Raw genomic sequence first — 57,671 nt, forward strand, 5'->3', positions numbered from 1 at the left:
CGATGTCGAGGCAGCATGCGCGGCAATCCTGCTCTCGATCTCGCCGACACGCGTAAGCGCCCGGTTCCATCGCAACTCCAGTTCCGCCGCGACCAGCCGGTTCTGCGGATCGATGGCGTCGTATTGCCGGAACGCCCGATCGGCGTTGTAGCGTGCCGCCTCGCGATCGCGCATCAGAGCATCGCGGACCTGATCGCGGCGACTGGCCGCTTGCGCTTCGGCCTCGACGGCCGCGGCTATCGCTGCCGGCTCGACAACCCGCAGAAGAGCTTCCTCGATGGCGTCGTCGACGCGTAGTCCACCGAAGGCGATGCAACGCGGCTCGCCATTGTCAAGCAGACCACGCCAGCAGGAATAGCGCGGAATGTTGTGCTTGGTTCCCGTGTAGCGGACCGTCAGCTTGCGGCCGCAGCGCCGGCAGCGGACAAGGCCGGCGAGCAGAGCGTCGCCATGCTTGGGCGCCCCGTGATGCCGGCTCGTGGGCACGTTGTCGCTCACCATCTTGCGGATCGCTTCCGCCCTTTCCCAGCTGACGTAGCCTTCGTGTGCACCCGGGATCAGCGCCAGCCATTCATCACGCGCCTTACGGCGGCTGCGCGAACGAATGGCTGTTGCATCATATCCCGACGCAGCACGAGTCTTACCATAGGCATAGGCGCCGCCGTAGATCGGGTTCTCGATCATTCGGTGGATGGTCGCATAGCTTGGCCTGCGCCAGACCACATCGCCATTGTTGCGCTTGGCAGGCAAATCCAGCCCATGTTCGAGGAACCAGAGCAGGGCCTGGCGGGCACTGCCGAGTTCCGCCACCTTGTCAAACACAAGGGTGATGGCCTCCTGCATGCGACGGTCGGGATCCTTCTCCAGCCGGTCGCCGACCTTCACGAAGCCGACCGGGGAAGCGACGACGAGTTCACCGCGCCGGGCCTTCTCATAGCGGGCCGACAAGGAGCGCTGACGCAGAAGATCGAGCTCATACTCGTTGAGACTGCCCTTCAATCCCAGCAGCAGCCGGTCATTGCCCTGGCGCGGTGCGTAGACCGTCTCCTGGTCGATCAGCACGGTATCGACGACGCGGCACATCTCGATGAGCTGCTGCCAGTCGCGGCTGTTGCGGGCGAAGCGCGATACCTCCCGCGCCGCAACCGCCCCAACCTTGCCGAGACAGACTGCTGCGACCATCCGATCGAAGCCCGCTCGCGCGACACCGCCAGCAGCAGAGCGGCCGAGATCGTCATCGACCGTCTCGATGCAAGACCAGCCGAGCGCGACCAGGCGATCGCGCATCGCATACTGCAGGGCGCTGCTCTCACGATTGTGCAGAACCTGATGGGCCGAGGACTGCCGCACATAAAGGATCGCCTTTCGCTCCAGATGGTGGGGCCGGATCTTCTCATGCATCATGGCGTGCCTCCTCCCGTGGAACGGCGCGCTCGCCGTCGACGTGGTCGAGGATCAGGCGCACCATCAGCTTTGTCAGCGTCAGGCGCGTCTCTTCCGGCAGCGCCTGCCATGGTGGCATCTGCGCGGTCTCCGCATCGTGCGGGTTGGAGAACAGATCGAACTGATATGTCGTGGGCTGGCGCGGCATGGACCTCTCCCCGATTCGCGTCGTGAGGATCCGATGCTGCGCCCGAAACCTCCAATTGCGATGGGGTGTGGGAATTGGCCGTCGCGTCCTGCAGCAGTGTCACCAAGACGCCAAGCGTTCTGGGATCGACATGTGGGGCAGCGGCAATGCGCCACGCGGTGCAGACCGCGCGATCAAACATCCAGGCCGGAACCTCCAGCCACCGATCGGAGGCGTGGCCAGAGAGACTGCAGCGGAAAACCTCCCGGTCAGCCTTCTCGATCACCTCATGAACGTGAACACAACGCCCGGCCCAGGGATGCCATGGATAAAGAAACTTGCGTTCCTCGGTCCCGTGGGCGTTCTCTCGTCGTGACAACACTGCGCGGCCGCACTCCCAACTCGCCTGGCAGACACCGGCCGAGTTCGCTACCACCTTCAATCCGCGACGGTCGCTCGCGCTGCGCTATGCCAAAGGCTCCGCGCCAGCGCCCGTCGCTTCACCCGCCCAGCAGGGCACAACCCACGCCGGAAACGAACTCAAAACTGGATAGAAACTGGGGGCAACGTCACCGGCACCCCCGCCAACATTCCCACTTTAGAGCGATATAAGTACGAACGTCCGGCGAGACGCTTGCCTTGAGTAGTGATATAAGCCGTATCATGACTAGGCGGCCCGGCCTGTTCGACTTCTTCTGGGAGCCCAACGCGCCGCGATGGGATAGGGCCACTTTTGACCGGAAGGATGCTTACGATCTCGCAGTCATCGAATTCGACGACCAGGGCTGGTATCACAAGCCAGAGTCTCGCAATGCTCTTGAGGCGCACCTGCGCCAGTTTGAGGCAGAAGATCTCGCAATTTTTGTTTTCATCCACGGCTGGCGCCACAACGCTGCTGCCACCGACGACAATCTTCACTCTTTCCGCTCTCTCCTGCGCGATGCAGCCAAAAGTGAAATCGGCAGGACGCACAAGAAAAAGATACTCGGCATCTACATTGGCTGGCGCGGCCTGAGCCTGCACGGCATGCTGAGCTACGCCACTTTCTACACGCGCATGAGCACGGCTTTTCGCGTTGCGGTCGGTTCCGTCCGGGAAATCCTTGCACTGGTCCGCAGGCACCAGAGGGAACGGAACCGCAACCTTTCCGACGAGCAAATCGAGCAAGGGCTGGGCACGCGGCTGGTGCTTGCCGGTCACTCGTTCGGGGCGCTGGTCCTGTTCTCGGCCGTCGCCGAATATCTGATCGAAAGCATTGCCCGCCCAAAGAAAGTCGTGCGTCCGTTTGGCGACCTGATCATTCTCGTCAATCCGGCGTTCGAAGCCACGCGTTACCAGCCTCTCGTCACTGCGGCGTTGGCCCGTGGCGGATATCCTTCCGGGCAGCGCGTTTGTTTCATGGCCGTCACCGCTGCAAACGACTGGGCGACAGGCATCACGTTCCCGATCGGGCGCTGGTTCGGAACGTGGTTCGAGGCGGTACGCAGAATAAAGATCGACGGCATAACCGACCATGCGCAGCGCGACGCCAATTTGAATACCATCGGCCACATCAAATGGCTGAGGACGCACCGCCTCACCGCGCCAGTGCAGCCTGCCGCTGCGCCGGCCACCGCTAAATATGAAGGCCGGAAGGAAGGCCCGGATTTGGCGAAAGAGAATGCCGATTTCACGGTCTTCAACGAGCAATGGCGGCGGGATGGCGTCCTGCAAGAGCACTGGGAACGCACCTATTCCGACGGCGCGCATCTGCAGCACGTTGCGGGAGACGCCTCTAATCCCTTCTGGATTGTCGAGGCGTCAAAGGAGGTCGTCGACGGGCATAACGGAATATTCCGCCCGGTGTTTCTCGATTTCCTACGCCAGCTTGCGGACGACCGCATGCGGCGCGCCATCTGATGCAGAGTTTCCGGATTATGACCATGGAGCCGGGTTGTTCCGGTACGAAATCTTCCAGGTACTCATCCATCACGCCTTCGATCGTCGGGTAGCCGACCAAGAAGGACTTGACCCGATCGACTTTTGAAAATGGCGCGAGAGGATAGAAAAACGGCTGGTCCGAATGCTGGGTTTTCCAAGTGTCGGCCGCCTCGAAAAGGAGGATGTCGTGCTGCTCCTCGTCCAAATTCGAAAGTTCGAAGATGCAGTGCTTTAGCGGGATGTTTGAAAGTCGCCCCTTGCCGCTCCCTATCCTGATCGTGTCGAGTATGTCCATTGGAACGCTTGCGCCACGAGGGATGTCCAAATTGGTGTCTCGTGGTGATGACGTAGTTGACGCTCGCATACCGGACCAACGTTGCTGAACCAGCGGCCTAGCGGAAGCGATCGATCGTTGGCCTCATGAAAGACCATGGGGCAGGATTGCGTGATAGTTTCATAGACATCGCCCGGCTTAAGGAAAATCCGTCAAACTTTGACGGCATTGATGCCGGGGTAGTCTCGAATGAACAGCACGCCAAGCTCACCCAGTGAAGACTCGCGATGGGCGCATAGTGCCATAGTGCGCTGTCCGAGGCGACGACGATACCGCCACGTTGACAGGATTTGCGGTGGGCCGAACGCCCTTCAGAGCTTCTTCGACCGTCCAGGCCTGAGCCGGCTGTCTGCCCAAACGGGGATCAAGCTCGTCGGCAGTAGCCTGGGCGTGAAATCCTAGGTAGTGTCCGTCCGCGCCTGACATCTGAGGAAGGTAGGCGGCGAACTCGCCCTGAAGCGGGTCCCATAGGAGTCTGCGGGGCGTTGACTTGATAACCCACGGACTTGCGAAGCGCTCTGATCGCGGATTCAAACGCCCGCCAATACGGATCGCCGCTGTCGCATCGTAAGGTAGTGAGGTCGAACCGTCCGACGGCATCGAAGAAGTGCCGGAACGTCTGCCCGAGCGCGACGATCACGGTGTCGAGCGGGCTGCCGGCAGCGCAATCGCGACGTAGCCGGGTGAGATCATGCCGAAGGTCCTCAAGTGACATCCGCACGCGATCGGGGAACCGCACGCGATCGGGGAACTCCGCGTCGAAGCTGGCCCAGAAGGTCCGGCGGTCCTCGAATAGGGCGAATGATCTCTCGCAGGCGGGCGCCATCTGGCCTGACCGAAGAAGCTCGATGGTGTTCGACCATCCGCGTTGGCGAACTTCGCGGATCATAGTCTCATGATCGCGCTTCCAAGTGCGCAACTGCTCGGCTCGGAAGCCACCGCTATCCTTATCGACCTTATCGCCGCACTCGCGGCACCGCCAACGACCGTCGGTGCCCGACCGGCGTTCAGTTTCGCTTTGGTCCGGATCGTACCGCGGCCGCCCTCGGCCGCCGCACAGATATGGTCGGCATGCCGCTTCCGAGGCCGCGCTGGCCGCCCGATCGAGGACCTGCGGTCAACCGAAGGCAATGTGGGTTCGAGCAGAAATGCGCCGCCCGCATCGCGAGCTCACGCTTCACCGGTAGATTGAAGTCATGACGTGGCATAGCCTCGCATAAGACTTGCGCGCCAGGGGCTCGGAACTATCAGAACGGCCAAGAGCCGGCCAAAAAAGCCAGCGTTTGGCTGCTCCACTGGATGACGTTTTGGTACCAGCCAGACACCGTTTCATAAGCAACCTGCAGTGCACCCAGGAAGAAAACGAAACAGATGATGATAGCAAATAACTTGCCAAACCCCTCGTCACCCTTCGGGTCGCTGCTCTGGTAAACGCCCTATCGGCGGAAAGCCAGTCCTCATAGCTCCCTCGCTCAAGCTCACCCGGCGTCGTGCTACGCATTGGCAGATTCAGTATGTTAAGTCCCGCTGCGGCGCGTAGGATTAGCTCGTCGGCCCTGCCGAACACTGGCCCCGGGTTCCTTTTGACCGCGACCCATTGCGACCGGGTGATGATGAAGGCAGCGAAGTCGGCCAGCTGTATACCCGGGACATCCGCAGATCTGCGGAAGCACGCCTTCGGCCCCTCGATTACGTCCGACCAGTTCGGCAACTTGCGATCGCCGCCCGCAGCCATGACCCCTTCGTCGACGTAGAGGGGGAGAGGAAGTTCGAAGTCCTGGGGGCTATCGTCCTTCATGGTGCGGATGTGCTTCGAAACCTGCGAGCAAAGCAGCAAGAGTCCGAAGTGAGATATGTCTTCCAGATTCCAGCCGCCGACACGCTTGCCTTCAAGGGAGCGCAGAAAATCCGGATGATCAAGCAGTGTAAAGTCGCTGACGGTCTGGTGCACGATGGGGAGGCTGAGTCGATCCATGAGATCCGCCATGATGCCGATCATCTCCGCACGTCTATGGGGGCTGACCGACTTCCACGGCCCCTCGCCGCTGTAGATATTGGTGAAGTGCAATTCCTCGGCGCCAAACTCGTCGCGTACGCCCGTCAGGAAGATATCCATGGCGCCTTGAACGATGCCGGCGATCGCCGACGGCACGATCACGGCAGTCCAAGATTTGCGCGAGGAGGGCAGGAAGTCCGACCCAGACTCGACACCGGGATTTCCGGAATCGTCGACGTAGATAGCTCCTCGAAGTCGCTCAACTTCCGCCGTGATGGCATCATCCTGCACGTCGAGGTGCATCCGATCTGACACGTCGATAACTGCTTTCTCCTGAACATCCATCCGAGCGATCCAGTCGTCGGCCCCGGGGCAAGCATGTCAAGTTATCCTGAAGATTTGATTCTAGCAGGAAACTATTTGCGTGTACGACGCGCTCGATTTGGTTGTCTTTCGCCGCAGCAAACACTGCTTCCGGGGCAAAATTAAGAGCGCCCTAGAACGGCAGCGCCGGTGATTTTGCATCATAGGTGTGTTACCTTGTCCGTGGTGGAAGCGGGCGCATACCATGTATTGGACATGGAATTGGTGGCTCTTCGTGATCGCGCTAATTGTGATCACGTTCATCAGCATGTTCTCAGGCGAAGCGATGAACGGTACGAATACTACACGGCATAGCGAACGTGCTGACCATCGAAGCAACTTCGGGCAAGTCCTCTTAAGTTCCGTGCTGGCTGGCGCGGCCTTTGCGGCCATAATAACTGCCGTGGTCGGTTTCCTCTTCTGACCTGATTATCGAAAACCCACGGGGTATTCCGCAACCGGGCATAAATGTTCCGCCACAGCAGCGGCGTCCCACGCGGATGGGCGTTAGCTGGTGACCGACTGCCAATCTCCAATGGGAGGACTAATTTAGCCTCTCAGGGACGACATGGTCACCGCTTACCTTAATTGGCCCGGTGCGTACGTCGCGCCTTCCTGGCTTGCGGCGGGGGAAAACCCATCAGTTCACTCTTTGTTCTTTTACGAAAACGCCTGGCGAGATATAGTCTGGCGTGTCTTTCAACAGATTCCTCAGGGGAGGCAGCGCGCAAATGACCGTCCAGCCCACTAATGCCATGCTGCAGGGAGACAGGATTCTCAATGAACCGACAATCAGCTGCCCAAGCTGCAAGACGGAAATCAAGCTCAATGAGTCGCTCGCGGCCTCTTTGATTGCCGCCACGCGCGAAGAATACGAAACGCGCCTGGCGCAGAGCAACGCGTCGATGACGGCCAGAGAGGAGGAGCTTAGGCGCCAGCAGGCGGCGATCGCTGCCGCCAAAGAGGACATCGACAGCCAGGTGGCCGAGAAAGTTATGCTTGAGCGTGCCGGAATCGCGGTCGAGGAGGCTCGCAAGGCAAAATTGCTGCTTTCTGTAGACCTGGAGGACAAAGACAAGAAGCTTGCCGAGCTCGAGGCGACGTTGAAGGCGCGCGACGAAAAGCTCACCGAGGCCCGGCAGCAACAGGCAGAATTCCTGAAAAAGCAGCGCGCGCTTGACGACGAGAAGCGGGAGATGGCGCTGACTATCGAAAGGAAGATCCAGCAGGGATTGGATGCCGTTCGCGTCAAGGCGAGATCCGAGGCCGAAGACGGCCTCAAAATGAAGGTTGCGGAAAAAGAAGAACAGATCGCCGGCATGCAGCGCCAGATTGAGGAGCTGAAGCGCCGTGCGGAACAGGGTTCCCAGCAGCTGCAGGGTGAAGTTCTGGAGCTCGAGCTGGAAGCCCTCATTGCCAGCCGGTTCCCGATGGACATCATTGAACCGGTTGCAAAGGGTGAGTTCGGCGGCGATGTCCTGCACCGCGTGGTCGGACCGGCTGGCCAGCCGTGCGGCGCCATTTTGTGGGAATCGAAACGCACCAAGAACTGGAGCCAGGGTTGGCTGGGGAAGCTCAGGGCGGATCAACGGGCCGCCAAAGCGGATATCGCGCTGATGATCTCGGAAGCTCTGCCTTCCGGTGTGGAAACCTTCGATCTTCTGGACGGGGTCTATGTCGCTCATCCCAAATGCGCGATGCCGATCGCCATTATGCTCCGGCAATCCCTCATCGAGCTGGCGAACTCCCGCCTCGCCCAGGACGGTCAAGCTACCAAGATGGAGCAGGTCTATGGATATCTGACCGGTCCCCGGTTCCGGCATCGCGTCGAGGCGATCGTCGAAAAATTCTCTGATATGCAGGAGGACCTGGCCAAGGAACGCAAGGCCACAACACGCCTGTGGGCCAAGCGGGAGGCTCAGATCCAGGGCGTGATCGAATCGACGGTCGGGATGTACGGCGACTTGCAGGGTATCGCCGGAAAGGTGATGCAGGAGATTGAGGCCTTGGATGTGCTGGCAATAGAAGCATCCCGGCCAGATTCCGAATAGACCGGCATGCAGCTCAACAGGAAGACGATTGGCAATCTGGAGCGGCTTCCCCCGACGTAACTATCGGACTCCTTCGGATGGCGTAAGCAAAAGAAGCCCGCCGCACCTAAGGCAAACGTCGTCGGCCGATCGCTGTGGCCTGTCAGACCGGCCGCTCAGAGGTACGGCAGGTCAAGGTCGACGTCGGCGCGCGGATGAGAGGCATATGGAGGTGAGCCGGTAATCGAGGCAGGCGAGTCATGGAAGACGCAGTCACAAGCGAAGCTGCCGGGGCTGAGAGGCCTGCGCTGCAGCGCAAGATCATCCATGTGGATATGGACGCGTTCTACGCTTCGGTAGAGCAGCGCGACAACCCGGAGCTGCGGGGCAAACCGGTCGCCGTCGGGCACCCCCTCGAACGTGGCGTGGTCGCAGCTGCGAGCTATGAGGCTCGCAAGTTCGGCGTTCACTCGGCGATGCCCTCCGTGACGGCGAGGCGCAAATGCCCTGATCTGATTTTCGTCAAACCCCGGTTCGACGTCTACAAGGCGGTCTCGCAGCAAATCCGGGAGATCTTCGCCGAGCACACGCCGCTGATCGAACCGCTTTCGCTGGACGAGGGCTATCTCGACGTGACCGAAAACATGCACGGGTTCGCCACGGCAACCGAGATCGCCGAGGCGATCCGGGCGAAGATCAAGGCGAAGACCGGCCTTACCGCCTCAGCCGGTGTCAGCTACAACAAGTTCCTCGCCAAGATGGCCTCCGATCAGGGCAAGCCTGATGGGCTATTCGTTATCACGCCAAAGATGGGGCCGAGCTTCGTCGAAGTGCTCCCGGTGAAGAAATTCCACGGCATCGGTCCTGCCACCAATTCGAAGATGGAACGGCTCAGAATCCATACCGGCGCCGATCTGCGGGCGCAGACAATGCCGTTCCTGCAGGAACATTTCGGCAAGGCCGGACCATATTATTACTGGATATCGCGTGGCATCGACGAGCGACCGGTGCACCCTGATCGCGTCCGCAAGTCCGTAGGAGCGGAGGATACGTTTGCGCGGGATCTGTTCACGATAGCGGAGGCGCACGAAGGGCTGCGTCCGCTCATAGAAAAGGTCTGGCGGTATTGCGAAAACAACGAAATCCATGGGCGCACGGTGACGCTCAAGGTCAAGTATGCCGACTTCCGCCAGATTACGCGGCGGCGAACCAGTCAGCAGATCATCCGCAGCCAAGCTGAGCTACAGAACATGGCATTTTGCCTCCTCGATCCTGTTTTTCCAGTCGAGAAGGGAATTCGGCTGCTTGGCATGACGATCTCCTCGCTTGAGGCTGAACTGGTCTCGCAAGAAGTTCAGATGAGTCTTGCAATCTGACAACTCGAGCTTTCTTGAAACGGCGGGCGACGGCCGACCAACTCGTTGCAGATATGCGCGTTGCCGGCTGTCGCGCGCCGTTGCCGGATGGAGGTAACATGGCACGACGAGAACTCTCCCGAGAGGAATTGTTTGCGCTGGTTTGGGAGAAACCGACCCGCGAGATCGGCAGGGATCTTGGCCTGTCAGATGTGGCGATCGGAAAACTGTGCACGCGCCTGCAGGTGCCGAAGCCTCCGCGCGGCTATTGGGCCCGCGTACAGGCTGGGCAGACGTTGCGCCGCCCACTGGCCGCTTTCCGAGAGGAGCTTGAAACCAGACGCCGGGAGGTTGCGCGCGAAAGAGCAGCGGAATCGTTTTCGAAACTGCAACGGGAGTTCTATTTGGCGGCATTGGCCGATCTGTCCGGCCGCGGCATCGATGTCCGCACGGCACACCCTAGGGGAAGCAGGCTGCCGGACCTCGATGCGGACCTTGCAGCTCAGATCCTTCTCCTCATCCAGGGTCGTGCCCAGAACTGGGTCGAGGAAGGTAGGATAGCCACACGCTGGGGAACCTCTGTCCAGAGCAGTGCGGCGAGACTCGTGGAACGGCTGCTACCGTTGGCGCGAGCGCAACTGCTGCTCTTCGAAACCGAAGGCACGCGGCACTCCTACGTTGCGAGCGGGCCTGTCATTTTCGTCCGTCTGACAGCACGACTGCAGGAGCGGATCGCGATGCTTGCCAGAATGGTGCGGGATCAAAAGCTCCAGCATGTGGTCATGCCGTTGACGGCAGCCGATCATGCCTGGTCCGCGCATCATCTCTATGGGCCGGATTCGCAGCTGTTTCTGGACAGCTGGCTCTGCGTTTCGGCAAGCGAGATCTGGGTCGAATGGAGCCGCAAGGCTTGGCGCGAGGAAGATCCGCCGGAGGGGTTCGCTACAGGTCGTATCGGCCTGCGCGCCGTCATGCCGATTGATTTCATGCCTGTCCGAGAGGCCGCCCTGTCGCCGGTGATTTCCGCTGCAACGGTCAAACCATATCACAAGCGCCTTCACGCACTTCTGCAGGCCGAGCGGGTCCATGAAATGATGAGCCGTGCCGCCTATGAGATGGAGCGGGAAGTTCCTGGCGAGATCCTGGCTGTGGCGGACCGGATCTGGTTTGGGGAAAAGCGGCCCTTTCAGACCGCGCGGGAGGCTTGGCGGCATCTTGAGGATGAACTGGAACGCTGGGAGAAGGAGCTCGAGGCCGAGCGATCCGATTTGGCCCGATCGATCCTCGGAATCGGGCCCGGAGACATCGTCACCTCGCAAAGCCGCGGCCGGCTATTACGGCTTTCGGTCATCGGGACTTCGCTCTACCCCAGCGACGGGCATGTCACCTTCGTCGTCCAGGGGATTCGCTTTCGCAAGGACGGCACACTCGGCAAGTTGCACGAAACGCTAACGTTGTCTTTCAAAGACGAAGGCAGCCGGAGGCAGGATAGGCAAGAGTGACTTGGAGGCCGGTCAAACGCCCGCGGTCCTTTGGGCCGCAGCCGCGGCCGGCCATCCCAAGGAGGGACTCAACGACGTTGGCAGCACCTCCAACATTCCATGCATCCGGTCGGAAGCGCATGGTTCAATGCTTCGACTGTCCGTCGCAAACTACACGTCATAAGGCAGCGGATATTCAACTCCACTTGCCATTCATCACGCAGCAGCCGAAATGTCCGACTCGGCCTCAAGAATTCCCGCAGGTAGGGAAAGCGACCTCGCGATCCGATCACGATAGCCCTTGTTGTACCTCAGACCCGACTCGATGTTTTGGATTTCCTCGGCGGCTAGCCCGCACGCCACCGCCAGGTCCTCGATCGAATATCCAAGGTGCTCATAGCCGAGAGGGAAGAGCGAAAGTTACGTCTGGAACAGGAGGCACTCAAGACAGGGCGACCGCTGCATCCGTTGTCATCGCTCAATCCCAAGGAGGAAGGGCTTGGGGCGGAGGACGATCGGGTCTACGAGCTAGCGGGGTTGGAGGCTGCCGCCGCTGCGCATGTCACTGATGAGGCAAGAGTATTGGCGGTCTGGTCGCTGACGGGATGACGGGCTAGGCGCGGCTGCGGGCAATGGCCCCACGGCTTTGATGACGAGTTATGAGGCAGAAGGTTCTCGCAGACCAGCCATGTTCGAAAGCCTTTTTCCGGTCGATCCAGTGCCCCCAGCCTTCGTGGGATTGTCGTTGGGCACCATATCTACGTGTACTCCCGCCAATTCCAGCATTCTGTGTGCGTACCGATAGTGATTCAGCCATTTGGTGTCGCGGGCGGGATCTCCGCCGGGGCTAGGCACCACAAGACGCGAAATGCCGGCGGCGACTATTGCGCGTGCACAGTCGGCACATGGGAAGAGCGATCCGTACATCGTGGCCCCCTGTAGGCTCAATCGATTGTCACGGGCGGCATTAATTGCATTCCGCTCTGCATGTTCCAGCATGAAGTACTTCCAATCCGGATCGCTGGCGATCGACCTGTGGCTATCCGAAAGCGATAAGCCAAGTTGGGCCGGAGGAGCATTGGTTCCAGAGGAAAGGGTTTGCTCCTCTTGATCAACGATCACGACTCCGACCTTCCTGTGAGGATCATGGCTTCCTTCCTTCACCTCCTCGCATCGTAGGAGAAATCGTCGATCAGAATCGGAAATTGCCATGGCAGACCCACCAAGATATCAACTGCTACGAGAAACATAGGGGGAGAATATGACACTACTAGCAGCAGGTGCTCTTGACCCGAAGAAGTTTTTTCGGGAGGGCAGCGATCCCGTTCTGCAGGGATCAAGCTTCGACCTCACCGTTGGAAGCATCTACGACCACGAAGGCAAAAAGGTCTCTGGACCCTTCACGCTCAAACAAAATCATATTGTCCAGGTCGCGTCAGCGGAGGTCTTCAATCTTCCCGGCAATATCACGGGCCACGTGACCTACAAGACGGGGCTTACCAGCAAGGGCATCTGGGCTCTTACAGTGGGAATCGTCGATCCTGGCTGGGATGGCCCAGTTTCGACTACCCTGCTCAATTTCAGCAGGAACGATCATCCCATTTCCGAAGGCGACCCATTCCTGCGCGTCAGCTTCTTCGAGCACGACCCCGTTCAAAACGATAAGTTGCGGAAAGCTCCGACAGAGGCTGCGTATCTGAAGAGTCTACAGGGAGCAGCAGCGTCCATTTTCCCTAAAACCTTTCTCGATAGCTCAAAGATTGCGGATCATGCCGGAGTTACGGCAGTAACGCATATGCAAAATCGCGGGCTGATCTGGGTCACGTGCATTGCCTTTCTATTCGCCATAATCCAGATACTTACCGCCTATCTGAGCCCCTCCGTGCTTCTCGATGAAAGAGTAAGTAAAAAGGATGTCATAAGCCTCCAGGTAGAACTAAGCGCATTGAAGGAGCGGCTTAAACAACTGGAGCCGCAGAGGGCAAAGGTTGACGACCGAATGCCTGCTGAAGCTCTTGTGCCAGCTGAACAGCCAGTTGTACCGCCTGCGGTTCCAGAGGAGCTAAGGCAAGGTGACGGAACCGCACCAGAGCCAATTGCGCCGACGCAATCAACACCTCCAACGAAGAAAGGCCCAACCGCGCCAGCTTTTTCGGTGCCAGGAGGCGGAGGTACACCTGGATAAACAGGACGAGCCGTGGATCGGTACTGACGGATCCCGAAAGGATGCCCAAAGCAATGAAGCGCCTGTCTATTGCGGAGGAACTCGAAAGTGCGGCAGATCGAATTGCAGACATGTCACGGGCGGATCTTCAGATCATTCTTCGCCGCGCTGCATTGATGCTTAGAAACGTGGCAGGCGTACCGCTGGAGCCGGCGACGGCTGATGCACTCGGCTCCATTGCCGCCGAAATGGGAATTGGCAGCTCGGACCTCATTCAAAATGTCCTGCGCGAGTGGCTGGAAACCAACGCGTATCTGCCAGTGCGGACGATCGACGAGGAAAGTGAAGCGGACGGAAGCGCGTAGCCTCGCCTTGTCTTTCAGCCCAGCTTGCGCATGATGACCGACGGTTGGATTCGCGTAAAAAGCGAGTTGGGGGGAACCACGTTGTACATTTCAGAAATCTTCGCGAGCGGCTTCCGCTGCTTTGCCCCCTCGATGCCGCTCCGTCTCAAGTTGTCTCCTGGGCTCAATATACTCGTCGGCCCCAATGATGCAGGAAAGAGCGCAATCATCGATGCTGCGCGCTACGTGCTGTGGACGCGTGGCGATGACTACGTCCGGCCCGATCTCAACGATTTCCACGTCGATGCCGCAGGCAACCGGACATGCGACTTCATCGCCCGTTGCACATTCGATGACCTGACACCCGACGAGGAAGCCCGCTTCCTCGAATGGTGCACGAACGAGAAGGGAAAACTCCGCCTGCACGTCTGCATGCGTGGTGCGATGCGTTCCTCGCCGGGCGGAGGAAGTATCGTCAGCAGTCAAAATCGCGCCGGTGCCGAAGGCGAGGGGCTGTCGCTCGACGGGGAGCTCCGCGAGTATCTCAAGGCGACATATCTCAAACCGCTGCGCGATGCCGAGCGCGAGCTCCGGTCGGGAAAGCGTTCGCGCCTGTCGCGAATCCTTGGCGCGATGCCAGCGATGGGACCGCAGTCCAAGTCGGCCGAAGTCGGCGGGGAGGCGACACTCTTCGACACACTCGTCGGCGCAGATGACGCGGTGCGCGAGAATGCCGCAATTGTCGATATCCAGAACAAGGTCAACACCAGCTTCCTGGATAAGCTCTCGTTCATTGACGATCCGCTCGCGGCAACCCTCGATCTCGGTGCCAAGGGCTCCTTTGATCAGGTTCTCGAGCGCCTCGAGCTCTACCTCAATTCAAAGGGGGGCGGGCAGCGCGTGCTTCGGGGACTCGGCTACAACAACTTGCTGTTCATGGCGGCTGAATTGCTGCTGCTGCAATCGCACCCAGATCAGGTATCGTTTCTATTGATCGAGGAGCCGGAAGCGCACCTCCATCCGCAGCATCAGACGCTCTTCATGGAGGTTCTCGCTGCGCGCGCAGCCAAGCCCGACGCGGCCCAGGCGGCTGACGTCCAGCAAGTCCAAATCCTGCTCACCACACATAGCCCCCAGCTTGCCGCCGGCGCTGACCTCGACGCAATGACGATGATCGTCGATCATCGCGCGTTCCCGCTGGGAAACGGGCACACGCGGCTCCACGCCGACGACTATGGTTTCCTTCGCCGCTTTCTCGATGCGACCAAGGCGAACCTGTTCTTCGCTCGCGCGCTTATCGTCGTGGAAGGCGACGGCGAGAACCTCCTCCTGCCGGCGCTCGCCGAGAAGATCGGTCGCCCACTCAGCCGGCACGGTGTATCGATCGTCAACGTCGGCCACCGCGGCCTATTCCGCTATAGTCGGATCCTCCAGCGCACTGCCGACCCTGAAATCGGCGTGCCGGTCGCGTTGATCCCGGATCGCGACATTCCGCCCAAGGAGGCCAAGGGCTTGGTCGGCACGCGCCCCACCGAGGACGAGTGGACCCAAGAAGAGATTCTCGCCCACATGACAATGTTGCGCCGCGACGTTGGATCTCCGGTTAAGGCGTTCATAGCAGGGTGCTGGACCCTTGAGTTTGATCTGGCGTTGCGACCCGACTTGGCGGAATCGGTGCATCTCGCCATTCAACTCTCCAAGACGACGAGCCGAGACCCAGCCCATCTCGCAGAGATCCGCGCGACCGCGAAGGCATCGTATACCACATGGAAGGCAGATCCGACGCTTTCGGACACCGACATCGCGGTCAAGATCTACGATCCGGTGTTCAACAAGCGGGCGTCCAAGGCCGAGGTCGCGGAGCAGTTGGCGGCGATTTTGTGCAAGCGCACCGATACGCCGGAACAGATGCGCGCGGCATTGCCGCCCTATCTCGTCGCGGCGATCGACTTCGTGACAGGCGGCGCGCCGGGCGCGGGCGCCTAAGTGATGTTTGAGATTGCCCCTGTCACGCCGGAACTGCTCGATGCCTTGGGTATCGAACTCGGTGGCTGCGATTTCAGCCACGAGGCGCAGAAGTCGTTTCTCGAAAACAAGGGGCCCTGCGACATCCAGGCGGCTCCGGGCAATGGCAAGACCACGCTGCTCGCCGCCAAGCTCGCATTGCTGTCGCGCACGTGGACCAGCCGCCGCCAGGGCATCTGCGTCATATCGCATACCAATGCCGCGCGCACCGAGGTTGAGGACCTTCTGGCCAAGCACCCGCTCGCCGTGCGCTTCATGGCCTATCCCCACTTCACCGGAACCGTCACGGCGTTCATCAACCAGTTCATCGCGCTGCCTTACCTCCGCGGGCTGGGTTGGAACGTCCGTCAGATCGATGACGATGTCTTCGCAGCCGAAGCGCTTCGGCGCTATGGGGGCTGGGGAGCGCTCGATTGGTTAGCCAACAAGGCCAAGCACGGCAGTAAGCGCGCTGTCGAAAGCTGGGTCACGGGCCTCGATCTTTCGCCGGACTTCATCGATGCGGGGACAGATCCCGACACTCTCGCGGTGCGCCGTCGGAAGGGTCAGCACCATGCCGACAAGCCCTGCGGCATTGCACTCGCCCAATTAAAGGCCGCGATGGTCAGGAGCGGTCTCTATCGCTACGCCGACATGACCGCCCTTGCACAGCGCGCGCTGGCGACGACTCCCGGCCTCGCCGCGCGGCTACGGGCAAGATTTCCGCTCGTGATCCTGGACGAGGCGCAGGACACGAACGGCGACCAGCTGAAGCTGCTTGAGGCCCTGTTCAAGGACGGCATTACCGCGTTTCAGCGTCTCGGTGACCAGAACCAGACTCTCTACGAGGACGATGCGCTGTCGCCCGCTGACTATTGGACTGCGGGTCCCGGCGTGATCCCGCTCGATGGGACGCGGAGGTTCGGCGCGGAGATCGCCTCGTTCGCGAGCCGGCTCACTGCGAGGGCCAAGCAGGAGATCGTCTGCGAGGTGCAGCGTCCCGGCGTGCGCGTTCTCTTCCTGTTTGACGAGGTGACGATCGGGGACGTCATTGGGGCCTACGCGGCCGAGGCGCGCGAGCTCTGGGGCGACGCTTGCGCACAACGCAACGTATGGGCGGTGGCATCGCGGCATAGCATTGCGGGTCACAAGGCGGGTGCTTGGTTGCCGAAGAGCCTGGTCGACTACCATCCGGTTTATCGCAGTGAGTCGGGATCGCGCGACGAGGCGAGTCTGTTCTGCCGCCAATTTCAGAAGGCATCGCTTTACCACGCTGCCGAAAGGAGCCCCGCCGAGGTCGTCGGCTTGCTCGCCGCAGCGCTGGCCGAGCTTGCCCGACGCTACGGGCTCACGGACTCTAATGCGCGTGCCGCCAACGCGAACAACGTATGGGCCGTGCTGGCGCACCGCGACCTTGGGCTGCCGCGTCGTATTCGTCGGCTGTTTCGTGACAACGTGCTTGTCGGCAACGCTCCGTGGGAAGCGAACGCATGGCATGCCTTGCTCGAAGCGTTGCTGCCACTCCTCGGGGGTATGCCGGAGGGCGCCGATGCCATCGCCGATTACTGCGCGTTTGTGGAGAACGAGAAGGTGACGTTAGTGGCGGGGCAGACCCGCTCGACGAAGGAAGCAGTCTTCGGCGACCTCACCATCCGGATGGGCTCAATCCACTCGGTCAAGGGAAAGACCGTGGATGGCATCCTCGTAGTCGAGAGCCAAGTCTGGAAGGGAACTGCCGCAGCTCTGCAGTGCATGGACCTTGAGACGGTTCTGCCGCAGGCCTTCGGCTTAGCTGATCAGGGCTTCGTCGGCGTGAAGCTCACCGCGGCCACCAGCGTATTCGTCGCGGTGACCCGCCCCCGCGAGTTGCTCGGGCTCGCGGCGCGAAAGGCCGTGACTACGCCTCAGATGATCGCGGCGGCCCAGGTACAGGGCTGGAAGGTCGTGGACCTGCCCCTGCTGGCGGCGCATGTGGCGCCGGCCGGCGCCTAGAATAGGATCGACATTGCTCCCCCCGAGCCCGCATTGAGTTTGTTTCGCGACTCCATTTTTGTGACTTGTCACGAAAGGATCGCCCGTCGCCCGATCGGCGATAGGCCCGCACCCTAAAGAGGGGGAGCGTACAAAGGGTAAAGACCGTCAGCCCGGCGCGGGCTAGGTTAATTTGCCGTTTGAACTTCCGCTCCGCCGAGCATCATCCTTAGTTCATCAACGGAGTATGGCGGTGAGCGCCGATGAACAACCGAGTGGCAATTCGGGCAGAGTGGAACGAGATCACGTCGGGGGTCGATGATGTAGTCAGCCCCGAGTTCAGAGACTGGCGTAACGTGATGGACCTCGATCAGGCCGGCGGCGGCGTCGCCATAACGCTCGTCCATTTTCAACTGACAGGCTTTGCACGCGTAACCGTGAATCGTGAGCGCGGCAGCCCGGTTTCGCCGGTCCCGTTCATATCTGTTCATCTCAACCTTGGTACGCGCGCCCTCCGGCAGACCCTGCACTTCCGGAACGACATCATCATCATGGGCGGGTTCCAAAGGGAGCAGCGCGAGAATTGCGGTTGCTGCGCGTGACGTCCACAGCTCAATCAACCGTGAATCCTCGTCCTCGTTCCCGTCGTTGATGGCCAGCATGCCTCGCCGAAGCGTGAGCGCCATCGTTCGCCAATCGCTTTCCCATATTGAGGGGGTCACATAGAGCTGCCGTTCGCCATTGACCCGCATCTCGATCTCGGCACCGTCGGCAACGCAAAGGTCGAGAACAGCCCGGAATACCGCACGTCCGTCCGGGTCGGCGTGGCCCATCTCACCGAGCAACTCTCCCGCGAAGTTGCCAGGCTTGAAGTTCACCTCAAGCCGTCGCCACCCGACCGTCGTCTTGATCGAGAAGGTCTGTCCGGCAGGATGGTCAGCCGGCTGGAGTTCAAACCAACGGCCGGAATCCTTGTCACGACCTTCCTTGCCGATGAAAGGCAGTCCAAGTTCAGACGAGACGCGCTCGGCTAGCGCCCGTGCATCAAGCGACATCCTGCTCTATCTCGGGATCGGGCAAACCCTCCACCAGCTTGGACAGTATGCGGGAAACCTCGAAACGCATGTCACCGAAGAGTGCTGCGGTCGTATCCTGAACAGTCGTCAGCTCCGCGACGCACAGCGCCCACATCAGCGAATCGAGACCCTGCAAAGTGACGCTGCGATTGAGGTTCGGCACGTAGACCTTGTGATAGTAGGGGTGGGTGGTGTTGAGTTGAACCGCGCGATGTCCTTCGATGAGCGCGGGCTGGAACAGCAAGCCGTTTGTGATTCCTTCGACCGGCTGAACAAAGACCTCGCCGGGCCGCTTCGCCGAAGTGATTGCCAGCTTGAGCCGGAATGAGCCGCGCGAATTCTGCACCAGCGCCTCACCAGTGTTCGGATCGGCCACATTGACCTTCGCCCCGCCGGCCGCCGCCTCCCGGTTACGGATATTGGCGTTTGAGGTATCGTGCGCGCCCTCTCCCTTCTTGCCGATCGCGGCCTGTTGGCCCTCACGGGAACGCCGGTTAGCCTCTCGTCGCGGAGCGGGCAGGAACTGCTCCTTGAGATATTCCGACAGCGTCTCGTTCAGGATGATCTGCGATTTCTTTATGTCGAGGTGGAAAGCGTCGTCGAGCTTGTTGTCGAAAGAAAACTCAACGCGCAGCAGGGTGAGGTGCGGCTCCTTCTGATACATCCCGAGCCAGTCGGCTGCATGAATCAGCCGGTTCTCGCGGTAAATGTAGATGCCCTGCCGATCGTTGGAAAGCATCGCCTCCTTCGCCAATCTGTCGTCCGGGAACTCTTCTCGCCGCGGGAGGATGAATGCCTTAACGTCGAACTTGGCTTCGCGACCGTCCGGCAATTCTGTAGGCACCGTTTCCTGGGCGACCAGCTCCGAAAGCTTACGCTGGAAGGGGTCCCAAGCGGTTACATCTTTACCGTTAAGCTTGATTTCGACGTTCCCGGCCCGGTTATCTTCCGGATCAAGGAAACGCTGGTAGATCATCGCAAGATGCTCACGGAGGCCGCCCTCCTTCGCCTCCAGGGCCTTTCTTGCATGTTTCCCGGTCGGATCCTGGTAGCTCTTGAGAAGGCGATCCACCTTCTCCCAGAGCACCACGGTCCCGGCATGACCCGGGCCGACGGCCTCAAGCTGTTCCAATGCCTCTTCGTCCACTTCGTCGGTAAGGAGAAGGGCCCACTTGCGCGCCTTGGCAACATGATAAAGATCCCACGTGGCCATTAGCGGTGCAACATCACCGCCCGGCCGCGAAATCACCGAGAGACGTTTGCAAAAAGCGGTGGAGGCGGTCTTGAGGCCAAGCCCGTACTTGCCGAGGCTGGCAGCGCTCGGCCGTACCTTCGAGCCATACTGCATTGCATTGATCAGGCCTTCACGGTCCATGCCGTCGCCGTTGTCAGCGATCGAGAGTCTGATATTTCCGCGGAGGTCGGCAGCGAGCCAAAGTTCGACCTTTGTGGCGTTGGCGGCTATGGAATTGTCGACGATGTCGGCGACGGCAGTGTCGAATTCATAACCGGTATCGCGCAGACCTTCGATCATCCGTTCCGGATCGGGCGGCAGCTCAATCTCTTCCATGTCTTTGTCCTCCCCTTCAAATGTCGATTATTCGCCATCCGGTGCCAAGTTTCAGAACGCTTCCCGCAGCGCGTCCGCTTCGGTTTTTGAGTCGATGCGAGATACGGTACTGCCCTCTGTCTTGCGAAAGTATTATCTCATCCCCGGGAACGAGTGCAGACTGACGGATATATTTGGTCATTCTCGTCAGCCGGAATTCATTGCGGGTACCGCTAAACAAAGCGTTATTGTAGTAGATGAAGGCAAACTCCCAATATGAGCCGCTTTCGTCGACGAATGTGAGGTGACAGCGCGGATTGTAAAGGGAGCTGTCCAGCTCCGGAAAAAAGGCGAGGATGCCCTCCTCCTTCGGTACGAGAATGCCGGCCTGATGGCCTCCGGTGTCCCCTGTGTCGTTCGCGCTCAGCACTTTGGCGATGCTGCGATCTACCATTGTCACCCCATTTCCCTCACTGGCGAGCGGCTAAGAGCGCCAACAATGTCGGCGTAATCTTCATCGCGCCCCTCTACGCCGACGACGGCCGTCCCGGAAATTGCCCGTTTGCGGGACATACGGTCGTGGACAACATCCTCGACGGTATCCGCCACAAACAGGCGATGGACAGTGACAGGCAGCTCCTGGCCACGCCTGTGCGCTCGTGCAGATGCTTGGTCTTCCAAGGCCGGATTCCATTCGAGATTATAGTGGATGACGTGGTTTGCCGCAGTGATGTTCAGGCCTGTACCTCCTGCCTTCGGATTGAGCACCAGGGCCGCACCACCCTGAACCTCACCGAATTGGTCGATGAGTGTCTGACGCTCATCGATGGGGAGCCGCCCGTCGATGATGCCGGCGAAGGCGCGAAAGCGCTGGCGTACATGGACGGCTATCATATCGGCCATGCGCGTGTAGGAGGTGAAGATGATAACCTTCTCACCCAAGGAGAATATTTCCTCGAGGATCTCGTCGAGGCGCCTGAACTTGCTGAAGGCCATCGGATCGTTGCCTCCCGCCTTATCAAGAAGCGCCGGGTGCGCGCAGAACTGGCGAAGTGTTGTGAGGGCAACGAGAGTTGCTGCCGAACCATACTTGTCTGCGATGTCCCGGCGCATGGCCTCATAGGCCCCGGCTTCGGCCTCTTCCAGCTCGATGACCTGCGGAATATCTATTCGCGCGGGCAGGTCCTGCGCGACCTCGGCCACTCGTCGCCGCAGCATCAGCGGCGAGACAAGCGGCTCAAGACGCGCAGCACCGTCAACATCCTCCGTATAATGTTTCTCGAACGAGGCCTTGTCGCCTAGATATCCAGGCAGGACAAAATCCATGATGGACCACAAGTCGAGGAGCCGGTTCTCGACAGGCGTTCCCGTGACAGCCAGACCGACTTCGCGCCGGAGGTGTTTTACGGCCCGGGTCCGTTGTGCGTCCGGATTTCTTATGTACTGCGCCTCGTCGAGGATGATCGCCCGCCAGGCGACCATGTTCAGCAGGCTGTTGTCCCGGACGGCGCTGTCGTAGGACGTCACCACCACATCATACGCCTGAAGCTCGGCCGGTCGCCCGGTTCGAAGCGGACCGTGATGCTTGAGGACGCGCAAGCCCGGTGCAAAACGCACAAGCTCCCGACGCCAGTTCTCCAACAACGAGCCTGGTGCGAAAATCAGCGAGGGCGAAAACGAGCCAGATCCGGAATCGCTGAGCACGCTTATGATCTGCAGCGTCTTTCCAAGTCCCATTTCGTCCGCGAGCAGGCCGCCAACGCCTTCGGAGAGCAGGAACTGCAGCCATCGCCACCCGGCTGTCTGGTACGAATATAGCGTGGCGACGATGCCCGCCGGCGCTTGGACGGCCGGAGGCGTGAATGCCAATGGCGAGATTGCCTGGTCTGCCAGGTTGTCCACGACTGGACCGCCCTCCAGCGCCTTCTTCCTGAGATGCAGAAATCCCTTTAGCGAACGGGCTGGTCCGGGCCCTGTGCCGGTTTCGCTGAGCAGTCCGCCAAGCAGTTCCCCCTGCGCGGCATCGACCGCGTACCATACACCGTCGTACAGGAGATGACCCCTCGCAAGGTCGACCGGCAAAAGCGGAACCTCGATTCCGCGCGATGAGCCAGACAAGGCGTAGGCAGGCACGCAATTCTCGCCTTGGTTGATCGTGAGAACAGGAGCGAGAGGATACCGCGAGATGCGGATGCCCGGCACGTCGGCGGGCATGCCTTCCCACACGGGCTGGCGCTCGACAAGCGCGGTGTAAATTTCATCCGCCGACGGTACGCTCTCGGACTGGTCTGCAGCTACGCGAACCAGCTCCGATCCTCTAACTTTCCAGCAAGGCTCACCCATTCGACTATTGTGGAACGGGCTCTACAAAGCGGCAAGGGGAGGTGTCGTCCGATACATGGCCATCCAAGCGATTTTCGTGGCTGTCACGAAAATGGGCACGATGGCTAACTCACAAAAGAGCAGCGCATAAAGCGTAGATGGCCGGCGCGTCCGCCAGACGGATGCAAGCCGCGCGGTCATCGAAGCAAATTCGCGGCCCTGAGCTCGGTTGACGATGGCAGCCGCAGGAGGTTCAGCATAGCGCCCGCTCCAGCGGGGAACCGGGACCGACTGACTCCGACGAAGGGACCACGTTAAGGCGGCACCTGCCGCCAACCTTTGAGTCTACACTTGCCTCATTGCAACCAACGCCAGGAAACCTGCGACATCCATCAACCAAGCCTGCTGGGACACTTTGAAGGTTTCGTGAAGCTTCCTGGGCAGCACAAGTTGCAGTTGCTTGGCCCGCATTTCGTTTGTCTGGTTTTCCGAGATGCCCGGCTCCATGGTCAACAAGTGCTTCTGATCAATCCGGACTGCCTCGGAAAGCACCTGCCGCCATCGGTCCTTCAAGGTCGATTTTGATCCCAGCATTGTCAGCCTCGCAGCGGGGAAATCCGCATCCCGGTACTCGACCTGTCCCGGAAACAGGAAATCAGGCTTGTTTCTGTTCTCCGTCTCGACGCCCCTCGCGTAGCGGATGTTGTGGGCATTGAAGACCGCTTCCAGGTGATTTTCCAAGGCTGACCCGGCCCGCGACTTTCGTCGGTTCTGGACACTAAGGGAAAACCCAAGAAATCCATCCACATCCGCACCGTCGTCCGATGCGAAACCCGTGTTTATCCTCTCGGCAACTATGTGCCGCTCAAGGCGCCGGAAAAGCTGTTCCTCTCTCTCCATCCAAAGGACCAGAGCATCGTCGGGAGAATCTCGTGCAGAGACATCCGGCAATGAGGAACGCGCAAGTTCCGAGAAAACGCGCGTTGTCGGAAATTTCAACCTGAAACGCTCGATCAGGGTATCAAGCCGATCAGCTTCCGGTTCCTCCGGCTCAATGCCGAGTTCGTCAAGAACGTATCGAGCAGCGAAGTCGAGTTCGGCAGCGTTGTCGGCACTAATCTCCTGGGATTCGAACTGAAACCCCAATTGATCGTCCATGCCGAAAAGCCAAAGTAGCTGGTTCCGGATGGTGCTGCCGTCAGGCGTCACGATGAACAGGAGATGGTCGTCGCGTTTGCGGGCCACGAATAGGACATCGCCAGGCCGCATCATTTCGGTGACGGCATTCCCTTGGTAGTAGAGTCGCCACTCGGCACCTCGTTTTGGATCATTTCGCCTGGAGTTGTACCAGGACAGCCGCCCTTCCTCCGAGATTGCTTCCTGCTCGGCTCCTAGCCAGATGTAGGTGGCAGGGAAACGGTCGTCTTCTCCGCCTCTCGGGCTTTTTCGATCCTGATCCCCAAGAATGCGAACCAGAGGTTCCGATCCGGTAACTTCGTGCTGGTTCGAAGACTGGGGATTGGCATCTACGGCCGCTAGTCGCTTGGCCGCGACACCTTCGAAATGATCGGAAAGCAGCCCCCGCCGCATGGTCACTCCCTTCCCCTGATCTCCAGCCTCGGAGAGTCCGACATAAGCCAAGCGGCACACTCGCCGATGATATCCTCAAGCGGCAATCGGATGCGCCCCTTCAAGGCGCATTCCCATACGATTCCCTGCCGCCAGCCAAGCTTTGCGAGGGCATCGAAAGCGCGAGCATCCACCTCGCGGTTCCTGACAATCTTGGCCTCCCAAAATTCCGGCCGTGTGGACGGCATCCGGAACAGGTGGCAGTTGTGGCCGTGCCAAAAGCAACCATGCGCGAAGATTACTGCTCGATAGCGCGGAAGCACGATGTCAGGCCGTCCGGGCAATTTACGATCGTGCAGGCGGAACCTGAATCCGAGCGCATGCAGTCCACGGCGAAGGGTCAATTCGGGCTTTGTGTTAGTCCCGCGAATCCCCGCCATCATGCGGCTGCGGACGTCGGGAGCAACGACGTCAGCCATATGCCGCCGCCGGTTCGCGGTCAGGACGCGTGATCGCCTGAACAATGTGGGGCTGTGCGGCAGTTCCGCGTTTTGCGGCAACGGCTTTCAAAATGTGAGGCTGCATAGCTTTCGCAACGAACTCTACAACGGGCACGACCACGGCATTGCCGAACTGGCGATAGGCCTGCGTGTCTGAAACCTTAATGTGGAAACGACGGTCGCCCCTGTCAAAACCCATAAGACGGGCGCACTCCAAGGGGGTGAGACGCCGTGGACGCTTGCCCGGCTGGTCGATCAGCACTTCCGAGCCGTCTTTGTAGTATCGCGCAGACAGCGTTCGGGAAACATCCTCAGGGCCGAAAAGGCTGTAACCGAATCCATTCCCCTTGGCCAGGTGCTTCGCCTTGTACCCCTGTAGATATTCCCAGAGGCGAGGTGTCAGGGTGTATTTCGGATCAACCTCGTCGTGGGGCTCGAGGATGTCTTTCAGCTTCGGCCCGGTCTTGGGATCGGGAAGTTTCAGCGCCCTGAAATCGAAATCAGTGGGATCGCGAAATCCTACAATGAAAATCCGCTCCCGCTTCTGCGGGACCCAGGGTTCTGAACTTATAACCCGGTACTGGACATGATAGCGGAGCTCGTTTCTCAGAACATTGATGATGGTCTTGAAGGTTGTTCCGCCGTCGTGACTTTCAAGGTTCTTGACGTTTTCAAGCACAAATGCGGCTGGTCGGTGATGTGCTATAATCTGTGCCGTATCAAAGAAAAGTGTCCCTTGTGTATCACACAGAAAACCATGAGGCCTTCCTAAGGAGTTCTTCTTTGAAACTCCCGCCAGTGAAAAAGGCTGACAGGGAAACCCTGCCAAAAGGACATCATGATCATCGATTTTACCAGGGTCTTGTGAAAACTCCCGAACATCACCGCCGATTTCGTGATTGTCACGAAAATTAAGCGCATAGGTCTTCTGAGCGTTTGGATCCCACTCGGAGGTGAATACGCACCGGCCGCCGATGCTCTCGAACCCAAGTCGAAGCCCGCCGATGCCGGCGAAGAGGTCAATGAAGCGGAAGGTTGCGTCGGCAGGGTTGTCCGTCTGTTTTTTCGCATGCTCGCGCAAGGTGCGCAGCGCTAGTCTGGGAACCCTTCCGCCGTCTTCGTAGCGATATGCACTGCGAAGGGAAACCTCCAGAAATTCTGCAGCCTGGTCTATGGTCATGCCGACCTGATTCCGGAGCCTGGAGAATTCCGACTGTTTCCTGCTACGCATGCCTACCTGCCGAATCATTCGCTGTGTCGATTTTTGCCAGATTGGCACCAAATGTCCTAACCAGCAATGAATGTTCGTCGTTTGTTCCAGTTTATGCTAACACGATTTCACAACCTGCTTGGGAAGGGTCGGCAAGATGGATCGCCGCTAGGCGACGATCCTCCCGCGTCGGCGGGCATCTGCCGCGTACTCGGAAACCGCATGTCCGGACGGATGCAAGTTCCGAGAGATCGACGTAGCCGAGCTCGGGACAACCCTGGCTGAGGACCAACGATCCGGCAATAGCACGGTCATGCCGGTCGCACTGCCGGCGTGGCAGACGATCTTCACGGACAGCAGCTATTAGAGGATGCCCCATGCACGGTAGCGTCCCCTGCCGGTGACTTCGCGCAGGCCGAGCTCGGCGACGAGATTAAGCGCCCCTCGCGTCGACACCTTCAGCTTCCTTTCGATCATCGCGCTGGAGACGAGCGGCCGGGCAAGCACAAGATCGACGAGGCGCGGCAGCTTCGAATGTCCGCGCCGGTCGCGCAGGCGTCGTGCCATCTGCTCCCTGGCCAGTATCAGCCGATCGTGCTCCTTCAGTCCGGAGACAGCGGCTTCGGTGACTCCGTCGAGGAATCCGATCAGCCGCGCCGTCCTGTCGCGGGCGCGCCGCCTGTCGCGCGAAATGGCGCGCAGCCCGGTGTTGAGACAGATCAGGTGGGCGGTCGTTTTTCCGACCTGCCTGAGCATGGCGCCCACGAGCAGGTGTCCGAGCCAGGGCAGATGCTGCAGCGGTTCTTTTGTTTCCCACGCATCCCATAGCAGGGCAGCGCTCAGCACGGGCGGCTGGCCCGTGGCCCGGTTCAACACGGCCCGCCAGTCCGACAGCCGTTCCTCCTCGTCCCAATCGGAATCGTAGACGAGCGGATTTCTTTCGCCCATCGGGACCTGTTGCGGTCGTGACACCGGCGCTGCTGCGAGCCTGTCGAGCACATTCCGCGTGCGATCGAGCACCGCATCGATGGCAGCAAATTCGGCGCCGAAGCCATCGTTCAGGTCGTCATTGGCCGACTCGTCCGCCTCTTCATCGCCGGCGCCCTCCGCTACCGTCGCATGAATCTCCGGTGGCAGAGCGTCCGGGGTGCTACCGCCACGCCCGCGCAATTGTCTTAGGCCGTTCGGGCTCAGCGCCCAGTCCGGCCTGTTGGCCAAAGGGCCGGCAAATCGGCTACGCGCGCGTGTCGACGGACGAACAAGCGACGGGAGCGCAGGAGATTGACCTGCGATCGGCGGGCTGCGACGTCGTCGTTCAGGAACATGGATCCGGTGCGTCGAGAGCTCGCCCTGCCCTACTGCAATTGATGAGCGACATCAGCGCCGGCGATGTCCTGGTCGTCGTGCGTCTCGATCGCCTTGCGCGCTCGGTCAGCCATCTTCTACAGGTGATCGAGGATCTGACTGAGAAGGGCGCGCATTTCCGATCTCTCCGAGATCCAATCGACACGTCGACGCCACAGGGCATGTTTTCGCTACAGGTACTCGGCGCCGTTGCCCAGCTCGAGCGTGCGCTGATTTCGGAGCGGACCAAGGCCGGCATCATCGCTGCACGATCGAAGGGGCGGCTGCCAGGCAATCCTGGTATCCGGGAGCGCAGGCCCGAAGCCCTGGCGAAAATGACCGCGATACAAAAGGCGGCTTATGGCCGACGGCTACAATCAACTATGAACCAATGGCTTCCGACGGTCCGCCGGATGCGACCAGACCATAACTGGGACGACATCGCTCGGGTCCTGAAGCAGCGCGGCCTCGACTGGACGCCTGAACGACTGCGGCGGGCAGTGAGGTGGCTCGTCACCGAGCACCTGGCCGAATCCACACTGCTAAAGCGGGCGTCTCCTCTGGCTCCCGAAGATCGCCTGATGACTCTTGTGGCAGGGATTTCGCAGTCTAACCCAGATCTGTCGCTCCGCGACATCGCTGGCCAGCTCGAGCGTCTGCATGAGCGAACCCCACGAGGAAGCGCAAAATGGTCTGCCTCCTCAGTCAAGAACCTGCTCGATCGAGCCCGCCGGCTTGGACTCGTCGCCGAACTACCCGCGAGCTGACCGTCATCCCGCTGCAGAACAGTCCTCAGTTTACGGTCCGTGGCTGACGCTCAACATTCCCGAGCCGCTTGTACGCGGCCCAGGCATCAGCCGGAACAGCGCTGCCGGCCCGCGCCAGCCAAGCCGCACGATCGGATTCGGTAAGCGAATTCCACCACACCATCCCGGCGGTTTCATCGGGCGTCGGTTCCGGGTCGTGTTCGTTTTTCATGCCTTCGATGCTCTCATAAGACGCTCGTCCCGACAAGCGCTGCGGCCACCGTCCATGTCATAGTGTGGATCGAAACCCGCCGGCTGATCATGATCCGCGCCCCGGCTTGTCGAGGCTGCGGCGCAACGCATCGCTGATTTCCAGCCGGGATTCGGTGCGCACAACCTTGCCTGCCGTCTCCAAATCGACGGCAGCGGCTTCAGCTCCGTTTCCGGCAGCTTTCGACGCGTCAAGCTTTGCCCGCAACAAGGCCATCACCATCGGCCAGACCGAGAACTTTCCGGCCTTTGCCCGGTCCGTCAAGCTGCGCAAATATCCACCGGCGCTGTTGATCTGGTCCTGTCGCTGGTAGATCGCAGCAATGGTAATCGCCGCCTGCTGCTCACCCATTGCCGTTCGCGCTTCCTCCCAGGCGCTCGGGCTGATGCCCATGGTCGGCCGGGCAACCTCGGCCGCGGCCAGAAATTCACGCCAATTGCGAATTCCGCCGCCGCCCTTCACCAGCCAAAGCATGTTCGGGCAGGCATCCAGCACGATCCCTAACGGCAGCTCGCGCTTCGGCAGGCTGCGTACGTTGTCGGTGTCCGCAACGTTGGCGCCCGCTTCATCTTTATTTCCTAAGCCACTTTCAGATTCAAATTTAGAGTCTGGTTTTGAATTCTGTATGTGGCGTCCATTTCGGGACTCATTGGCGTCCGCTTTTTGTGTTTTTACAAATGATTCCAATGCTTCACGCACTTCAGCCCAAAGGCCTTCTAGCTCCTCGGCAATCGCCTCGAAGGTTTGCCTGGGCGCGGTGCGTGGTATTTGGCCGACAATCGCCTGGTAGGCCTGCTGGACCCTGCCCCAGTTCGCCGGCACGCCTTCCTCAATCCCGGCGTCGATCATCTTGACGATGTCACGGCGGCATATGGTTAGCCGCTCCTTAACGAGACGAAAGGCCTTCTTCTCAGATCTGACCGCTTCCGCAAGATTCTTGAACTCCTCAGCGCGCGCCACGATCGGCGAGATGTCAAAGCCATAGGCCTGCTCGATCTCGCCCCCCTGACCCTTCCGGGCGAAGCGCTTGCCGTTTGGGCTGTCCCGACGGATGATCAAGCCGCACTCGACCAGAACGGCCAGGTGCCGCCGTAACGTCGTTGGGGGCATTCCGTTGGCGCGGCGGATCAGCTGCTCGTTGGATGGCCATACAACCAGTTCGCTGTCGCCATAAAGCGCCGTGTCCGGATGGAACGACAACAGCGCGTCGAGAATAGCCAGAGCGCGATCGGTGGCGCCCAGAGCGATCCTGGCGTCCTTGATATCTTGGAAGACATGCCATTTGTGGACGGTCGCGTCCTTCGGCACCGCCCTTGCGGTGACTTGGCTTGAAATCATGCCAAGCGTCATCGGTCGCCGCCCAAAGGGCGTCGTTGCAATATTCGTCTCCATTTTCTTTCACCCTCGATTAGGCAAAAGAAACCTGCTCGCCAAAACGACGCCAATGACTCTTGACAGTGATTCGTGGAGATGCGATTCTCAGAGTGCTTAGTTCAGAGAGAGGCTTCCACGGCTTGCCGTTTGGGGGCCTTTTTCTTTTGCGGTTTCAGACTCCTTGTTTCGTGATGGACTTCCGAAAGGCCTCAAACAGGTCGTCCAGTTGTCCGGCGATAAACGCTGCGAAACGCGATCCTTCAGCCTCTCCCACGGCAATCATGGTAGTTTTTCCGTTGTCTTTGAGGCTGACGCTGACTGTTTTGTCTGGAGCAGCCCAGGATTTCATAGCAGTCTTGGGCTTTGATGGCTTGGCCGGACCCGCAGGTTCTTTGATCGCATTATGATCCGATGGAAGCGTCTCAAGCAGAATAATGAATCTGTCGTCGGACGTTGCGTCGCGGAATTTGTTTTTGCGAGTAAGATCGAAAGCTTTTGCGAGTGAGCCGTCTATGGAATAGCGGTTCGAGAATTCCTGCCATCGTCCTCGACCAATCCCGGGAGCTTTACCAATCGATTGCAGTATCTCCTTGTCGACCGATGAGGCGATTTTGATCATCTCGGAGACATGCGATTTTCCTGTCGACAGCGAAGCGCAGATGGTGTCCCGTTTGTATCCCGCTTCCTGCTGCGCAAGCGCAAAAGCGCACTTTTCAATGTATGAAAGATCCTCTCGAGCGGTGTTTTCTTCGCCTTGGAAAATGACTGCTTGTTCATCAGTTAACTCGCGGACGGCCGCTTTGAATCCGATCCCAAGCTGCTTAGCTGCCGCTAATCTTCTGCGACCATAGACGATTTGAAACTCGCCATCCTTGCCTTGCACTGGCCGAACCAATCCAGGCACAATCTGACCGCGCTCCCGCATGGATTCAGTGATCTCAGCAATGGCGGAAATCTCGTAGGCGTCATCATATCGATCGGTGATACACGACGGCCGTATTTTGTCGGGATCGAGTTCAATGATCTGTTCGCCTGACTTCAGTAACTTGTCGGCGATATCGCTACGCTCTTGCATTTGGCGAACACCAGCCGCCACCTTCATCAGGTGCGGCGATGACGTGCGGCGGCTGACGCCCTCCTCCGAATTGTCCTCCCCGAGTTGCCCCAAAACAGCAGCAAACATGCCCTTAGAATCTTTACGGCTCACTGTTCACGCCTCCATGCCATTGTGATGAGGCTTTCTATTTCCGCGTTCGCGGCATTGATCGATTCGATTGCACGATCATAAGTTTTAGGTGCCGAAAACCTCGATCGTTGCACTTCATAGAGGCTCTGCTTCCAAGTGAGAGCGTCCGCAACCGCAGTGGATTTGGAGACCGAATTCAGAAGTAAATCCTCGCCAAACACTTGGCGCATTAGGGCCTGCATGTTGGCTTGCGGGTGGTCGTTGGCCTCAAACTTTGTGATGAGGAATTTGGCGAAATCCCAACGTGCGCCTGCACCAGCCTCATCCAGGATTTGCATATAAGATGCGGCCAACTCCAAAAACTTCCCTGTGGAGTCGACATCGAGCATGTGCGCTGGAACTGGGATTAGGACTCCGGTAGCGGCAGTGAGCGACGAAAGTGTCAGGAAATTGAGTGACGGCGCACAGTCGAGAAGAACGATGTCGTAGTTGTCGACGATCTGTTCGAGGGCCTGTGACACTCGAAGCAGAAAACTGGTTCCACCGCTCTTGCGCATCTCAAGGGTGACGGCCGTCTCGAATTCTGTCAGCTCAAGACCGGCGCAGATGACGTCGAATCCGATGATATGCGTCTGATGAATAATCTTTTCCGTTGGCACCGGATCATCAAACCGAATCGCTGAGTAAAGGGTGTCACCCTCTCGGTAGTCAAATCCGGGTAACGCTCCTTGCAGACTTGTTAACGACGCCTGGGGATCCATGTCGACTGCTAGAACGCGATATCCACGTAGTGCCAACCAATGACCCAAGTGAATAGTGGTCGCTGTCTTGGACGATCCCCCTTTGAAGTTCGTGATCGCGATGATCTGGCAATCCTCGCCTTTAACACGACGAGGATTGATCCATTTCTTCCGTGCCTTTTCCGCCAGGTGCATCCGAAGGTCCAGCACCTGCTCCACAGAATATAGGCGCTTTCCGGTGGTCGTTGTCTCTGGCTCAGGTCCCTGCCCTTTCAAGGAGACCTGCCTTATGTAAGCTTCGGTCACTCCTAGCAATGCTGCCACTTCCGTCGAAGTGAATTTGCGCATCGTACGCATCGCATCAGGAGGATACTGAGCCAGCGAAAGATTGTTGAGTGCCTTCTCGAGTTTCGTCGAAAAGGTATTCATGAACTGAAGGCTACTTAGATGCCGCGTCACCCAGATTCTCCTCTTGCACCCAGCGCCTATTGATAGCGACTGTGGTTAACAAGCTGTTAACGCCACGCCAACTACGCCAACTTTTCGAATTACGCGGTTTTTCCGTTACTGGAGGTATGCCCGATTCGGAGCATTCGAGCAAATGGACACAGGGCAGTTCCCAGCTGGGAACTTTTCGTTATCGCTGGCTTCCCTGTGCCGTCAAAGTCGCGCATCAGGCATTGAAAACGACAGCTATGAAGTTGGTCACGCAGCATGGGGCACGGGCGAGCCCCGTTGCCCGTTTTGTTCTCGTAGATAGTCGACGTTGGTGTACCGATTGCCCTCTGGCTTCCGCGTACGGCGGCCAGCGACCTTACAAAAGCGCAGGCAAGTTTCGGCGCATGGAGAGATCCCCCCTCCCCCCACATTGGCGCGGCGGCGAAATTCCCGTTGTGAAGGAGACACTGAGCTCGCGCAGTCCAGGGGGGTCACCATCCTTTGCGTTGGAGACGATGGGTTGTGTTTGTGATGCAGCCATGCCGCGCCGCTTCCGATGTCACTTCGGTGATCGCCCCCTAGGCTGACAAGTTAGACGCCCCACGGCCCCTACCCTGCAACGAGGCATTCCCTCCGGGCCGAGCGACTCTCGCGAATGGCAACTCAGCGGCTAGGATCTATCGCCAGGCGACGCACGCGATTTGACAGCAATCAGCACCGTTTGGCACGTGGGCGTCCTGTCCACGCGCGCTTTCCTCCAGCGTCGAGCAAGAGGCTCCTGCAGCCGCCAGGCAACTTCCCTCGGGGGCTAAGTCCAAGTGTCGGCGAAGGATCCTGGAGAACTCATCGAGAAGCAAACTTCTCGCACAACCCGTACTTTGAGTTCCCAGCTGGGAACAGCTCTTCAAGCTGGAGGCTTGCGCCGCTCCAATAAACCTTAGAAACCCATCAACTTGAGGGTTGGATCTGTGGCGCCGGGGTGGATCGGCGCATCCAGAGTCACCCGCGGCTGGGGGGCGTACCGCACTCTACAATCCTGACGCCTTACTTAGATTGACGCGGAAGCGATCGCGCCGGCGCTGGTATTTGCGTGTCATCTCTGCCGATGCGTGACCAAGCTGCTTCTGCACGTAGCGCTCGTCAACCTCGGCAGAGGACGCGAGGCCGGAACGCAACGAGTAGCCCGAAAACTTTTGGCCGCGCTCGCCCTCGGAAAGATCACCGCGCACGCCGGCGGCCAAGGCCGCGCGTTTGACCAGCCGCGCCACCTCCTGATCGTTGAGCCGCTCGGCCTCCACAGCTTTGCCCTGCCCCGTGACGCGGCGGAAGAGGGGGCCGTGCGCGATGCGGGCCAGCTTCAGCCAGGTCTGCAGGGCGACGACCGGGCAGGTGGCATCGGACGAGCCGCGGCCAATCTCGACCTCGCGCCAGCCGGTCTTGCCTCGCAGCGTAACCAGCACGCCCTAGTCCGGGAAAAATTCAATCCAGCCGCAGCCGTCCTCGGTTTGATCGCGCGCAACATCGAGGCCCACGATTTCGGAGCGGCGCAAGCCGCCGGCGAAGCCCAAAAGCAACATGGCGTGGCCGCGCAGACCGCGCAGCGTGCCACGATCGAGCGTTTCCAGCATGGCGACAAGATCGTCGCGCAGGATGGCTTCCTTTTAACGGGGAGGGGAGGCGTGTTTATTGCGGATACCGGCGAGCACGGTGGCGATATGCCGGTCCTTCCGGTCGAGCGGTTGACCGCGTTGCGTATAGTTCCAGGTCAGCGACGACAGGCGGCGCTCAATGGTCGACACAGACTTTTTGTCCCGTTCCGATCCTGAGGCCTGGGCCGTGATGTAGAGGCCGACGACTTGTGGATCTGGCGGCAGCGGATCAAACGCCTGGCGCCGGCACCAGGCGCAAAAATGCTTCCAGTCGGCGGCCTAAGCGCGACGGGTGTTTGCCGAACTCGCCGCCTCGACGTAATCGCGCGCGCGGTCGGCGAGCTTTCGAGATGCGCAGGCAGTGATGCTTGTCGCGAGTCGAGGACCTGCGTGGGAGGGGAGGGAGCTTCATCCGGGTGCCCCATTCCATGACGACGTCGACAATGTCAGGCAGGTCGCTGGTGTCGACCGCGTCGATGGGCGTCATGAAATTACGGGGACTGCCCATCGAAACTCTCGATCATTTGAATGTCACAGTGGTGCGATTCTGAGAGCCCCAACGTGCGACCAAAGCGCCCAATTGTCCACCGCGAGGTGCTTGACCAATAGCTCCCGAGATTTGCGTCCGGTCGCGTACGGGCAACCGGCTGGTTCCGGTTATCGCATCATTGGGTGACGTGCCATGTCCGATCCAGTGATGACCCTCTTAGGGCTTAGGGCCTTCTTTCTCAGTGCCGATCCTTGCTTTCATGTTCAACATCCTTTATGTTTCGTTCAACAGAGGAGAATCCAGGATGAGCATACGTGGCGCAACGGCAGCCGAAAGCGAGGAGCGAATCGCCCACACCCGGAACCGTCTGGTGCTTGAGCAGGCGAGGGCGGTCGGCCTTCTCGGCGCGGCCAAGAACACACGCCTGTCGGGCAGGGTACCATCGGAATTGATCGAGGCGGCAAAGAAGCGCGCTCATGTGAGTTCCGACACCGAACTGCTGGAGCTCGCCTTGTCGCGGCTAGCCCTCGAGGACGATTTTGGCGCCCGGCTCGTCCGCCGCAAGGGCAGCATCTCCGCGGACATTGATCTTGGCGTTTGATCTCGGGAGCGCACTGCGTTCCCTCAAACCACAGCGGCGTGCTGGGGGGCTGGAACGGCGGCCGGATTCCGCTCTGTCCTGGGCAGCGGACCAGCCGCCTGTCGGCGGTGCACTGCTTCTCGACACTAGTGTCTATCTGAATGTCCTGCAGGGACGCACGCCCGAAGTGGTCGATGACCTTCTGACCTATCGGCTCTGTCAGCACTCGGCCGTCTGCCTTGCCGAGCTCAGCCACCTGTTCGGCCGGCTCGACCCAGCGCACCCCACGACGAAGTCGGTCCTGAAAGTGGTTGCAGGCACGATTGAAGACATTCCAGTGCACCGGCTGCATGCACCCGACGCCACCGCCTGGGGACGCGCCGGCATGCTTGCCGGCCTGCTGTTCCGGCTGAGCCGTCTGCCGAAAGGGGAGGGGCATGAACGCCGCTTCCTCAACGATGCGCTGATCTTTCACCAGGCCGGTCTGCTGGGCGCGACGGTCCTGACCGGCAATGTTCGGGATTTCGATTACCTCAACCAGCTTGTTCCGTCGGTGCGTGTGATCTTCTACCGGCCGGTGACAGACTTGCGCCCGCAGGGTTGAAAGCGTCTGTGGCAGATATGCCCGTGCACCGTGATCGTCCACCCTCCTTTAATGACCACCAGTCTTCAAAAAGGTCGCTGACACTCTCCTGCGACCGTTGAAACGCGGGCGACAACGGCCATTTCTAACGTAAGGACAAAACAAACGATAAGGCAACATTATCGTTCATTGTGCTGATCCGACAGGCTGTGCGTTTTGGCGCGAAGATCATGGCGCAAAGCGCACGGGCACTTTACCCTCCAAACCATGATTCGCCTCGATCCCGCGACCACCAGCCCCGCCGCCATCGCGCCGCCGATCGTCCCGGCTTGGGCGCTCGCTCATGGCGGCGCTCTCAACGATGCTGACGCCGCCTTCCAGGCCGGCGCCGCGTTGGCTTCGCTCGACAGCCTCGCCAGGGCGGAGCCTTCGTGGTCCAACGCCTGGCGCCAGCGGCTGGCGCTTCGCTGCGCCGCCGCCAGCATGCGGCTCGCCGGCCGCTCAGAAGACGAGGCCGCGCTGCGCGACGCTTGGTACCTGCGCCCGGCCGGCGCCGATACCGGCCCCGCCGGCGCAGTTCTTGGCGCTTGGCGGCAGTTGGCCATGCAGCCGTCGGTCGACACTCACGACCGGCTCGAAAAGATCGTCGACCAGATCGGAATCCATTGGGACGACGCAGCGCTCGCCAACCTCTCCACGGAGATCGAAAAACTGGCGGGATTGCAGCGGCCGGCGCCGTTCACCGCCGCGGCGATCGCCGCTCACGTGGTTGCCATGCGACCAGACTGCGAGCTATTTGCCTGGTGGCTGGCCGACCTGGTGCTGGCAAAAAGTCTGCGCTGGCCGCGGCCGCTGCCGCTCCTGACGGCTCAGGCATTCGGTCCGGCTTTTCGCCGCGAGCCCGGCGGCGAGCGCATCCGGCCCGGCGAAAAAAGTTTTGAGCGCGCGGTCTGCGTCGCGCTGGTTCCAGCGGCAGCGGCGGCCTGCCGGCTGGCCGCCGATTTGTCGCGTCGCGCCGAAAGGCTCATCGCCATCGCACCAAAATTGCGCGCTAAGGGTGCCGGCGACGCGATCTTTTCGCTCCTCAACGAAGACGCCGTTTCGGGCTCGCTGACGACCAAAAACCTGTCCCGCTTTGCGGCGCGACGCCTGTTCGAGCGGCTGCAACAACTCGATGCCGTGCGCGAGCTTTCCGGCCGCACCACTTTTCGGCTGTTCGGACTCTAGCGATGAGCGAAGCGTCTGCCCGCCGCAAGCCGAACGGACAGCCTGTGTTGCTCGACACGGAACTGGACCACCTGCCGCCGGAGCTGCGCTGGCGAGAATGGATGGGCCGTGTCGAAGCGGTGGTCTTTGCGGCCAGCGAACCGGTACCGCGCGAGGTGCTGGCGCGCGTCGTCGGCAAAAGCTGCAATCTCGAGCTGGTCATCGACGACATCCGCGCCGAGCTCGCCGGCCGCCCCTATGAGCTGGTCGCGGTCGCCGGCGGCTGGCAGCACCGGACCAAAAAGGCCTTTGCCGACGTCATCCGCGGTGCATTCGGCACGCCCGCGGGGCAGGGGTCGAAAGAATTGTCACAATCTGAAGCGCTGGTTTTGATGTGCATTGCCTACTTCCAGCCGATCACCCGTGGCGAGCTCTCCAGCTTCTTCGGCAAGGAGGTGTCGCGCGACCTGATCGGCGTGCTACGCGCGCAGGAGCTGATCGCCTCGGGACCGCGTTCGCCGCAGCCCGGCGCGCCCTACACCTATGTGACGACCAAAAATTTTCTCTCGCAGTTCGGGCTCGACACGCTGCGTGACCTGCCCGATTTCGAGGCGCTCGAGGACGCAGGGCTGCTGTCGAAGGACAAACTTCTGGCAGGGGATATTCCGGCCGGGTTAGGCCGCGAGGAAAGCGACGGTGAATAAGAGGTAGAGGACCAACCGTTTTGAGCGGGTAGTTGCCGTGTTGCGCCCCCAGGCAAAGGCCAGCACCACGGAGCAGTATTTCTGGTGGCGATACTACAACGCCTTTAAGTGCCGGTTACCCGTTTTTACCCAGTTGGCCTGGTGCATTCAGAGCGAGGTGGTTGGAAACCGCTTATTGTGGCTATGGGCGAACTCGGGATGGAGGAGTGGACCCAAAAATTGGTAAAATGCCCCAGGGAGGATTACATGGGTCGCTCATTCGCCGTACTCGTTACAGGTGCGCGTCACTACGCAAACAGCTTGCTTTTGACTTCGGCGTTTTTTGCCGTCTCGGCATCGCTCACTAATTCGGCCGCTGCCGATACCGTAAACTGGCGTCAATTCGAAGGGACCAGCATAACTTGGGCCTACGACATCCACCCCTATGCGGATGCTCTCGCTGCGCAACTTCCGGAGTTCGAGAAGCTGACCGGCATCAAGGTCACGCCGGAACTCTACCCAGACGATTCCTACTGGAACAAGATGACGATCCAACTGACGACGAAGTCGCCAGCATGGGATGTGTTCGGCACTGGCATTCAGCCCGCGTGGGACCTCGCTCCGAGTGGCGCCCTGGAGCCGCTGGACAAATACCTGAGCGATCCGAAGCTTACCGATGCTGGATACGACTACAACGACTTCTTCCCGAGCCTGCGTGCGGCGCTTACCTGGAAGATGGAAGCCGGTCAGATCGCAACGGGGGAGGGCGGCCAGATCTGGGCAATCCCGCATGCATTTGAGAACATCCAGCTGTTCTACCGCAAGGATATCTTGGAGAAGTATAACATCGCGGTTCCGACGTCTCCGCCGGAAATGGCAAAGGCGTGCGAAGAACTCAAAGCCGCCGATCCTTCCATCACGCCGTTGGGGGTGCGAGGCGTGCGTTTCTGGAGCAGTATCCACACCGCCGTAGTCTCGATCGCCCGCTCCTATGGTGTCCACGATTTTGTCGTCACGGACGGCAAGCTCGACACGGGACTGGATTCGCCGGAATCGATCGCGTTCCACAAGGATTACGTGGACATGATCAAGAAGTGCGCGGCTCCTTCCTTCGCCAATGATAACTGGTACCAGGTCGTGGACGGCATCTCGTCCGGCCGCACCGCGATGGCGATCGACTCAAATATGTTCGGCTTCTGGAACAATGTTGCGGGGAAGCCGGCATCCGGCAAGATCGCCTTCGCTCCGCCGCTGCACGCACCGAACGCCACGAGCTTCGATTCTAACATCTGGATCTGGGCTCTCGCCATGAACGCGGCTTCCGAAAAGAAGGGCGCGGCCTGGCTGTTCATGCAGTGGGCCACCTCCAAGCAGGTGGCGCTCAAGGGTGCCCGTGCCGGCCAGCTCGTCAATCCGCCGCGCACGTCGACTTGGCAGGACGACACCTGGACTAAGTACGCTTCGCAGCCCGAGTTCAACAACTTCGTTGACAGCTTCAAAAAGACACAGGACCACGCCGCGCTGGCTTTCACACCGCGTGTCGGCTTCGGCGAAGCCATGAACGCATGGGCCGTGGCGATGCAGAAGATGGTAAACGGCGATGACGTCGAGACGACGTTGAGGGCGCTTGCCGAAGAAATCCGCGCTGGCCTCTGATCAAAAGGAACAGGGCAGTACTATTGCACTGCCCTGTTCCCGCCAACGACGGAGACCACGCCGTGTCATCCCAAGCACTTAAACCTAGCGTGCCGATGGCAGCCGAAGGACCTGGCGCGCGCGCTTCGTCCGGTTCGGCTTCGCTGGAGGGGCGTTCCATCGACTGGTTCAGCCTTGCAATCATCCTTCCAGCCGTCCTTATCCTGCTCGGCTTCCTTCTCCTGTTCTTCTATGGTGTCTACCAATCTCTGACTGACCTTCGCCTGGGCCGGCCGATCGCTAAGTTCGTCGGCTTCGCCAACTTTATAGCGCTCGGCAGGACGGCTGATTTCTGGAACAGTGTTCGCGTCACCGTGACTTACGCCCTCTCATCGGTCGTGTTGGAGGCTCTGCTGGGCCTCGCGATCGCGAGACTGTTCGCCTCCGGCGTGTTCATGGCCAGGGCTTTGCGTTCGGTCATCCTACTTCCCCTCGTCCTTCCACCCATGAGTGTCGCGTTGATGTGGACGACGATGATGAACCCGCAGAGCGGCATCATGAACTATCTGATGTCCCTGATCGGGCTGGCGCCTTTCGCCTGGATTTCGGATTCCAGGACCGCACTGCTTTCGGTGATAATGATCGATGTCTGGACCTACACCCCGTTCTTCGCGCTCATCATCTTCGCAGGGCTCCAGGGCATCACGGACGATATTCGCGAGGCCGCCCGCATCAATGGCGCGAAGGCATGGGCCACATTTGTCAACATCGAGCTGCCGCTGGTCGCGCCCCACATCCTGATCGCCGCGATCTTTCGGCTTATCGAGTCCCTGAACCAGTTTGACATCATCTTCGGAACCACGCAGGGCGGTCCGGGAAACTCGACCTCGGCGCTTTCCGTGCAAGCCTACATCACGGCTTTTCAGAACCTTACATTCGGCCGCGGCGCGGCCTTGATGGTCGTCAACTGGCTCATCGTGTTGATCGGCGCGTTCTTTACCGTGAAGCTCTGGCGGGCGGTTCGCCGCCGCGTGCAATAGGAGCCAGACCCATGGATTTCACGCGCTCCCTCACGACCAGGATCGTGCTCAACGTAATGGTTCTGATCTGCGTCGCCGTGCTCGCATTTCCGCTCGTGTGGATCGTCATGATGGCCTTGAAGCAGCAGAGCGAAGTCATGGCTTGGCCTCCGAGCTTCGTCTTCACTCCCACAATGGACAATTTCCGCGTCCTGTTCGATGCGGCCCAGGCGGGCGCCACGAGCTATGGAACCATCAAAGTCGACTTCCTCAAACCCGTGATAAACAGCGTCGTCATCGCGCTCGGCGCGGTGGTGGTTTCTCTGATCGCGGGAGTCCCTGCCGGCTACGTGTTGGCCAGACGCGACATCCCCTACAAGGAAGACATCGCGTTCTTCATCCTTGGGTTTCGCTTCGCCCCCGTTCTCTTGGTGGTGATCCCGCTCTTCAGCTTGTTTCAGTCCCTGGGCCTTTATGACACCTACATAGGCATGATCTGGGTCTACCAGGTCGTGACGCTGCCGATGATCGTGTGGCTGACACGGTCCTATGTCGAGGACATCCCGAAAGACATCGAAGAAGCCGCCGCGATCGATGGCGCGAAGCCGTTTCGTGTCGTCTTGCACATAGTTCTTCCGCTGCTGAAGCCAGGTCTCATCGGTGCGTCCCTGCTGGTGTTCCTCCTTGCCTGGCACAATTTCGCTCTCGGGCTGATGTTGAGCTCAACCAAGGCGCCTGTCACTGTCGCGCTGCTGAAGCTTCTCAATCCTGGCGTGCAGTTCTATCCGGTCATGGCCGCCGGGCTGGTCGTCACCATGATCGTGCCGGTTATCCTGATCGTCATAGGACAGCGCCATCTTGAGCGCGGGCTGACGTTCGGAGCTGTCAAATGAACCCTTGCCCCCTGATCTTCTTCGGCACCACGAATCTCGACTTGTGCTTCAATGTGGAACGGCTACCCACGCTGGGTGAAAGCTTGATCGGCTCTCTTGTCCGTCATCCCGGAGGCAAGGGTGCCAACCAAGCTGTGGCCGCGGCGAAGCTTGGTATGCGGCCAAAGTTCTTCACGCGCCTCGGCGATGATGAGGCGGGAGACGTCTTGATGCGCGCCCTGACAGACGCCGGGGTCCTGACCGAAGCGGTCCAGATCGCGTCGGGCGAGGCCTCGGGGTCAGCGCTCGTTATGGTGGGTGACGACGGTAGCAACATGATCATCATCGATCCCGGCGCGAACGCGAATGTCACCGCGGCCGTGATCGACGAAGTCGCTCATCACATAGAGCCCGGGTCCATCGTGGTCGCCGAAATGGGCCTGCCCGTGGATGCGCTGGAGCAGCTTTTCGCGCTCAAGCCCAGGCTCGGCTTTCGCCTTATCTTCAATCCGGCCCCCGTGCGCACCGGGCTCTCTCGCGAGGCCTGGTCGCAGGTCGATTTCGTCACCCCCAACGAGTCAGAGACCTTCGAACTCACAGGGGTGGAAGTCGTCGATCCACAGAGCGCAGCCCGAGCTGCGAAAATTCTACTCGAACTGGGAGCCAAGGCAGCCCTCATTACCCTGGGAGAGCGCGGCGCGTTCTATTCGAACGGCGAGGAAAGCTTTCTCCTTCCTTCGTTCCCTGTGGTCGTGGTCGACGCCACGGCGGCAGGCGATGCCTTCAACGGAGGGTTCGCGGCAGCGCTCGCCAGGAATGTGCCTGTCCGCGAAGCGGTCCGTCAGGCGATGGCCATCGCGGCGCTCTGCGTGACCAGAAGGGGCGCACAGCCGTCAATGCCCACAGCAGAGGCTGTCGACGAGTTCCTGAACCACAGAACATTACTGGAGATACGATGACACCACCAATTTTCACGATGTCCGGCAAGACGGTTCTCGTCACCGGCGCAGGCGGCGGTATCGGTGCCGCGATCGTCAACGCCTTTCTGGCGAGCGGCGCCAATGTCGTCGCGACCGATGCTAGCAGTGAGGCGCTCACCCGGACCTACGGCACGCTTGAAGCCAACGGCAAACCGGTCACGCTCGCCATGGACGTGACGAGCGAGCACGACATCGTCCGCGTGCTTGACGCCATCGCCGAGCGCTTCGGACGTCTCGATGTCCTCGTCAACAACGCCGGGATCAAATCGGCGGAGTCGCTTCTTTCCGGCGATAAGGCCAAGATCGACCGCACTATGCGGATTAATTCCGACGCGGTGCTCCTCTGCTCCAAGTTGGTCGTGCACCGATTTCTCCGTGACGGCGGCGGACGCATCGTCAATATCGGATCATCCTTGTCGTCGCAGGGCGCCGTATTCAACTATCAGGCGGGCGGGGCCGACTACTGCTTCTCCAAGGCCGCCGTCCACGATCTCACAAAACTTCTCGCATATGAATGCGCCCACCTCGGCGTCAACGTGAATTGCGTCGCTCCGGGGATCATCGACACGCCCATGCACGGCCGCCCGAAGAAGGAAACCGAAGCAAGGCATGCGGGCCGCATCCCCCTGGGGCGGGTCGGGTCGCCGGAAGACGTCGCCGGGCTGGCGGTCTTCCTGGCGAGCCCCGCGGCCGCCTACATTACCGGTCAGATCGTTCACGTAAACGGCGGGATGTTGATGAATGGCTGACATGGTTTCAACGCTTGCGTGGCCGCGCATAACGGGGATCGTCTCCGACCTCGACGGCGTCGTCTATCGTGGCAAGAATGCGATCGAAGATGCTGTCGAGGCATTCAAGGCCTGGCAGGCCGAGCGCATTCCATTCTGCTTCGTCACCAACAACTCGACCCACACGGCCGGCGACGTCGTCTCGAAGCTGCGCGGCTTTGGACTGGAGGCGGGGGAGGAGAACGTCGTCACGTCCGCGGTGACCGCCGCGAAGCTGATCCGGCAAACCTATCCCGCGGGGACGCGGACCTATGTCATCGGAGCGCCTTCGCTGAAGAAGGCCATCACCGATGCGGAGCTCGAGATCACTGACAGCCGCCCATGCGTCGTGGTCATGGGGCTCGACCGGGAAATCACCTACGAGAAGCTCACGATCGCCGTCGACGCGATCCTTAAAGGCGCGATCCTGATTGGAACCAATCCGGACCTGCTGTTGCCCACTCCGACGGGTTTTGAGCCCGGGGCAGGTGCCTGTCTGACCGCTGTCTCGGCTGCCGCACGTGTGAAGCCCATCATCGTGGGAAAGCCGGAAGTGCACATGATCGAAGCTGCACTATCGCGGCTCGGCACGGATCGAGCCTCGACGCTGATGATCGGCGACCAGATACCGACGGATATACAGGCCGGGAAACGCGCCGGGCTATGCTCCGTCCTGGTGACCACGGGAGTTCCGCCGTTCAACGATCCGTCGCTGCTGGCGCCGGATTTCACTGTCTCGAGTCTGAAACAGATACCTTTGAAGCGCTGAGTCAGGCGCTAGCATGGTGGGAGAAAAAACATGGCTGAGGTTCGCCTCGAAGGGATCAGGAAGGCCTATGGCGACCTTGAGATCCTGCGCAATATCGACCTCGACATTCGGCATGGCGAGTTCGTGGTCTTTGTAGGTCCCTCCGGATCCGGCAAGTCGACATTGCTGCGCATGATCGGCGGACTGGAAAAGATCACCAGTGGAACGCTCAGGATCGACGACAAGGTGGTAAACAAGATTGATGCCGCCGACCGCAATCTTGGCATGGTCTTTCAGTCCTATGCCCTTTACCCGCATCTGTCCGTCCGCAACAATCTCGCATTCCCGCTTAAGATGGCAAAGATGAAGAAGGACGAGATCGCCGGCCGCGTCCAAGCCGCCGCCGCCCTGCTCCAGATCGAGCACCTTCTCGACCGGAAGCCACGGCAACTGTCCGGCGGACAACGTCAGCGCGTTGCGATCGGAAGGGCCATCGTCCGAGAGCCCAAGGTGTTCCTGTTCGACGAGCCGCTGTCCAATCTGGATACCGAGCTGCGTGTCCAGATGCGTGTGCAGATCGCCAAGCTTCATAAGCAGCTGGGCAACACCATGATTTACGTGACGCATGATCAGGTCGAGGCGATGACGATGGCCGACAAGATCGTGGTCCTGAAGGACGGTCGCATAGAACAGGTCGGGTCGCCGCACGATCTCTACCATCGGCCCGCCTCAAAGTTCGTCGCGGGTTTCATAGGGTCGCCAAGGATGAACTTTCTGCCCTGCAAGGAGAAAGGCTCCGACCAGGCAAGGACCGAGATCGCCTTAAGCGATAAGATGTCCCGTTGGTTGCCGATACAGACGACATCGTCGAAAGGTGGCCGCCCGCTGACACTCGGCATCCGCCCCGATGATTTCGTGGCGCCAACCGGCATGCCGGGCGAGCTCGTCGTCGAGATCGACGTCGACTTCGTTGAACATCTGGGAAGCGCGACATATCTCTATGGGACCGCTCTCGGCGACCATGTCGTCGCCCGGTCGCCCAACGACCACTTTCACGCCGGGAACGCCGGGCGGGTATTACTCGCCGTCTCCGCTGCCGACTGTCACCTCTTCGACGCCGAAGGGAAGGCACTGACGAGGCTGGAGGCGCCCAGGAGCTGGAATTGAACATTCGATCCGCAAACGTGCTAGGATCGCGGCATTCCAACGGGAAACCCTGAGATAACGGACTTCAGGCAAATCCTCGGCAACTCGCGGTCATTTATCCTGGGAGCCGCGATCGGCTCCGGCATGACAGCGCGGGCGGCCGAACGCGCGGGGGCGGACTTCGTGCTGGCGCTCAACGCCGGCCGGTTCCGTGCGATGGGTGCTTCGTCTCCAGCGTCGATCTTTCCCATCCGCAACAGCAACGAATTCGTTTCCGGTTTCGCCCGCTCCGAAATCCTCAGGAGCACGAAACTCCCGGTGTTCTTCGGCGCCTGTACGTTCGACCCTCGGCTCGACCTCGATCGCTTCCTCGACAATATCACCCGATGGGGGTTTGCAGGGATCACGAATTTTCCGTCCGTGATCCATGTGGACGAGACGCGTAGGTCCATCCTCGAAGGCTGCGGTCTCGGATACGCCCGCGAGGTCGAACTGCTCGTCAAGGCGGCGCAGCGCGGCCTGATGACGATCGCCTACACCCGAACGCAGACCGAGGCCCGCCGAATGGTCGGAGCGGGCGTGGGCGCCATCTGCATGAATTTCAATCTCAACCCTGCTGAAACTGCGGTGTCGTCGTCGTCCATCGGCCTGGCGGAACTCGCCGCCCGAACGCGAGACATCGCGCGGGCGGCTCACGGCATCAACAGGAATGTCGTCTGTCTGCTCGGAGGCGGCCCGATCACGAAGCCCCAGGAGTTGATGGACGTCTGCCGCGAGACAGGAACGCAGGGGTTCATCGGCGGTTCTTCCCTCGACCGGGTGCCGCTCGAAATGTCGGTTCTGGAGATGACCTCGGGGTTCAAGACCATCAACATTCTGCGGGAAAAGGTCGACCTGCTGGAACGGCAGCTCCAGCTGAACGGCTACCGCCATGGCGTGATCGCGCAATCGGCGTTGATGAATCAGGCGCTCGACAAGGCAAAGCGTCTTTCGACGGGCACGAACCCGGTACTGATCGTCGGCGAACCGGGCACGGGGAAGCGTCGCGTTGCGACCCTGGTGCATGCCTTCGGCGCGAGAAAGCACCGCAAGCCGGTTACCTTCCCTTGCCGCAAGGCGCCCGGCAACCAGAACGAGATGGCGCTCTTCGGCATGGAAGCGGAAAAGGACGCACGGCGCCGGGTGTCGCTGCTGGAAATGTCAACGGACACCTCCCTGGTCATTCTTCACCTCAACACGCTGTCTGAAGACGGTCAGGAGCAGCTTGCCGATTATCTGGAGCGCGGCACCTTCACCGCCGTTAACGGCGCGGTTGCGACGCGATCGGAAGCAAAGATAATCGCCACCTGCACCGTGCCTGCCGGAGCATGGCTGGAAGCGCTGCCCCTATCGCCACGATTGAGAAGCGTCTTCACCGGGCTGGAAATTATGCTTCCTCCCATGCGGGACCGGCTGGAAGACCTTCCTGCGCTCATCCACCATTTCACAGTGGAGACCAAGGGCGATGCGGATGCAAAGGCGCTGACGATCGAAAACTCCGCCTTTTTGGCGCTGGCCAGCCATGCATGGCCAGGCAACGTCAGGGAGCTTCGCCATGTCATCGAACAGCTGGCCACCTTGCCCTCGAACACCTCGATCACGGCGGAACGGGTCCTTCCGGTTCTTGGAGCCAAACCGGCAACCAAAGGGACCACGACCCTTTCGGAGAGAGAATGGGTCATCGACGCGTTGCGCCGGAACAAGCTTCACCGCGGCAAAGCTGCCGCCGCGCTCGGCATTACCCGCAAAACCTTATACAACAAGATCAAGAAGCACCGCATCCTAGAATGACGTCTCAGTCTTGGGGAGACAACGGCGCCGGCAGCGACCAAACAGGCAGTTCGCTACCCGTTTCGCCCAAACGGACAAGCGACGTGACCGGCGCTATCGGACAGGAAAGGGCCGTCGCCGGTACATGGAGCATGGCTTCCGGCTGTTTCTGGAACAGCTTCCCTGCCGCGGCTGCGTCTCGATTGGTCGATGTCAGAGCCAAGCCCAAGCCATTCTCCGCGAACCATCTCATGCGCTCCAGCTCAACTGAATTCAGATGGTCTTCGGCACCCGCCTCCGAGCTGGTTTGGATGAGAGCGGCTGGCGGAAAGTTCACCACGCCGCAGAAACCTTTCTCCGTCAGAGCATCCGCGACGTCCTCCCAAAGCGTGAACGGGTCGATCATCAAGATCGCTGCGTAGCAACGAGCGCCTGCAACGGGCTCGATCTCGTCGAGGCCGCGCAGTAACTCGCCATTCCAGTCGCAAACGGGAAGCGTCGCGATCACAAGGGGAAACCCGGCCGGCAAGGCGCGAAGGCTCGGCGCAAACACATAGGCGTCATCGTCGCTCGGGGCACGCTCGGTCCAGATCGGCCGGTCTACGATTACCCACCTACCCATTTTTACCCATCTCTCCTTCGGCAGCCGATTATCCAGCCTGCCCCAAGCGTTTACTGGTCCTGGGCAACAAAGCAAGAGCGGTGCCTTGGAGGGCGAAGACATGGGAGCTCAAGGCACGACCTCCGCTCCATCCCCTGCAGGAAGGTACGGAACATCGTGATCGCAGAAACAACCAGCGCAAACTCCGTGGCCATTGTCGCGACGATGGACACGAAGCAGGCCGAGGCTTCCTTCGTGGCCGACATCGTCAGGGGCGCGGGACGCAGCGTCTTATTCGTCGATGTGGGCACCTCAAAGGACGGAAGGCTCCGGTCCAATGATCCGGCGGTTCTGCTTGCGGGAATCGCGGGCGAGGCCCGCAAGTCGGTGAACGGACTTTTCGAGACCGGCAAGGTCTCCGCCGTGATCGGCATCGCCGGCGGTAAAGGGAGTGGCGTGTTCGGCGAAGTCGTCGCCGACCTGCCATACGGCTTTCCCAAGCTGCTGGTCTCCAGCGCACGCCCGGCCCTGCTTGCCGAACTGGCAGGGAAGTTGGATGTCCTGCTCTATCCCACGCTGGTCGATCTCTTCGGCGTGAACGGGTTCACGTCGCGGGTTCTTGAAAACGCGGCGCGAGCAATCGCCGCCATGCATTACCTTCCCAAAGCGAAATCGCGGCGAAAGATCGTAGCCATCACGTCGTTTGGCGTGACGACCCCCGCTGTTAACGCATGCGTCCGGCTTCTTGGGGAAAAGAAGATTGAGACGATCGTTTTTCCGGCGAACGGCGCTGGCGGGCGAAAGATGGAATCGCTGGTCGACGCGGGTGAATTCGATGCCGTGATAGATCTCACCACGACCGAGCTGGCCGACGAACTCGTTGGCGGCACTGCCAGCGCCGGGCCCGATCGGCTGACCGCAGCCGGGCGGTGCGGGATTCCGCAATTGATCGCTCCCGGCGCCGTCGACATGGTGAACTTCGGTGTCCGCTCCTCGTTGCCACCCCGGTTCGCCGAGCGCAGGCTGTACGCGCACACGCCGTATACGACCCTGCTGCGCACGACGCCTGAAGAAACGAACGCGATAGGCCGCCTCACGGCGCAAAAGCTGTCGGCGTCGAGAGGACCCGCGCAGGTCCTGTGGCCCTCGAAAGGCGTGTCGGATTACGACCGCAAAAGCGGGCCGTTTCACGATCCCGAGGCGAACCGCGCATGGCTCTCAGGCCTGCGCGCCGCGCTTCCCGACACCATCCCCGTCCGGGAACTCAATTGCCACATCAACGATCCCGAATTCGCAAGTGCCGCGGTCGAATGGGTACTTGACCACGTCGATACGGAGACCGTCGATGAGAATGTTTGACCGCAACGAAATCCTGGACCGGATCGCCGAGCAGTCCGTAAAAGGCGCCGCGATCCTGGCTGCCGGTAGCAGCTGCGGCCTTGTCGCCAAATGTGCCGCGCTTGGCGGTGCGGACATGCTTGTCGTCTACAGCACGGGCCTCTCACGGCTCATGGGCCTGCCGACCAGCCGGATTGGGGATTCGAACGCGCGGACCATTGAAATGGCCGACGAGATCCGCAATGTCGTCTCCGATGTTCCGGTCATTGGCGGCGTTGAAGCGTGGGACCCGGTCCGGCTCGATCTCGACAGGCTTCTCGACAAGTTTTGGGCCGCTGGCTACTCCGGCGTGATCAACTACCCGACGATCTCCACGATGGGCGACAAGTGGCGCGACCGCCGTGGCCGCGTAGGCCTTGGCTTCGAGCGCGAAGTCGAGATGATCGCCACGGCGCGGAAGAAGGGCATTTTCTCAATGGCCTATGTCGCCTCAGCGAACGACGCGGCGGACATGGCCAAAGCAGGCGCGGACTGCATCGTTCCTCATGTCGGCGCCACACGTGGCGGGCTTGTCGGCCATGACGAGGGGCAGGCGATCGGCGAGGCGATCGAACGGATCAACCGGATCAACAACGCGGCGCGCACTGTCCGCGGCGACGTCATCCTTCTCGCCCATGGCGGCGCGATAGCTGAGCCGCAGGATACCGAAGAAGTCTACAGGTCCACCGATTGCATCGGCTTTGTCGGCGCGTCCTCGATCGAGCGCATTCCGATCGAGCGAGCCGTGAAATCGGCTGCCGAAGCCTTCAAGGCCGTCCCCCTGAACCGCAACAAATCCTAAGCACGACTGCCGAGGAACCCATGGCCGACACTGTAACCCCACCCGTGCGTAAGCAGGCGGGCTCCGCACACTGGGACGCGGTCTACGACGTGATCGCGATCGGAAGCGGCGCGGCGGGCCTGTCCGCGGCCCTGTATGCTTCCCAGTCGGGACTGCGCGTCCTGGTGACCGAAAAATCCCCAAAGCTCGGCGGCACGACCGCCCTGTCGAACGGAATGATATGGATACCCTGCTCGCCGCATGCCTTGGCCGCGAAGGTCGAAGACAGCATCGACAATGCCCGCACGTATCTGAAGGGAGAACTCGGGAATTACTACCGGGAGGACTTCGTCGAAGCCTATCTGGCGGACGGACCCGAGGCACTCATCGAGATCCAAAAGGATTCCGAGGTCAGGTTCATGCTCGCCGCGGCCCCCGATTACCACTCAAGCCGGCCCGGCGGTGTGAACTCAGGCCGCGCGTTGAGCCCCGCTCCGTACGATGGCCGCCTGCTGGACAAGGACTTCGATCTGGTCGCCGATCCCATTCGCGTGGTTCTCGGCGGCATGATGATCTCTTCCGGCGAGGTTGGAAGATTCCTCAATCCCTTCAAGTCGAGGGATTCCATGAAACATGTGTTGAAGCGCCTGGGGCGCTACATCGGCGACCGGATGCGCTACAGGCGCGGCACCGAGTTCAGTGGCGGAAACGCATTGATTGCGAGATTCATCAAGAGCCTGAGACAGCTGCAGGTGGATATCTGGACCAGCGCGCCGGTCACCGGACTGGTCATAGATCAGGGCAAGGTGGTTGGGGCGGTCATATGCAAGGACGGCAGGGACATGCGCGTCCGGGCAACTCACGGCGTCGTGCTCGCAACCGGGGGGTTCCCCCATGATGCCGGACTTCGCAGCGCTCTCAGCGGCGATCACCAGCATGACCAGAGCCTGGCCCATGCGGACGCTACGGGCGATGGTATCAAGATTGGACTGCAAGCGGGCGGCAAGATCGACAACGAGGTCGCGAGCGCCGGCTTCTGGACACCCGTGTCGCTGCTGCGCGAAAAAGGCGGACGAATGCAGACGGTTCCTTACGGCTGGCTGGACCGCGGCCGCCCTGGCGTGATCGCCGTCGGCCCGGACGCGCGGCGTTTCGTCAACGAGTCGAACCCATATCACGACATCTGCATCGCGATGTTCGAGAACGGCTACCCGAAGGATGAGCGCTTCTACTTCATCTGCGATCATGAATTTCTCAAGAAGCGCGGTATGGGCCAACTTCTTCCGTGGCCGTGGACCCTCAGCACGAAATCCTACGAGCGTGCCGGGTACATCCAGGTGGCGGATACCCTCGCGGCGCTGGCCGTGAAGATCGGCCTCGATCCCAAGGCGCTCGAACAGACGGTTCAGGAGCATAACGAGCATGCCCGAACGGGTGTCGATCCGTATTTCCAGCGAGGTGAATCCGCGTTCAACCGGACGCTCGGCGATCCTTCCGTTGGCAAGCCGAATTCAAACCTCGGTCAAATCAAGACCCGTCCTTTCGTTGCCTTGCGGATCGTTCCAGCCACCTTGGGAACGGCTACCGGTCTTGCGACAGACACCTATAGCCGGGTGCTCGACCAGTGGGGAAAGCCGATCGATGGGCTGTACGCGTGCGGCAATGACGCGACTTCAGTCATGCGAGGAGTCTATCCCGGCGCGGGCATCACGATCGGCCCTGGGATCGTGTTCGCGTTCCGCGCGGTCAAGTTCATCCGCGACAGCGCATTGCGCGGGCTTTGATATGCAGTTCGGCACCATGACGTAAAGACTGATCCATACCAGTCCCATGTGTCCTGCGCCGACCAAGCCGATCTTTTGTCCCGTGTCGTAGGCGTGCGGTTGATGCCGGATTTCCAGTCAGGTCTATTGCATAACTCATTTACGCATTCCGAAAGAAGCCGTGCTTTTTCAGAATGGGCAGCAGCTTATGATGGTCATGGATGATGTAGTCTGGCTGCGCCGCCTGCAAACGCGACTCGGAAACAAATCCGCCTGTAATAGATATGCTGATCAGCCCGAGGTTACGTGCAATATCAGTTTCGATCGGCATGTCGCCAATGATGAAGGTCGACTCGGCGCTCAGATTGTTTGTTTGCATGTAGACGCCAAGCCGGTCGCCCTTACTCATGGATTTATATTGAGTGGCGCGGCTTTCAAATGCCAGAACCTCGGTGACACAATCGTCGATTCGGAGCCTTCGCAGTTGGGTACGAAGGGGCTCGACTATATGGTTGCTGAGAATGATGGTTGAGACGGCTTGTTGACGCGCCGTTTCCAAAATGCGGCGCGCGCCTTCGCGTAGATCAGCTTTGCTCGCCAGCGGTTCGTACATGTCGTGAAAAAAAGCGCTGTCATCGTTTTCCACTTCTGCGACCTCGCTTTCCGACATTCCAAGATTGCGGTAAAGGATAGAAAGTGGAACCTCGCACTGTTCCCGAAGAGTATGCATATCGATGGCAGCGCGACCAAAGCGGCTCAGAATAGCGTTGGTTGTTTGTAGAAATGCATCGGCATCGTTAAGCAGGGTCCCGTTCCAATCGAATACAAGAGTAGGTTTCATGATGTGACCTCAGGCAAGCATAGTTCGGTAAAGGCGAGATTGGTGATCGATCTATTCAAATTGTCTTTCGCGCGTTTTTCCCCCGCAGGAGTTGGCATGTCGAACGTAAACGGAGATAGATCAATTCCATCGGACCCTCCCGGCAGCAACGGTATCAGAGCGTGAAAGGGCAGAAAGGTGATGGACGCAGCGTTGATTGATAGGGCAATTTTGCTCTCGATCACCCTTAGGGTTTGCGGTTCGATTTTATGAAAGCTAAGGCTTTCTATCCGCTTTTTGGGTGGCAGTGTTTTCCATACCTTCCAGAACGCCAGCTCGTCGATCGTCTCGATGCCCATGCCGTAATAATTCGGCGCGACGATAGGTGGCGAACCGATCGCCCAATGCACAGCCTTCGCTCCGGCAGCATGGAGCATTTCCGTTACAGCCCGGCTTGTATCCCCCCGAATTAGTGCTTCGTCCACCATCATGATAACCCTGTCCCTAACATCGCTTTCTGCGTCGACACAGTATTTCTGCGCGATAACCGAGTTGCGAGTGCCAACGATACCTATAAGCGTCCGCTGCTGAAGTTGTGTTGCGATTACTTCACGTCGCTGGACGAAAGCACCGTGTTTCTCGGCCAGAGATGCGAACAAGCCGTCGGCGTACGGGCCCCCGGTATGCGGCATGGAGGAAACGACAATAGGGGCAGAGCCCATCTCTGCTGCCACTTTCGGCGAAATAGTTCCACCCAGAGTCACGCCTATATTGTGCCGCGTGGCCAGGTGAGATTGGCCTCGTATCGACGTTTCGAGATTTCCGATGTAAAGCGTTTCGTAGACGCAAAGCTTAGGGCTGTGTCGGGCATGGCCCACGAAGCTGTCAATGCATTCTCCTGTTTTTCCATCCAAATACTTGATGTGGCCTGGCGAAATTTCCTCCGTTTTGCCTTGTAGTCCGGCAAAAGCTGAATTTTCAGAAGCAAAAAGTATAGATCCATCTTCGGTTTGCATAAATTCCAAAGGACGTAAACCACTACTATTGCGGAAAGCAATCAGACTTCCTTCGCCATCCAACACAAGTGCACTGACGGCTCCATCAATCCGGTCATCGATATCACGAAATACACTTTCGTAATCGACCGGGAGAGCATGCTGCCAAAAAGCTCTTTGGCAAATGTGCTCAATAAACTTGAGCAGAAGCTCTGCATCCGTTGTGCCGTCGAGGCTATGCCCTCGCGCGAGCAATTCTTTCCGAAGTTCATCAGCGTTGACTAAAGCCCCATTCAACGAAAGGGCCAAATGGCGGCAGCCGGCTTTATGGTTATCAACAGGCTGGGCGACGTTGCCACCGTTTTCCTGGGAAGATGGATTGCGAATATGTGCAATCGCTACATGAGGCCTGAAATTCGCGTCCTGCCCATCGCAATCGATGTTTACCAATTCGCGTGGTGGCCGACACGACCTTATATATCGAATTCCTTTTGCATGCATGAACGCTGCAAGACCGAACCCAGCTTGTCCACGATTGTCAAGCTTCGGAACCATGTGCTTGAGCCGATTATAAACCGTCTCCTGTGAATGACTTGAAGGCAACACAAACGCGCCCGCAATACCGGACATGCGACTTCTCCTTCAATGCGGGTCAGCGCGAGCTCGTGGTTTTGTTTCCACTTAAGCAAGGCTAGTGCAGCAAGGCTCGTGCCAAGGTCTTTGACGGCACGCCTGACGATGCGCCACATCGGCTACGCGCCCGACAATACGGGATGTGATCAAGCGGCCCTGATCCGGATCGTGGGACTTGCGATACGCTGTCCTCATCAGACGCCAGCTTAGGACTCCTCGCAGAATCGACGGGTTTGCGGCATCGACGACGGAATGAACACCGCGACTGTCAGCTACAAGCGCCATCGTTTCCCGGCCCCTTCAGCCTGCGTCTGGTCGGAGAAATGCTGCTGGAGCGCGGGATCGTGGTTTCTTATGAGACAGTCCGCCGTGGCGTTCAAACGTGTCCGGTTGAAGACGTCCATGTCTGTAGGCCGACAACAAAGCGGATGCACCCGGTCGACCAGTACGAGGCGTTCCGCGATCTGGCGGACGAACGCAAGTCGGTCCCCGATATTGCCGTACGGTTCGGCGCGACGACATGAGGAGCGGCGATTTTATGAGAAGGGGAGCATGAGGAACTGTGGGGCAGTCACGTTGCGGCCGACCAAACGGGCACTTTCTGTGGCGCGGTTCCGGCCCGTTCAGAGAGCCTCCGCCACCAACCGCCCCACAGTTCCTCATGCTCTCCGGATCTGGTGGCACGACACGTAAACGACAACTCCTGAGGCGATCATGCCTTGCGCTCCGCGCGCATGATCCTGACCAGACGATCGGGATCCCACCGCTTCAAAGCGCGTGAACCTGACCGGCTTGACCTGACCCCTGTCAGCGGCGAAACCGCTCCAGACGCCAGCGCCTGTTTTTTCCGTTGGCATGTTAAATGCAAGTCATCGACAAACGCGCTCACATTGAGCAGAAATTGTCCCACGACCACGCAAAAATGGACCATTCCCGTACGCGAGGCTACTCATGTGTAATCAGGCTGTTAGCAAGCTTATGGCTTGATCATTAAATTGGCTGCGTCACCTAAACAGAAGGACTCAAAAAAATGACTTATCCCGTGGGTTCGCCGTCTGATGGCTCTCTGAAAGTATCTATCGAGGCAAATGGCCATCATGACCCTCGATTACACAGCATTGATCACATAGCTTTGGCGGTTCATAAACTAGATAACGCTATCCACCTGTTTCAAGATGTCCTTGGCTTTAAGCTTAGGCGGCGTTTGCATATAAAGGGTAAGAAGACTGGGATGGTGTGTGCGGACATGGTTCGGAACGACATGTGCTTTGTACTTTGCCAAGGCACAGAGCCAGAGTCGCAGGTGTCTCAACTTGTCCAAAATTACGGGGTAGGTCTAGCTCATGTTGCATTAGCTGTCGACGATGTGTCGGCGGCGGTCAATACGCTTAGAGCGCGGGGGTTGTCGTTCGACACGACCATTATTGAGGGACCTGGCCTAACACAAGCATTCTCTTCTCGATGCCCTAATACGGGGATAAGCTTTGAACTCATCCATCGGAACGGAGAGGAAGCATTTCTTGAAAACAACGTACAAGAGCTTTTCGAGCAGCTTGAGCAGGCTGGAAAATACTGATCGACGAGGTGTCGTCCCCTCGGTTTCTATAGCGATGCTGGTGATCCGACTTCAGGCGCGCCCGCCGGCCTACCAGGGTCCCGCAAGACTGATCGAAGGTGGCATTCCGACAAAAGCGATCGTAGCCTGGTCGCCGTCTCCAAATGCGCCGATCACCTCACTCTCTACAGACTGCCAAAAATCTGCAAGCGGCGAGACATCGCTCTCGACCGTTTGACACTCGCGGACTGGACCGGCCGTGCCGCCTGCACCTGCGCCCCGAGTGACCTGAATGCGCTCAAAGCGATGGTGCTTTCGCGCGAAGCGGAAAATGCCTATCTGCGCCAGATCATCAGAGGATTGCAGCGCCAGCGGGCCGACGCGCCGAAACACTTACTGAAGATCAGCTTCTCCTCGGGCTCAAAGAAGCCGAACAGGTCGAGGCGAACGAACTCGACGAAAAGGAAAGCGTCACCTGATCTGCGCCAGGCACGGTGACCTGGCCACTGAACTTTCATCCCAGCGGCGATTATCCTCGGCCGTTTCTGTTACGCCGTGGCGCGCGTTGAGCAATCGGCGAAGACGCGGAGCCTTCGATCAGCGTACCTTCACCGCCCGGATTCGCCTTTAGAGCTTCTGGCCGGAACCTGGCAGCGTCCTGTCCGACAACCCGCACGCGCGCGACAAACTCGAGCCTTCCTCAGATGCTTGCGTCCAATGTCCGACAATGTCGGACACTAGTCATCTTAGTAGCGCCACTTAATTGTTTTGGCATGATTTTCCTTTGGCACGGCACTTGCACGGTCATGGTGTATCTGGGTCGCGGTTGAGGAGAAATCGTCTCATGACTACCAAAAATCCGGTCAGCTCTAGGTGTGCGTGGACGCAGTTTGCCAACTTCATAGGATCCGAGTCCTCTCGCTTTGAGAGGCGGCTCAGCTTCGAAGACATGCACTCAGGCGCGCAGGATGGATTCATCAATCAAACGATGGGTGCCTTTTTGATCAGCTTGATCATTCTGGCGAATAAGCCGTGAAAATGCGTGAGCCCTTAGACCTCAATGATGCCCTCGCTCTGAGACTGGTGTGGTCCTCAGCTCGCCGATAGTCCTACGCAGGGTTCGATGTTGGATCACAGATCGCAATGTTCAGTTATGAAATTTTTGAACGAAGTCTCGAGCACGTTTCCCTCGGCAGTCTCGCTGGCGTCTGGCAGACCGAGTGAGCGGTTCTTCGACAAGCTCGACCCCCAGGTGCTGTTGAATGCACTAGTAGTATATGAACGCTATTCAGCTGGCGGTCACGGGGGCGGGCGATTATTGTCGCACTTGCTGCAGTATGGACGAACCGCCGGCATTATCGGCGAGCTCGTTGCGCAACAGGTCCGGTCTGATGAGGGGGTTCCCGCGAGGGCGGATCGCGTACTGATCACCTCAGGATGCCAGGAAGCGCTCGCACTCTGCCTCCCGGCGCTGTGCCCTGAAGCTGCCGATGTGCTCCTAGTCTGCAATCCCACGTATATTGGTGCGACCGGTGCAGCTAAGGCCGCAAGGGTCGCCGTTACAGCATTGTGCAACTCAGTGCCTTGCGTTGCAGAGGCAGTCGAACTCGCCGTCCTACAATTGCGCCAGAGTGGTCGGAGGGCCCGCGCTCTATACCTCATTCCCGATTTTGACAATCCGACCGGGCGCGTCCTCGATAAGGCCTCACGATGCGATATCCTTCAAGTGTGCGCAAGAAATCGGATCATCGTTCTGGAGGACAATCCATATCGGCTATTTCGGTATGAAGGTGATGAGATCCCTCCGATGGCCGCTTTGGATGAGGTAGGAAGTGTTATTTACCTGTCCACATTCTCCAAGACCTTGAGCCCAGCTCTCCGCGTGGGAGCTGCGACACTGCCCGATACAATATTTGGAGACGCGCGCGCTTGCCGGGCACTTTGGGAAAACCTGGTCCAGCGCAAGAGTTTCGTCTCGCTCAATACAAGCCACATTACCCAAGCGATTGTGGCGGGACTCTTGATCGAGCAGGCAGCAAGCTTGCGTGGCTGGATTCGCCCCGCGCTGGATTGGTATCGTGCAAATCGCGACGTCATGTTGCGTCAGCTGGACAGTGTGTTTTCGCCTTTCCCGGAGCAGATTCGATGGAATCGACCCTCTGGCGGCTTCTTCCTGTCTCTTGACCTTCCTTTCCGGTTTGGCGCGGACAGCGTGGACGAGTGTGCAAGGTGTGACAATGTCATTGTTATGCCGATGAGCTTCTTTGCGTTGGATAACTCTCAAGACTGCCGGATTCGATTAGCATTCAGCGCGGTTACTCCCGAGCAAATCCGAACCAGTGTGACAGGTTTAGGCCGCTATGTGGCGCGGCGGTTAGGGCGGGAACTGCCCAGCTTAGTGGATGGACTGGCCGAGGGGTGAAGATGGCACGTCAGTCTTCACCGAAGCGCGCAAGCGCTTACGGAACAGGCGATTGGACTGGGCAAGGCCCTGCAGCCCAATCAATCTCCTCTAGCGTGTTTGTTGGCCGTGGTACGCTCGCAGTTAGGTGCGCGCAGCTGGCAATGGAGATGGGCCACCTCATTGGCGCGGCGCTGTGTGGCGACGCTATATTCGCAGAGTGGGCGGCTCGCGCCAATATCCCCTGTATTGCGAGTGTTGACGAGCTCTGCTCTCGTTTGAAGGCCGAGCCGGTGGATTGCATTTTCTCCGTTGCCAATCCGCTTATATTGCCACCGGACATGTTTGGGCGAGCGCGACAAGGTGCTTTCAATTACCACGACGGTCCACTGCCACGATATGCAGGAACTCACGCGACGTCCTGGGCGCTGCTGGCCCAGGAGAGCGAGTATGCCATCACGTGGCATCGTATCGATGATGGTGTTAATGCGGGTGAGCTGGTGGTTAAGCGCCAAGTGTTAATTGCGCTCACCGACACGGCGTTGAGCTTGAACCTCAGATGTCATGAAGCCGCGGTCGAGGGCTTCCGCGAGCTTTTAACTGGCTTGGCGAAGGGAAAGCTTACTGCTCGTCCGCAGGCGCTAGTCGACAGAAGCTATTTTCCGAGACGTCGACGCCCAGATGCGGCAGGCTGTCTGCGATGGGATCGATCCGCGCGAGA

General features: G+C 59.6%; 47 protein-coding genes and 4 pseudogenes (1 of these 51 running past the window's edge). 30 read left to right on the forward strand and 21 right to left on the reverse strand.

Annotated features, from left to right (window positions below; translation table 11 throughout):
- Positions 1–1,404 (reverse strand): recombinase family protein (locus tag NKI54_RS29905; RefSeq protein WP_352693248.1); only part of this gene is annotated, 1,404 nt, incomplete at its 3' end.
- Positions 1,394–1,591: a hypothetical protein gene (locus tag NKI54_RS29910; RefSeq protein WP_023722661.1), complete on the reverse strand. Its 198-nt coding sequence runs from the start codon at positions 1,589–1,591 to the stop codon at positions 1,394–1,396. The genes NKI54_RS29905 and NKI54_RS29910, both read right to left, overlap by 11 nt.
- 356 nt (positions 1,592–1,947) lie before the next feature.
- Between NKI54_RS29910 and NKI54_RS29915 the strand changes: the two are divergent.
- Together NKI54_RS29915 and NKI54_RS29920 are read left to right on the forward strand one after the other, a co-directional pair.
- Positions 1,948–2,124: pseudogene (locus tag NKI54_RS29915) on the forward strand (IS3 family transposase); the annotation flags it as partial.
- 109 nt (positions 2,125–2,233) lie between these two features.
- Positions 2,234–3,469 carry a hypothetical protein gene (locus NKI54_RS29920; protein ID WP_352693250.1) on the forward strand — a complete coding sequence of 412 codons (1,236 nt, stop codon included), beginning with the start codon at positions 2,234–2,236 and terminating at the stop codon, positions 3,467–3,469.
- A gap of 719 nt (positions 3,470–4,188) precedes the next feature.
- On the opposite strand, the gene NKI54_RS36580 is transcribed toward NKI54_RS29920, so the two are convergent.
- Positions 4,189–4,713, reverse strand: a complete 525-nt coding sequence (locus NKI54_RS36580; protein ID WP_502898271.1) for a DUF6650 family protein — start codon at positions 4,711–4,713, stop codon at positions 4,189–4,191.
- Positions 4,714–5,001: 288 nt separating this feature from the next.
- Positions 5,002–6,165, reverse strand: a complete 1,164-nt coding sequence (locus NKI54_RS29925) for a DUF3800 domain-containing protein (protein ID WP_352693252.1) — start codon at positions 6,163–6,165, stop codon at positions 5,002–5,004.
- A gap of 749 nt (positions 6,166–6,914) precedes the next feature.
- On the opposite strand from NKI54_RS29925, the gene NKI54_RS29930 reads away from it, so the two are divergent.
- The 3 genes from NKI54_RS29930 to NKI54_RS29940 all read left to right on the forward strand — a co-directional run bounded on the left by NKI54_RS29930 (position 6,915) and on the right by NKI54_RS29940 (position 11,070).
- Complete coding sequence (locus tag NKI54_RS29930) at positions 6,915–8,234, forward strand: DUF2130 domain-containing protein (RefSeq protein WP_352693254.1); 1,320 nt, start codon at positions 6,915–6,917, stop codon at positions 8,232–8,234.
- A gap of 239 nt (positions 8,235–8,473) precedes the next feature.
- On the forward strand, positions 8,474–9,589 hold the full coding sequence (dinB, locus tag NKI54_RS29935) for a DNA polymerase IV (protein ID WP_352693256.1): 1,116 nt from the start codon (positions 8,474–8,476) through the stop codon (positions 9,587–9,589).
- Positions 9,590–9,687: 98 nt separating this feature from the next.
- Positions 9,688–11,070 (forward strand): hypothetical protein, encoded by a 1,383-nt coding sequence (locus NKI54_RS29940; RefSeq protein WP_352693258.1) that lies wholly within the window; start codon positions 9,688–9,690, stop codon positions 11,068–11,070.
- A gap of 636 nt (positions 11,071–11,706) precedes the next feature.
- Here NKI54_RS29940 and NKI54_RS29945 read toward each other — a convergent pair.
- Positions 11,707–12,261 (reverse strand): deoxycytidylate deaminase, encoded by a 555-nt coding sequence (locus NKI54_RS29945; RefSeq protein ID WP_352693260.1) that lies wholly within the window; start codon positions 12,259–12,261, stop codon positions 11,707–11,709.
- Between the two features lie 49 nt (positions 12,262–12,310).
- On the opposite strand from NKI54_RS29945, the gene NKI54_RS29950 reads away from it, so the two are divergent.
- The 4 genes from NKI54_RS29950 to NKI54_RS29965 are packed head-to-tail and all read left to right on the forward strand — an operon-like array spanning position 12,311 to position 17,553.
- Complete coding sequence (locus tag NKI54_RS29950; RefSeq protein ID WP_352693262.1) at positions 12,311–13,234, forward strand: dCTP deaminase/dUTPase family protein; 924 nt, start codon at positions 12,311–12,313, stop codon at positions 13,232–13,234.
- 53 nt (positions 13,235–13,287) lie between these two features.
- Positions 13,288–13,578, forward strand: a complete 291-nt coding sequence (locus NKI54_RS29955; protein ID WP_352693264.1) for a hypothetical protein — start codon at positions 13,288–13,290, stop codon at positions 13,576–13,578.
- A gap of 30 nt (positions 13,579–13,608) precedes the next feature.
- Entirely contained in the window at positions 13,609–15,543 is a 1,935-nt protein-coding gene (locus NKI54_RS29960; protein WP_352693266.1) for an ATP-dependent nuclease, read from the forward strand.
- Positions 15,544–15,546: 3 nt separating this feature from the next.
- Entirely contained in the window at positions 15,547–17,553 is a 2,007-nt protein-coding gene (locus NKI54_RS29965) for a UvrD-helicase domain-containing protein (RefSeq protein ID WP_352693268.1), read from the forward strand.
- 167 nt (positions 17,554–17,720) lie between these two features.
- On the opposite strand, the gene NKI54_RS29970 is transcribed toward NKI54_RS29965, so the two are convergent.
- The 8 genes from NKI54_RS29970 to NKI54_RS30005 form a co-directional block, all read right to left on the reverse strand.
- Complete coding sequence (locus tag NKI54_RS29970; RefSeq protein WP_352693270.1) at positions 17,721–18,587, reverse strand: HNH endonuclease; 867 nt, start codon at positions 18,585–18,587, stop codon at positions 17,721–17,723.
- Positions 18,577–20,178, reverse strand: a complete 1,602-nt coding sequence (locus NKI54_RS29975) for an ATP-binding protein (RefSeq protein ID WP_352693272.1) — start codon at positions 20,176–20,178, stop codon at positions 18,577–18,579. Before NKI54_RS29975 ends, NKI54_RS29970 begins: the two co-directional genes overlap by 11 nt.
- 16 nt (positions 20,179–20,194) lie before the next feature.
- Positions 20,195–20,611 (reverse strand): EcoRII N-terminal effector-binding domain-containing protein, encoded by a 417-nt coding sequence (locus NKI54_RS29980; protein ID WP_352693274.1) that lies wholly within the window; start codon positions 20,609–20,611, stop codon positions 20,195–20,197.
- Between the two features lie 2 nt (positions 20,612–20,613).
- Entirely contained in the window at positions 20,614–22,290 is a 1,677-nt protein-coding gene (locus tag NKI54_RS29985; RefSeq protein WP_352693276.1) for a DEAD/DEAH box helicase, read from the reverse strand.
- Between the two features lie 534 nt (positions 22,291–22,824).
- Positions 22,825–24,069: a type II restriction endonuclease gene (locus NKI54_RS29990; protein WP_352693317.1), complete on the reverse strand. Its 1,245-nt coding sequence runs from the start codon at positions 24,067–24,069 to the stop codon at positions 22,825–22,827.
- Positions 24,070–24,071: 2 nt separating this feature from the next.
- On the reverse strand, positions 24,072–24,527 hold the full coding sequence (locus NKI54_RS29995) for a very short patch repair endonuclease (RefSeq protein ID WP_352693278.1): 456 nt from the start codon (positions 24,525–24,527) through the stop codon (positions 24,072–24,074).
- Entirely contained in the window at positions 24,520–25,728 is a 1,209-nt protein-coding gene (gene dcm / locus NKI54_RS30000; RefSeq protein ID WP_352693280.1) for a DNA (cytosine-5-)-methyltransferase, read from the reverse strand. Before dcm ends, NKI54_RS29995 begins: the two co-directional genes overlap by 8 nt.
- 393 nt (positions 25,729–26,121) lie before the next feature.
- Positions 26,122–26,976 (reverse strand): RHE_PE00001 family protein, encoded by an 855-nt coding sequence (locus NKI54_RS30005; RefSeq protein ID WP_352693282.1) that lies wholly within the window; start codon positions 26,974–26,976, stop codon positions 26,122–26,124.
- Here NKI54_RS30005 and NKI54_RS30010 point away from each other — a divergent pair.
- Positions 26,928–27,869 carry a recombinase family protein gene (locus NKI54_RS30010; protein WP_352693318.1) on the forward strand — a complete coding sequence of 314 codons (942 nt, stop codon included), beginning with the start codon at positions 26,928–26,930 and terminating at the stop codon, positions 27,867–27,869. The two genes, NKI54_RS30005 and NKI54_RS30010, sit on opposite strands and share 49 nt — an antisense overlap.
- Before the next feature lie 25 nt (positions 27,870–27,894).
- Here NKI54_RS30010 and NKI54_RS30015 read toward each other — a convergent pair whose 3' ends face one another.
- The 5 genes and pseudogenes from NKI54_RS30015 to NKI54_RS30035 form a co-directional block, all read right to left on the reverse strand.
- A complete protein-coding gene (locus NKI54_RS30015) occupies positions 27,895–28,080 on the reverse strand; it encodes a hypothetical protein (RefSeq protein WP_292328594.1) in 186 nt (61 codons plus the stop codon).
- An 87-nt stretch (positions 28,081–28,167) separates the two neighbouring features.
- Positions 28,168–29,511: a plasmid replication protein RepC gene (gene repC, locus NKI54_RS30020; RefSeq protein WP_352693284.1), complete on the reverse strand. Its 1,344-nt coding sequence runs from the start codon at positions 29,509–29,511 to the stop codon at positions 28,168–28,170.
- A gap of 154 nt (positions 29,512–29,665) precedes the next feature.
- Positions 29,666–30,700 (reverse strand): plasmid partitioning protein RepB, encoded by a 1,035-nt coding sequence (repB, locus tag NKI54_RS30025; RefSeq protein ID WP_352693286.1) that lies wholly within the window; start codon positions 30,698–30,700, stop codon positions 29,666–29,668.
- The gene (repA, locus tag NKI54_RS30030) at positions 30,697–31,878 is read right to left on the reverse strand and encodes a plasmid partitioning protein RepA (protein ID WP_352693287.1); all 1,182 of its coding nucleotides are present in this window, start codon (positions 31,876–31,878) and stop codon (positions 30,697–30,699) included. The genes repB and repA overlap by 4 nt, the downstream gene beginning before the upstream one ends.
- Before the next feature lie 1,007 nt (positions 31,879–32,885).
- Positions 32,886–34,014: pseudogene (locus NKI54_RS30035) on the reverse strand (site-specific integrase).
- A 286-nt stretch (positions 34,015–34,300) separates the two neighbouring features.
- Between NKI54_RS30035 and NKI54_RS30040 the strand changes: the two are divergent.
- The 12 genes from NKI54_RS30040 to NKI54_RS30095 all read left to right on the forward strand — a co-directional run bounded on the left by NKI54_RS30040 (position 34,301) and on the right by NKI54_RS30095 (position 46,045).
- Entirely contained in the window at positions 34,301–34,597 is a 297-nt protein-coding gene (locus tag NKI54_RS30040) for a hypothetical protein (RefSeq protein WP_023749475.1), read from the forward strand.
- Positions 34,587–35,180: a type II toxin-antitoxin system VapC family toxin gene (locus tag NKI54_RS30045; protein WP_352693288.1), complete on the forward strand. Its 594-nt coding sequence runs from the start codon at positions 34,587–34,589 to the stop codon at positions 35,178–35,180. Before NKI54_RS30040 ends, NKI54_RS30045 begins: the two co-directional genes overlap by 11 nt.
- Before the next feature lie 246 nt (positions 35,181–35,426).
- The gene (locus NKI54_RS30050) at positions 35,427–36,386 is read left to right on the forward strand and encodes a DUF1403 family protein (protein WP_352693289.1); all 960 of its coding nucleotides are present in this window, start codon (positions 35,427–35,429) and stop codon (positions 36,384–36,386) included.
- Positions 36,387–36,388: 2 nt separating this feature from the next.
- Positions 36,389–37,069: an SMC-Scp complex subunit ScpB gene (scpB, locus tag NKI54_RS30055; protein ID WP_352693291.1), complete on the forward strand. Its 681-nt coding sequence runs from the start codon at positions 36,389–36,391 to the stop codon at positions 37,067–37,069.
- A 183-nt stretch (positions 37,070–37,252) separates the two neighbouring features.
- Entirely contained in the window at positions 37,253–38,704 is a 1,452-nt protein-coding gene (locus NKI54_RS30060; protein WP_352693321.1) for an ABC transporter substrate-binding protein, read from the forward strand.
- 95 nt (positions 38,705–38,799) lie between these two features.
- Positions 38,800–39,723, forward strand: coding sequence for a carbohydrate ABC transporter permease (locus NKI54_RS30065; protein ID WP_352693323.1), 924 nt, complete (start codon positions 38,800–38,802; stop codon positions 39,721–39,723).
- A gap of 11 nt (positions 39,724–39,734) precedes the next feature.
- Positions 39,735–40,595 carry a carbohydrate ABC transporter permease gene (locus NKI54_RS30070; protein WP_352693292.1) on the forward strand — a complete coding sequence of 287 codons (861 nt, stop codon included), beginning with the start codon at positions 39,735–39,737 and terminating at the stop codon, positions 40,593–40,595.
- A complete protein-coding gene (locus NKI54_RS30075; RefSeq protein WP_352693294.1) occupies positions 40,592–41,533 on the forward strand; it encodes a ribokinase in 942 nt (313 codons plus the stop codon). Before NKI54_RS30070 ends, NKI54_RS30075 begins: the two co-directional genes overlap by 4 nt.
- Positions 41,530–42,303 (forward strand): SDR family NAD(P)-dependent oxidoreductase, encoded by a 774-nt coding sequence (locus NKI54_RS30080; protein ID WP_352693296.1) that lies wholly within the window; start codon positions 41,530–41,532, stop codon positions 42,301–42,303. Before NKI54_RS30075 ends, NKI54_RS30080 begins: the two co-directional genes overlap by 4 nt.
- Positions 42,296–43,090: an HAD-IIA family hydrolase gene (locus NKI54_RS30085; protein WP_352693298.1), complete on the forward strand. Its 795-nt coding sequence runs from the start codon at positions 42,296–42,298 to the stop codon at positions 43,088–43,090. The genes NKI54_RS30080 and NKI54_RS30085 overlap by 8 nt, the downstream gene beginning before the upstream one ends.
- Positions 43,091–43,120: 30 nt before the next feature.
- Complete coding sequence (locus tag NKI54_RS30090; RefSeq protein WP_352693300.1) at positions 43,121–44,236, forward strand: ABC transporter ATP-binding protein; 1,116 nt, start codon at positions 43,121–43,123, stop codon at positions 44,234–44,236.
- A 72-nt stretch (positions 44,237–44,308) separates the two neighbouring features.
- Positions 44,309–46,045 carry a phosphoenolpyruvate hydrolase family protein gene (locus NKI54_RS30095; RefSeq protein ID WP_352693325.1) on the forward strand — a complete coding sequence of 579 codons (1,737 nt, stop codon included), beginning with the start codon at positions 44,309–44,311 and terminating at the stop codon, positions 46,043–46,045.
- 4 nt (positions 46,046–46,049) lie between these two features.
- Here the strand turns inward: NKI54_RS30095 and NKI54_RS30100 are convergent, their stop codons facing one another.
- Positions 46,050–46,532, reverse strand: coding sequence for a hypothetical protein (locus NKI54_RS30100; protein ID WP_352693302.1), 483 nt, complete (start codon positions 46,530–46,532; stop codon positions 46,050–46,052).
- Between the two features lie 270 nt (positions 46,533–46,802).
- Here NKI54_RS30100 and NKI54_RS30105 point away from each other — a divergent pair, with 270 nt between their 5' ends.
- Genes NKI54_RS30105 through NKI54_RS30115 form a run of 3 tightly spaced genes read left to right on the forward strand, consistent with a single transcriptional unit; the run spans position 46,803 to position 50,567 of the window.
- The gene (locus NKI54_RS30105; RefSeq protein ID WP_352693304.1) at positions 46,803–47,984 is read left to right on the forward strand and encodes a Tm-1-like ATP-binding domain-containing protein; all 1,182 of its coding nucleotides are present in this window, start codon (positions 46,803–46,805) and stop codon (positions 47,982–47,984) included.
- Positions 47,971–48,804, forward strand: coding sequence for a phosphoenolpyruvate hydrolase family protein (locus NKI54_RS30110; protein ID WP_352693306.1), 834 nt, complete (start codon positions 47,971–47,973; stop codon positions 48,802–48,804). The genes NKI54_RS30105 and NKI54_RS30110 overlap by 14 nt, the downstream gene beginning before the upstream one ends.
- 20 nt (positions 48,805–48,824) lie before the next feature.
- On the forward strand, positions 48,825–50,567 hold the full coding sequence (locus tag NKI54_RS30115) for an FAD-dependent oxidoreductase (protein WP_352693307.1): 1,743 nt from the start codon (positions 48,825–48,827) through the stop codon (positions 50,565–50,567).
- Positions 50,568–50,706: 139 nt separating this feature from the next.
- Here the strand turns inward: NKI54_RS30115 and NKI54_RS30120 are convergent, their stop codons facing one another.
- Positions 50,707–51,387, reverse strand: a complete 681-nt coding sequence (locus NKI54_RS30120) for an HAD family hydrolase (RefSeq protein ID WP_352693309.1) — start codon at positions 51,385–51,387, stop codon at positions 50,707–50,709.
- Positions 51,384–52,991 carry an amidophosphoribosyltransferase gene (locus NKI54_RS30125; protein ID WP_352693311.1) on the reverse strand — a complete coding sequence of 536 codons (1,608 nt, stop codon included), beginning with the start codon at positions 52,989–52,991 and terminating at the stop codon, positions 51,384–51,386. Before NKI54_RS30125 ends, NKI54_RS30120 begins: the two co-directional genes overlap by 4 nt.
- Before the next feature lie 290 nt (positions 52,992–53,281).
- Between NKI54_RS30125 and NKI54_RS30130 the strand changes: the two are divergent.
- From NKI54_RS30130 to NKI54_RS30150, 5 genes and pseudogenes are all read left to right on the forward strand, one after another.
- Positions 53,282–53,365, forward strand: a pseudogene (locus NKI54_RS30130) (IS6 family transposase); the annotation flags it as partial.
- A 659-nt stretch (positions 53,366–54,024) separates the two neighbouring features.
- Positions 54,025–54,570 (forward strand): VOC family protein, encoded by a 546-nt coding sequence (locus tag NKI54_RS30135; protein ID WP_352693313.1) that lies wholly within the window; start codon positions 54,025–54,027, stop codon positions 54,568–54,570.
- 79 nt (positions 54,571–54,649) lie between these two features.
- A pseudogene (locus NKI54_RS30140) lies at positions 54,650–54,831 on the forward strand (IS66 family transposase); the annotation flags it as partial.
- A gap of 871 nt (positions 54,832–55,702) precedes the next feature.
- Positions 55,703–56,971 carry an aminotransferase-like domain-containing protein gene (locus NKI54_RS30145; RefSeq protein ID WP_352693315.1) on the forward strand — a complete coding sequence of 423 codons (1,269 nt, stop codon included), beginning with the start codon at positions 55,703–55,705 and terminating at the stop codon, positions 56,969–56,971.
- A 149-nt stretch (positions 56,972–57,120) separates the two neighbouring features.
- On the forward strand, positions 57,121–57,671 hold part of the coding region annotated (locus NKI54_RS30150) for a formyltransferase family protein (RefSeq protein WP_352693316.1) (this coding region is incomplete at its 3' end). The annotated region continues 1,238 nt past the right edge of the window; 551 of 1,789 annotated nt are visible.

This window comes from Mesorhizobium sp. M0663 (assembly GCF_040320585.1).
GTDB lineage: Bacteria > Pseudomonadota > Alphaproteobacteria > Rhizobiales > Rhizobiaceae > Mesorhizobium.

Coding starts and splice junctions, on each gene's coding strand:
- NKI54_RS29910 (WP_023722661.1), bottom strand. CDS start 1,591: ATGCCGCGCCAGCCCACGACATATCAGTTCGATCTGTTCTCCAACCCG.
- NKI54_RS29920 (WP_352693250.1), top strand. CDS start 2,234: ATGACTAGGCGGCCCGGCCTGTTCGACTTCTTCTGGGAGCCCAACGCG.
- NKI54_RS36580 (WP_502898271.1), bottom strand. CDS start 4,713: ATGATCCGCGAAGTTCGCCAACGCGGATGGTCGAACACCATCGAGCTT.
- NKI54_RS29925 (WP_352693252.1), bottom strand. CDS start 6,165: ATGGATGTTCAGGAGAAAGCAGTTATCGACGTGTCAGATCGGATGCAC.
- NKI54_RS29930 (WP_352693254.1), top strand. CDS start 6,915: ATGACCGTCCAGCCCACTAATGCCATGCTGCAGGGAGACAGGATTCTC.
- dinB (WP_352693256.1), top strand. CDS start 8,474: ATGGAAGACGCAGTCACAAGCGAAGCTGCCGGGGCTGAGAGGCCTGCG.
- NKI54_RS29940 (WP_352693258.1), top strand. CDS start 9,688: ATGGCACGACGAGAACTCTCCCGAGAGGAATTGTTTGCGCTGGTTTGG.
- NKI54_RS29945 (WP_352693260.1), bottom strand. CDS start 12,261: ATGGCAATTTCCGATTCTGATCGACGATTTCTCCTACGATGCGAGGAG.
- NKI54_RS29950 (WP_352693262.1), top strand. CDS start 12,311: ATGACACTACTAGCAGCAGGTGCTCTTGACCCGAAGAAGTTTTTTCGG.
- NKI54_RS29955 (WP_352693264.1), top strand. CDS start 13,288: ATGAAGCGCCTGTCTATTGCGGAGGAACTCGAAAGTGCGGCAGATCGA.
- NKI54_RS29960 (WP_352693266.1), top strand. CDS start 13,609: ATGATGACCGACGGTTGGATTCGCGTAAAAAGCGAGTTGGGGGGAACC.
- NKI54_RS29965 (WP_352693268.1), top strand. CDS start 15,547: ATGTTTGAGATTGCCCCTGTCACGCCGGAACTGCTCGATGCCTTGGGT.
- NKI54_RS29970 (WP_352693270.1), bottom strand. CDS start 18,587: ATGTCGCTTGATGCACGGGCGCTAGCCGAGCGCGTCTCGTCTGAACTT.
- NKI54_RS29975 (WP_352693272.1), bottom strand. CDS start 20,178: ATGGAAGAGATTGAGCTGCCGCCCGATCCGGAACGGATGATCGAAGGT.
- NKI54_RS29980 (WP_352693274.1), bottom strand. CDS start 20,611: ATGGTAGATCGCAGCATCGCCAAAGTGCTGAGCGCGAACGACACAGGG.
- NKI54_RS29990 (WP_352693317.1), bottom strand. CDS start 24,069: ATGCGGCGGGGGCTGCTTTCCGATCATTTCGAAGGTGTCGCGGCCAAG.
- NKI54_RS29995 (WP_352693278.1), bottom strand. CDS start 24,527: ATGGCTGACGTCGTTGCTCCCGACGTCCGCAGCCGCATGATGGCGGGG.
- dcm (WP_352693280.1), bottom strand. CDS start 25,728: ATGACCATAGACCAGGCTGCAGAATTTCTGGAGGTTTCCCTTCGCAGT.
- NKI54_RS30015 (WP_292328594.1), bottom strand. CDS start 28,080: ATGAAAAACGAACACGACCCGGAACCGACGCCCGATGAAACCGCCGGG.
- repC (WP_352693284.1), bottom strand. CDS start 29,511: ATGGAGACGAATATTGCAACGACGCCCTTTGGGCGGCGACCGATGACG.
- NKI54_RS30040 (WP_023749475.1), top strand. CDS start 34,301: ATGAGCATACGTGGCGCAACGGCAGCCGAAAGCGAGGAGCGAATCGCC.
- NKI54_RS30050 (WP_352693289.1), top strand. CDS start 35,427: ATGATTCGCCTCGATCCCGCGACCACCAGCCCCGCCGCCATCGCGCCG.
- scpB (WP_352693291.1), top strand. CDS start 36,389: ATGAGCGAAGCGTCTGCCCGCCGCAAGCCGAACGGACAGCCTGTGTTG.
- NKI54_RS30060 (WP_352693321.1), top strand. CDS start 37,253: ATGGGCGAACTCGGGATGGAGGAGTGGACCCAAAAATTGGTAAAATGC.
- NKI54_RS30065 (WP_352693323.1), top strand. CDS start 38,800: ATGGCAGCCGAAGGACCTGGCGCGCGCGCTTCGTCCGGTTCGGCTTCG.
- NKI54_RS30070 (WP_352693292.1), top strand. CDS start 39,735: ATGGATTTCACGCGCTCCCTCACGACCAGGATCGTGCTCAACGTAATG.
- NKI54_RS30075 (WP_352693294.1), top strand. CDS start 40,592: ATGAACCCTTGCCCCCTGATCTTCTTCGGCACCACGAATCTCGACTTG.
- NKI54_RS30080 (WP_352693296.1), top strand. CDS start 41,530: ATGACACCACCAATTTTCACGATGTCCGGCAAGACGGTTCTCGTCACC.
- NKI54_RS30085 (WP_352693298.1), top strand. CDS start 42,296: ATGGCTGACATGGTTTCAACGCTTGCGTGGCCGCGCATAACGGGGATC.
- NKI54_RS30090 (WP_352693300.1), top strand. CDS start 43,121: ATGGCTGAGGTTCGCCTCGAAGGGATCAGGAAGGCCTATGGCGACCTT.
- NKI54_RS30110 (WP_352693306.1), top strand. CDS start 47,971: ATGAGAATGTTTGACCGCAACGAAATCCTGGACCGGATCGCCGAGCAG.
- NKI54_RS30115 (WP_352693307.1), top strand. CDS start 48,825: ATGGCCGACACTGTAACCCCACCCGTGCGTAAGCAGGCGGGCTCCGCA.
- NKI54_RS30120 (WP_352693309.1), bottom strand. CDS start 51,387: ATGAAACCTACTCTTGTATTCGATTGGAACGGGACCCTGCTTAACGAT.
- NKI54_RS30125 (WP_352693311.1), bottom strand. CDS start 52,991: ATGTCCGGTATTGCGGGCGCGTTTGTGTTGCCTTCAAGTCATTCACAG.
- NKI54_RS30135 (WP_352693313.1), top strand. CDS start 54,025: ATGACTTATCCCGTGGGTTCGCCGTCTGATGGCTCTCTGAAAGTATCT.
- NKI54_RS30145 (WP_352693315.1), top strand. CDS start 55,703: ATGAAATTTTTGAACGAAGTCTCGAGCACGTTTCCCTCGGCAGTCTCG.